Raw genomic sequence first — 42,121 nt, 5'->3', positions numbered from 1 at the left:
AGGGAAGATTTTTTAACGCCGTCTGCTCTTATTTTTCGGCTCACCGGACAAGGTCAAAAGAGTACCTATAACAGATTGAAGATACATTCGACATTCTTTGTCATGTATTCAGTTATATTCTATTAATATCATTTAATCCCCATTATCAGAGATGAGACTTTTAATCACTTATATTCTTTTTTCCGTAAATAAAAGCAGGCACTATCGCCGTCGTTTTCACGATTCAACCTTTTTGCCATTTCTGCAAATGACTTTAGCTCTGCTTTCGAAAATGAAACTGATGTTTTATCCTTTAACGATACGTCTTTCAGATATTTTTCACTACCGATAAACTGGAAAGGAGTGGAATCGAAAATTACTTTTTCCACAGTCAGGTTAGCCCCCTCCGCAAGCATTGCAATACTTTTTGTAGTATGCAGAAAAAAGTGTCTCGGAGCATCAATCTGCGCCCAGTTCTCTTTGTACTTCCTCCAAGCATAAGTCCCCGTTACCGGAATCCGGATAAGGAGGCATCCCCCGTCGCGGAGCAAATCACAGGCTTTTTTCATTACCTCGGCAGGGTTTGGCATGTGCTCGAATGAATGATGCAGCATCACCAAATCAAACTTCCCCGCAACCTCATCAATCTGCTTTTTGTAAATAGTCAGGTTCGAATCGTACCGGATATCTTCCTTTATGTAGGGGTCAGCCCCTGTCAGATTACGGAAACCTATTCGCTGTAACCTCCGCAACAGAGAGCCATTACCGCAACCTATGTCTAAAATGGAGGAATCAAAATCGCATAGCCCCTTTATAAGCCAACTGTTGTAAGTATAAAACTTAGTACTCAACCGGCTCAATGCTTTATTATTCCCTATCCTGGCTTTAATCAAAGACCTTACGGCAAGCCACCTCGCCGACTCTACCAAAGAATTTTTCTCGTAAATGGAAGAGTTGTACGAATAGTAATCAGAGGGGTAATACTTATCAATGTTTTCAGGAAAGTTTTTTATTTGCAGACAACCGCATGTGGAACATTCAAAATAGTCAAACTCATCTCTCAACCCCAGATGAAGTTCTTTTACACGGTATGGTTCATTATTTTTCCCATTTCCGCATATTCTGCAAGTATTTTCTCCATCAACCACAACGTTACTATTTAAGTGTCCCTGCTCCATTTGTTCGTTTTAAAAAACTTCCTTTTTTTGCCACATAGTACACTTACAAAGCACATAACCTATGTGTTCTATATGAAATCTATCTGAACCTATGTGGCGAAAAACATATAGAAACTATAACAAAAAAGAAAAGTTTGTTTCGATACAAATATAGCTCAAAACAAACTTTTTATCAAAATAAAGGGTAGTTTTTATTTTTTCTCTTTCAGCAAGTCGCGGATTTCAGTCAGCAACACTTCTTCTTTGCTTGGTGCAGGAGGTGCAGCCGGTTTAGCCTCTTCTTCCTGTTTACGCAAATTAGAAAGTTTATTAATTCCCTTTACAAACAAGAAAATCGCAAGTGCCACAATCAGGAAATCGAACGTTACCTGTAAAAAATTACCGTAATTCAGGGTAACAGCAGCCTGCTGAACACCATCAACTATACTTGCCGGACGTAAGGTTACGGCTAAATCAGTGAAATTTACCCCACCAATGAGCAACCCGATAGGAGGCATGATAATATCCGAAACAAGCGATGACACAATTTTACCAAAAGCACCACCAATTACCACACCGACAGCCATGTCTATCACATTGCCACGCATAGCAAAATCTTTAAACTCTTTAAAAAATCCCATAATCTATGTTTTTAAATATGATTTATAAATTATACCTTTCCGAAAGATTAACAAACAGTTTGAAATAATGTTTTGTTTTTCTCAGGTTTCAAAATAACTATGTTTTTTTATACTTTTGTAAAAACCAGCCAATAGCCCCCAAAAAAGAAAAAAACAGATATGCAAAGAAAGAAATAATAAATTATACTCACAAACATAAATTTTGACAATAACAATCACCCCCGCTACCGCGAAGTTGTACTTCGTGGTTTGCTCGGTAAGTGCAAGGTATTTCAAATGATTGCCTTGCAAGCAAACCACAGGCTACAAGCCTGCCCCCCTGCTACCGTGCGAATCTTTCGCGTGGTAAACTTTTTTTTATCAAGCAATATAAAGAACTATTCTTTAATAAAATAGACATTCATTATTCTGAAAGTCAATTCCAAGAGGCTATTAAAAGAACAGCAAATGAACTGGAATGGAAAATAGTAAAAAACAATAAGAAGGAATTTCGAGCAAAAAGAAATGAATTTATAAGCTTATGGGGAGAGTCCATCACAATTATCAAAGAAAACGGCTGTATTTATATTAATAGCATCTGTGACCCAGACAAGTGGGCTTCCATAACATCATACGGCTGGAATAAAAAAAACAGAAATACATTTTTAAAACATTTAAATAATGTAATTGATGGCACTGAAGAAATACCTTTAATAACCAAAAAAGAAAATGAATGGTCTGCAAAAAGGATAATAATCAGAATAATTGCATATCCTCTTTGTTTGTTATTCATAGTACTTGGGATATACATGCTTTTTGCAGGCATATCACCCAAAAACATGTTTGCAGGAGTATGTATGATAGGATTGGCAGTCATATATTTATACGCAGATATTAAGTTGATAATAACTAAAAAATAAGAAGTGTATTACCACACGTCTATTTTTTACTTTTATGAATTATTCCTAAATGTTTTGTTTCGTTTTTCACAATCGGCAAAAAAACACTAATTTTGTGGTTTGAAAATTATCAAACTAATAAAACAATAAATTATGGTAAGCTACAAAGAATTAGGGTTGGTCAACTCTAAAGAAATCTTCAAAAAAGCAATGGAAGGCAAATATGCTATTCCGGCTTACAACTTCAACAACATGGAACAAATGCAAGCTATCGTTGCAGCTTGTGTCGAAACCAAATCGCCTGTTATCCTTCAGGTATCGAGCGGTGCACGTAAATATGCAAACCAAACTTTGCTTCGTTATATGGCACAAGGCGCTGTAGAGTATGCTAAAGAACTTGGATACGAAATTCCTATCGTACTTCACTTAGACCACGGTGATACTTTTGAGCTTTGCAAAAGCTGTATCGACATGGGATTCTCTTCGGTAATGATTGATGGTTCGCACCACTCATACGAAGACAATGTTGCTTTGACTAAAAAAGTGGTTGAATACGCACATGCTCACGGTGTAACTGTCGAAGGTGAATTAGGAGTGTTGGCAGGAGTTGAAGATGATGTAGTAGCCGAACACCACACATATACGCAACCCGAAGAAGTAGTTGATTTTGTTACCCGCACCGGTGTTGACTCGTTGGCTATTTCAATCGGTACTTCGCACGGAGCAAACAAGTTCAAACCCGAACAATGTACCCGCGACGAAAACGGTATCTTGATTCCACCTCCATTGCGTTTCGACATTCTGGAAGAAATTGAAAAACAAATACCCGGATTCCCTATCGTATTGCACGGAGCATCTTCAGTGCCACAAGAGTATGTAAAAATGATTAACGAATACGGTGGAGCTCTGAAAGATTCAATCGGTATTCCTGAGTCACAATTGCGTAAAGCTGCTCAATCGGCTGTATGTAAAATCAACATCGACTCGGACGGACGTTTGGCTATGACTGCTAAAGTACGCGAAATGTTCGCAACTCAACCGGCCGAATTCGACCCACGTAAATACTTAGGTCCTGCACGCGATGAGTTGAAAAAAATGTATATCCACAAAAACAAAGAAGTATTGGGAAGCGCCGGAAAAGCATAATTTCAATATCCTTCTAAACATAAAAATTATAAAGGCTGCCCTGTTGAGCAGCCTTTGTTATTTATCATCTTTGTAGCTTAATGAACACGTACTTTCGCACCCTTTACAGGAATGGCATAAATAGCCAACAGATTTTTATCGCGGTCGTCTCTGAACGAGATTGAGGGGAAAGGAGTAACCAACAAAGGCTTTCCGTTGTAATAAACCTCGTACACAGCTACATTCTGCCAGTCTGTTATATCAATCGCATTACCTGTCCATTTCACCTCACCTTTTACAATCGCCGCATCGGTCTTAAACATCTCAACATTTCCATCGTGAATGTACTGTATATTCTGAACAGGCTTTTTATACTTGCGTGCATATCTCTTCAAATCATCAACCTGTTTCTGAGTTATTGTAAAACTTCGGCTATAATTTACTTTCCCTTGAATGGAGCTAAGGTCTTCAATCGTTTCTTTCATTGGCACCAGCATACCCCATTTTTCAAAAAAGCCGGTAAAATCCGTCTGAGCCACATCACAGCATATCTTCATGAATTGGAGTTGCTGTTCGGCATCGCTTTCTATCATAGGGCTTGTACGTATTTGCTCGTGCACATCAGCATAAAAATCTTTTTGCCCGTTTACCTGCGAGTTATACAACTCTAATTGCCAAAACGGTATCAATTTACAAAACACATCGCCATGCTTCATGTGCGAAACACTGCCTGCCACCATTTCGGTAAAACCTTTCTCATACCGGTTTCTCCAATAGCCGTCAAAATCGGAACGAAGCACCTCTGTTTCCAAACGCGAAGGAAGCCCAAAGGCATGCTGCACATACATAGAATATACATTATTCGAAACTTCGGTAAGCCCCACCCATTTGAACCCGACAGTTTGGTTTACGTGCCCTACCTCATGAGCAGGCCCCCATATTGCGTCGCCTCTCAATTTCTGAGGAACACATATACTTTCCATCGACCCCTCGCTGGCACCTACCCGATACCATGTAGCAAACATAAACGCGCCTATCTGCGGAGCCAGCTTTTTCGACAGGTAAAAGTATAACCTGTTTTTGTTGGCACGGTGGTATTTATTAAGCCCGATAAATTCGGACTCGAGCCATACAATTGAATCATATACGCTTACAAGCTCCTCAATGTCGGGAGTATATTTTTTAAAATCGCTGACAGCATAAGTCAGATGCGAGTATTTTCCTAAAACATCCATATAGGGAGACGTAGCCGAATTGAGCATCCGTTCCCAATCGGCATTGGTGTGTTTAGCAATGTCGAAAACTCCGTTTATACGGCCTGTGGCAAAATGTATTTTTACCGGTTTTGCATCCTCTTCGGCCGAGTTGTTAATCACGTATAGCAACCCCTCGTCTTTAGCCGTTATTTTGTTGAGCCCTTCTCTGAGATAATAGGATGTGAATACAAAGTCTTTTTCCATATTCAGCGACAGTAATACAATACTTTCGCCGGAGAGTTCGCCTACAAATATATAAAGCTCATCACCCTCTTTTGTATATATTCCGGTAGGATTATCCAACAGGCTGTAAGGTGTTGATTTGTTTTCCATAGCAACCATATACGGATGAGGGTAAGCCTTATACTCGCGCACCCTTTCTTCAAGCGGGTATGTATTGTAGTACAAAGCCGATGCAAGCTCGCGGTATTCTGTATTTTCTATTTTCCGGATGTCGCTTTTAGAAACACCTTTTTTCAGAGCCGAACATGTACCATCTGTGAACACCTCCGGAATCGGATTTTTAGGAGTGCGTTTGTAAAATTCCATTTCGGCGCAACTTACAAATCCAAGCCCACCGTAACCCAACCCCGATTTCACCACAAATCTAACGGATTGTATGTTGTTCTGACTTTCGGGCAATTCTATTATTCCGGCTTCCGAACGACCCTGAAAGTTATAATCGCCAACCTTTTCATAATCTTCGTCCGTAGCGGTTTTAGTCCATAGTTCAAACTCTATGAAATTCCCGTTTACCCCATCGGTACGCGGATAATATATAATATAATCCAGCGTATCTGCTGCGTTAAAATTGTAAGTCAACGAAATAGGAAACCGGGCTCCACGCCACGACGAATGGTATAACGTTTGCAAATCGCCATCGAAAGAGCGGTCGATATTTTCACCCGGCTGATGTTCTGATGCATTGCCGGAAACAACCGTAATTTTCACATCCCCATTATAATCCCAAGGGGGCGAAGTAGAGGTAGGCACCTTGCTACAAGCTGCAAGTAGTCCGACAATTAAAAGAAAAGGCAGCAGTTTTTTCATGATTAGATGTTTTTCGTTAAACAATAGCAAAAAGCGCAAGTTAAATAAAAACCCGCGCCTCTCAAAATATGTGTTCAACGGCATAAGTAATTTTAATAATTACAAAAACAATTTTACAATAACACCGCCTGCCTCGCTCGTTCAGCAACAAAAAACAAGATAACAACAAGAATATCAGCTCATTATTTGGCAAGCGACACAAAACCGCTGTACTCTTAAATAAAATCGAAAGATTCGCATAGAACATTTCAAGGTGAGAGTTGTTCTCTTAATAAAACAATTTATCAATCAGAAAAAAATGAAAGCAAAAAATTTACTATTTATCATGATTAGCCTTATTGCTGTCACTACCGGATGTAAAAGCACCGAAATTGATACAAACTTAGGCAAAGGCTCGATGACATTCGACGGAAAAACATATACGTTAAATCATTTAGCAATGGCTACTACGCATACATCTGACAACCTATACACGCACAATGCAATAATTAGGGAGAAAGGGAATCAAAATATCGTATTCAGCTTTTCGGTAAAGGACGATAATGCCCGAAACGAAATAAACGTTGGGAGTTATAACACAACGATACATGGCGATTATACAGCACGTTTCTCAACAAGCACCGAAGGTGATTCTTTGGAGGGGGTTTTGAAAGTAAGCGCATCGAAAGATGAATATACGTTCAGTTTCGAAGGAACAACAGTAGATGAAACTACCCCCTCGAAAACAGTGGTAGTTACATACACCGGAAAAATCTCAAATTAGCTCTACCTTATCACTGTCGCATAATAATTATACGCGATACCGCTGTAGGGTAATTGAATTTTGTAGGGGCGAATGATTATTCGCCCTTGTACGACAGACGGAAAAGAGTTTTTCTGATGAATTAATCAATCTTTTCTTCTTCTACTCCATCATCGGCTTTTTTGCTAATAAAATCGGCAACCCGTTTGTTATTTGCAACCAATAAATATCCAATGACTAATTTAACTAAACAGATAATAACTAATTGAAATCCGGCATTGACATTCAATGCAACTTTTTGCTGATAGACAATAAATATCTGTCGGCATAGCTCAGGGAAACTCTGAATAAAAACAACCCCTCCTACCACCACAACGGCTATTCGCAAAATAGCTGACGTTTTTATATTCAAATCGATACGTTCTTCGGTAAATCCCTGATCCAAACGAAGAATTTTATTCAACCATGCCGGAGCGAAAAAAAATGCTCTGATAAGAAAAAAATAACCCACAAATACTGCAACGATAAGCAATACCGCAATTATGATAGGGATAAATTCGTGCCGATCCCATATGAAAGGGATGGTTGCCGCAAGTTGCACGATTATCTGAAAAACACCCAGTAATAAAAATATTCCAAGCACTTTCAATAAGATATTCCAAAATGTTTTGATTGACATAACAATAGATTTTAGAAGTTAACAGGGTTTATATAAAGGTGCAAGTTAATAAAAAAAGTCTATTTCAAAAAAAAAACAATCTTAGCACGCAAAAATCGTGCAGAAGCAATGAATAAATCCAATTTATACTATACTTCTATCAAACGGATTGTAGGGGCGAAAAATCTTTCGCCCTGATATTAAATTGAATGGAAAAAAGAGGGGCGAATAATTATTCGCCCCTATATAAAAAATTTACTTTTGTTTTTCCACCCATTGGCGGGCATTTACGAATGCTTCCACCCAAGGGGTTATTTGGTCTGAATTGATGCGGTCGGCCGGATAATGTGCGCACTGCCACGGGAATATGGCACGCTCAGGGTGCGGCATCATAGCCAAGTGACGACCATCGGCCGAGCAGATACCTGCCACATTGTAGTCCGACCCATTAGGATTGGCCGGATAACCCTCGTGCATATATTTAGCTATCACGTTGTAAGCAGATTCTTCTTTTGGCAGATAGAATTTACCTTCGCCGTGCGCTATCCATACTCCTATTTTGCTTCCCGAAAGCGACCCGAACATTACCGAATTATTTTCAGGAATGGTAAGCCCTACGAAATTCGATTCGAACTTATGCGAATCGTTATGCAGCATTTTCGGTTTTACATCATGCTCAGGCGTTATCAAGCCAAGTTCCGCCATCAACTGGCAACCGTTACATACGCCAAGGCTCAGCGTATCAGTACGCTTGTAGAAATTATCAAGCGCTTTTTTCGCTTTCTCGTTATAGAGGAATCCTCCCGCCCAACCTTTGGCCGAACCAAGTACGTCAGAATTTGAGAATCCGCCACAGAAAACTATCATATTCACGTCTTCCAGCGTTTCCCTGCCCGATGCAAGGTCGGTCATATGAACGTCTTTTACATCAAATCCGGCAAGGTAAAGCGCATAAGCCATCTCACGTTCGCCATTAGTACCCTTGTCGCGTATGATTGCGGCTTTAACACCGCTTGCCTTTCGGTCGGGCGATATGCCGAACTGCGACAATTTTCCTTTGAACGATTCCGGATATTTATATTCCAAAGGCTGGTTTTTATAATTGGTATAACGTTCTTCCGCGCATTTTTCGCCGCTTTGCTTGCGGTCGAGCAAGTAAGACGAGCGATACCATAGGTCGCGCAATTCGTTGATTGCAAAAGCGTATGTTGTTTTCTTTTTCTGAATTTCCAAACGGCGTTCAGCTATCGGCTGTGCTATCCGTGCAAATCCTACTCCATTATCTGAGAGGATTTTTTCGACCGCTTTTTTATCTTTTACCTGAATGAGTACTCCCGGATTTTCAGCAAACAGGATATTAACTATCGAGTTTTCGGCTACAGCATCCAGATTTACGTTCAACCCACCCTCTCTGTTGGCAAAGCACATCTCGAGCAATGCGGTAATCATACCACCTTCGGAAATATCATGCCCTGCCAAAATCAGATTCTTATTAATTAACTCCTGAATGGCATCGAAAGCTGCTTTGAAGTATTCCGAATCTTTCACAGTAGGCACTTCGTCGCCTACGCGGTTCAATACCTGAGCCAGCACCGAACCACCCAGTTTATGTTTGTCGAACGAGAAGTCGATATAATAAACCGCCGTGTCTTTATCATTTACAAGCACAGGGGTAACTATCTTTTTTACGTCGGCAACTTCTGCTCCGGCTGATATAATGACCGTTCCCGGTGAGAATACCTTGTCTTTTCCATATTTCTGAGTCATGGACAAGCTGTCTTTTCCTGTGGGGATATTGATTCCCAAATCGCAGGCAAAATCGCTACATGCCTCTACCGCTTTGTATAGGCGTGCATCTTCGCCCGGATTTTTACAAGGCCACATCCAGTTGGCACTCAGCGATACGCTATCCAAACCTTCGGCCAACGGGGCCCAAACAATGTTGGTCAATGCTTCGGCAATAGCCATTACCGAGCCTGCGGCAGGGTCGGCCAATGCCACCAGCGGCGCATGTCCGATAGATGTAGCGATACCGCTCTTGCCACGATAATCCAATGCTACCGCACCCAAATCGGCCAATGGAAGCTGCAACTCTCCAACACACTGTTGTTGTGCAATCTTTCCGGTAACCGAACGGTCTACCTTGTTCGTAAGCCAGTCTTTACAAGCCACCGATTCTACTTGTAACACCTGTTTGATATATTCCTGTATCTTTTCGTCGTCGGCTTCTACTGCTGCAAATTTTTCATCCAATGTACTGTCTTTAATAACGGTACGCGGAGGATTTCCGAAGAAGTCAGAAAGTTGCATATTGATAGGGCATATACCGGCCCCCTCAACTCCCCCTAAGGGGGAGCTATTGAGTGCAACTTTAATAGTTTGTAGCACTGAATCAGTGTTTGCCAATACTTCTTCGTTCGTAAACCGGATTAGCTTATATCCCAAATCTTCAAGAATTTCAGTTCTTAATTTATCTGCCTTTTCGATTTCCGGCTCGTTGTGATATCCTCCATCAACTTCAACTATTAATTTTTTCGACAAACAAACAAAATCAACGATAAAGTCATCAATAATATGTTGACGTCGGAATTTATCTTCTAATTTTTTAGCACGAAGCATTTCCCAAAGAGCGCTTTCCGCTTCTGTTGAAAATCTACGCATCTCTTTCGAATGCTTAATGAGAATATTATAATTTTCTTTCTTTGCAGTTTCGTATTTAGGTGAACTGCAATCCCCCCTTTGGGGGGTGGGGGGGCAGAAGCTTAACTGCATATCGCCTGTAGTTTCGCCTACTACGTACATAGGTGCACGCTCACGCTCGGCAAGGCGTTTTATACGTTCTACGTCTTTCTCTTTTACAAGGAATCCCATGCGCTCCTGACTTTCGTTACCAATAATTTCTTTGGCACTCAGAGTAGGGTCGCCCACAGGGAGTTTCGACATATCTATTTTTCCTCCGGTAGTTTCTACCAGTTCCGACAAACAGTTGAGGTGTCCGCCTGCGCCGTGGTCGTGAATTGACACAATCGGGTTATCGTCCGATTCGGCTAATGTACGGATAACGTTTGCTACACGTTTTTGCATTTCGGGGTTTGCACGTTGTACGGCATTGAGCTCTATTGCATTATCATATTGCCCTGTCTCAACCGACGACACAGCACCGCCACCCATACCAATGCGGTAATTGTCGCCTCCCATTACCACTACTTTTTCGCCCGGTTCGGGAGTGCCTTTTAGTGCATCTTCTTTTTTACCGAATCCTACACCTCCGGCAAGCATGATTACTTTATCGTAACCGTAAGTTTTATTATTTTCTTCGTGCTCAAATGTCAATACCGAACCACAGATAAGCGGCTGACCGAACTTGTTACCAAAATCGGATGCACCGTTTGATGCTTTTATCAGAATTTGCTCTGGCGTTTGATACAGCCATTTACGAGGGTCGAGGTATTTCTCCCAAGACCTCACCCCTAGCCCCTCTCCTTGAGGAGAGGGGAACTCCGGACGCGGATAGCTGGTCATATAAACCGCAGTTCCGGCTATTGGCAAGCTGGCTTTTCCTCCGCCCAAACGGTCGCGGATTTCACCACCTGTTCCGGTAGCTGCACCGTTGAAAGGTTCTACTGTAGTTGGGAAATTATGTGTTTCGGCTTTCAGTGAGATAACCGATTCTACCTCTTTGGTTTGGAAAAAATCGGAAGTATCGCCTGTTTTCGGGGAGAACTGCTCAATTTTTGGACCTGCATTGAAAGCAACATTGTCTTTATATGCCGAAACAAGGTTGTTCGGATTTACAGCCGATGTTTTCTTTATCAGGTTGAAAAGTGATGATTCTTTTTCTTCGCCGTCGATTATAAACTGACCTCCAAAAATTTTGTGCCGACAATGCTCCGAGTTTACCTGCGAGAACCCAAACACCTCGCTATCAGTCAGTTTACGTCCCAGTTTTACACTTACACTATTAAGGTATTCAATTTCTTCGGTGCTGAGCGCTAATCCTTCCTGCTCGTTATATGCTGCAATGTCGTCGATATATAATATCGGGGCGGGCTGCTTGTCGATAGTAAAAATATCCTGATCCAAACCCTCGTAAATGCGTTGTAGCATGGGGTCGTGGTCGCCATCAGCAGGTGCGGGGTAAAACTCCTCAATACGCAAAATGCCGCTGATTCCCATGTTTTGTGTGATTTCAACGGCATTTGTACTCCAAGGAGTGATCATCTCGCGGCGAGGGCCTACGAATTTTCCTTCGATTGCCTGCTCCGAAAGCGGCTTTGCTTCGCCAAAAAGCCAAATCAGCTTACTGATATCGTTATCACTTAATGAATTGCCGGAATGCACTGCATAAATGTGCTGCTCGGAAGTGCGGAAAAAATGAATCATTGTTTTTTCTGAATCAAGAATCAAGAGCCAAGAATCAGGACACTGATTTTCAGTTGCTTGATATTGTTTTTTAATGTTAGATTTTTCAACGAAAAGCATGTACAATAAGCATGCTGAAAAACAACACAAAGATAATATTTAATTGTGGTTTGAGAAAGAAGAAAAAGATGATAGTCTTGTTTTTGTTTTTTTCTTAAATACAACTCAGCGATTCTTTGCTGTTTTTTAACTAAAGTCTGATTCGGAAAAGAAGAGAAAAAGCTGATTTCACAGGATATCGTATTTTAAAACCACCTGACAATCAAATATTTGATTCCACCATTAACAGTTATAACACACAAAGCTAAATAATACCGAAAATACCTTAGACTCTGTTAATATGTCTCCCTTTTCTGATAATATCTCCACATTACCGCATTTGATATCCTTTAGTTTTGTCCTTGTTCAAAAGATTATTAATCAGTCTAATATATTTTAAATTTATTTATCATGAGAAAAAAATTTACACAGTTGTTAATATTAGCAACAGTTATTCTCCTTGGTGTAGTGCAAATGAATGCACAAGAAGAAACCATTTTTAATGTGGATTTTACCCAATGGGAATCACAAACAATTGGAAACACGAGCGCCGAATCAGAAAACGAAGTTAACGGTATAACCTTCCATACCTATAATAAAAGAGTATTCACCATTGCTAATGGAATCGGCATGACATGGTGCAATAATAATTTTGGTTCAAAATATTGGCTGGCAATACCATTAACAGGTGTAAATGGCTCAATTACAGTAAGTGTAAATAATGATGCCACTACAAGTGTAAAATACGAGGTTCATGCAGGTTCTACAATTCCAACTTCAATTGGCAGTGGTACTGGTACTGCCTCAACTGCAGGAAACCCAACTTCTTTTACTATTTCAGGCTTAACAGGTATTGACTATATCTTGGTTTTAGGAAGAAATGGCGGTAGTTACAGTAATGTTAAATCAATAACAGTTACTACACCAAAATCTTCTACTGCTTCAGTAACTACTACTCCTGATGCTGAGACAGGGCTTTCTTTTGGCTCGATAGCCGAAGACGCTACAAGAAACCTGACCTTAAACGTAAAAGGGGTTGATCTGAGTGGTGATTTGACAATTTCGTCGGATAATACGGCATTTTCTTTAGGTGCAGTAACTACAATTGCTAAAGCTGATGCTGAAAAAACAACGGGTAAGGATATAACAGTAACTTTTGCTCCGAATGATGGCGCAAAAACCTACGAAGGTACAATAACCATTAGTGGCGGTGGTTTAACATCTCCGGTTGCAGTGCCGGTTGCTGGTACTGCTACAGCAGCTACTACTCCATTCATTTCTTCGCTCGCAATGGAGACTGACGGAATAACTAAAGAGACAACTATCATTGGAACAGATATTACGGCCGTATTCCCTTATGGAACAGACCTTACCGCTGTAACTGTTGCCAATATCGAATACGGAGGCAATGCCGACCATTACTCTCCTACCGAGGCACAAAATTTTGAAACCGCTACTGATAATACTATTGTATATACTGCTTACAACACTGACGAAAGCCAAAGTAAAGCATATAATGTAACCATTACTACCGAAGCACCGAGCACCGATGCCACGTTGAGTAATATTTCATTAAACGGAGTAACTATTGACGGATTCGACCCCGAAACCGAAGATTATACCTACACGTACGATTTTGGGACAACACCTCCCGTTCAGGGTAATTTTACAGCAACAACAAACCATTCGGGTGCTACTCATGATATTACTACCGTAGATAATAAGATAGTAATAACAGTAACAGCACAAGACAACAGTACTGAAAAAACTTATACCATAGAGTTGGTTGAAGGAGCAGAGGTAACTGATGTTTATATCTATTTTGGAGCAAAAAATACTTTATATAATTCTACCGACCCAACAAAAGCTTCGGGAGACTTGACAGAAGTACCTGCAACAAGTAACGCGTCATGTATGCCAAGTGGTATTACAACAGCATACAGGACAAGCACTATAACAATATTTACTTTTACATTAAATTCGACTACAGCTCAAGACATCATTATTCATGCATACGCAGGAGGTAATGGCGAACGTAAATTTAAATCTGTGGAAGTAGATGGAGAAGATATTACAAGTACTGTGATTGTTGAAGGAGCAATTAATGATAGAAATAAATGTACGCCACTCACTTTAAAAGGAATTAATGCAAAAAAAGGCTCTGTTATCACATTTAATTTTGAATCGAGTATTGCGCTCAATTACCTGCAAGTTACCCCAATACCTCCTACACCATCTATCGCTACTTTGACCGCTACAGTGGGCGAAGACGCAGTAAATGGTGTTGTAAAAGACGATGAAGGCACTATTAAGGTGGAATTTCCTACCGGAACCGACCTTACAGCGGTTGCAATAGATGTTACATACGACGGAAACGGACATCATCATACTCCAGCAGGAGCACAAAATTTTGCAACGGCAACCAATAACACCATCGAATATACTGTTTACAACAGCAGCGAAACTCAAAGCAAAACATACAATGTAACTGTTACCGCTGTCGAAAGCAATGACGCTACATTAAGTGATTTGAAGGTAAACGGAGAAACTATCAAGGATTTTGCGCCGGATAAAACCGAATATGAAATAGAATATCCTTATGGCGAAACAGCACCTGCCGATGTTATAATAACAGCAACTCCAAATCATGCAAATGCAAATGCAGGCGAACCTACCCGAACCGGTAACACAATAACAATCAAAGTAATAGCCGAGAATGGTGCAGAAAAAGTTTATACCATAAGCTACATAGAAGCAGCCCCAAGCAGCGATGCTAAATTGAGCGACTTGCTATTGGATAACATAACTATTGACGGCTTTAACGCTGCCACATTTACATACAATGTGAGCCTGCCTGCCGGAACTACCGTAATACCGACAGTAACAGCTACTGCCGCTAATACTTGTACAATAAAAGAAGGCGATATAACGCAAGCTACTCTACCGCTGCCAGGCTCGGCTACCATTGTTGTTACAGCACAAGACAACTCGACCACACAAACGTATACAATCAATTTTAAAGAAGCTACCCCTACCCGCTTACGAGTAACAGAAGAAATATCTTTTGATTTGACAAAAGATGTGATTGACGAACAAAATTTTATAGGTTGGGCTTATGATGACAAATGGCAAAATGGGACATACTGCAACTTACCTTCAAATACTTATCCTAATGTAAGTACAAGCAGAAACCTGACATTCAAAGTAGATAATGCTGCCTCTTTTGATATAACTGTTCAATGTGGAAGTACTGGTCGTGGCATTAAAGTTACTATAGGGAACAACGAGCCTGTGACCAAATCGCATGAAGGTACTGGATGCGAAATTATATCTATTCCAATGGGAGAAAATACCGGAGAAACGGATATTATTATCACTTCTTCGAACAATTCGGTTTACCCAATCAAAATAACATTCTATCCCGTAACGTCTCAGGCTCCTGTGGCGACCGAAGCCAGTGGTGCTTGGTCTGACCCTGCCACATGGGAAACTGCAGGTGTACCTACCGCAACTTCGGATATTATTATAAAATCAGGACATCAGATTTCAGCAGATGCAGACGTTACTATAAAATCTGTTGAAGTAGAGGCCACAGGAGATTTGGTTATCAATGAGAATTTGACATTAACAGGCGACCTTATTTTGTCGAAAACACAAGCAGGGGGATCGTTATTACACAAAGGGGCTAATGGCAACTTATCCGTAACAGGAAAAACGTATGTTAAAGTTTCGTTTGAACATACCGACCGTTGGAATTTTGTAGGTTTCCCGTTTGAGGTATCAGGAGTAACAGATGCCGACGGTAATTCTGTAACACATCAAACCGACTACTGGTTACGAAAATACAATGTAGAAAAGCGGGCAAATGGAATTGCAGCATGGGAAGATGCCACAGAAACGTTGCCACAAAAGGGAGTAGCTTACATCATATGGGCACCCGCCCGAATTGGCACTTTGATTTTCGAAGTTGCATCGGGTACCGACATGGTAGATGTATTTGCTCTCGACCCAACAACCCCGGTATCTTTATCTTTCCAAGAAGCACAATCGGGGTCGAATGCCGGTTGGAACTTCATTGTACACCCTTCGTTTTCCGATTGGAATCTGGACTTAGAGGATACACAGTTCCGATACAAATATAATTATACAGCCGACGATTACAGTACCGAATCGGGAACAGGCATAGGCTGTACTAATGATATATTTAGTGCGTATTTCGTAAAAACACCCGACGTAAGCACCTGCGATATAAAATACTGTATCCCCGGCAACCGCTCGGCTGTTGCCCGCCTCAACTCTATGTCATCAGAACGCATCAGCCTGAAACTTAATAATAATGGATACGATTACAAAACGGTGGTAAGGATACATCCCGAAGCTACCGAAGGATATGATAATCTGTACGATGCGCCTCACATGATGGCTATGTTAAGCAGCACACCACAAATTTACTCGCTGATAAATTCGGGTAAAATGGCTATAAACTCCTTACCAAAAGATGGAGCTTGCCCTATTGGAATACGTGTAGCTGAGGCCGGAGAATATACAATCCGCTGGGACAATGGTGTGGTATCGCAAAAAGCCTACTTGTTCGATTCGGAGACAAACCGCTCCATTAATATGAATTCGGAAGAAGAATATACCTTCATTACCGAATCGGCCGGCGAGATAAACAACCGCTTCCAAATCAGTTTTGCCCCCAACTCGACAACCGTTCATCGCACGGGAGAAAATACTGACGTGAAAATATATACACAAAAAGGTAATCTCGTAATCGAAGGGCTTGCAGAAAACACTTTTGTCAGAATATATGACATTGCAGGAAATCTGATACATAACCGGATAGCCGGTTCTGCAACAGTCACTACCCGTTTACCACAGGGAATGTATGTCGTTGAGTTGGGCGAAAACAGTAAAACAAGAGTGAAAATAGTTAATAATTAAGCTTTTTGGGGCCATTTATTAGGCCCCAAAACTTCTAAGATAAAATACATACAAATTATGCAAAAATATATTATCTATTTACTTTTTATATTGGGTTTCTGGACAAACATATGTTCAGAAACCACTTCACCAAACAATCCGGTAAAAGGTCCTGCTTACGAGCTCAACGGTAAGCTGAACGAGAGCAGTAAGACCACCTTGTTCGGAAGAAACATCGACATGGCAACGGACAGAGTAAAAAAACAGTATTTTACCGGTAAAGGAATTTTCAAATTTCTGAAACCGAATTATACCGGCAATAACGATTTATCTCAAAATAACTCTTCATTAGAAAAAACCGTTGGCATTGCTCACAATGATAACAAAAAAGAAAATACCTTTTTTGAAAATGGCTTTTTCGAGAGAAAAACAAATTCCGTAGCCATTCATAACAACAATACAGGTGCGCCGGTACTCAACAAAAACGTATTGTTAAGCCCTCCTATAGTGACAATAAAGGGGAATAGCTTTGATAAGGTAAAAAGAAAAAATAATGTTAACGCTTATGATTTACCGGAATACGCTGTTAATACCCAAACCATCAATTACAGTATGCCCGACAATGCAACCAAGAGAAGCATAACGCCCATTCACATTGTACTCGCAGCAAATAACAATAATTATAATAATAAAAGTATGAAAAATACAACCAACAACGAACATTTTGCCAATGTATCGCATATCAATTTTACTGATTATACGGCACGCCAACCTTTTGATGAATACTCCGATATAATACAATTATCAGGCGACACCCCTCCGACTAATCCTGCCGAGCCGGGAACACCCATATCCGGAGGTATATTCATACTGCTTCTTTGCGCTATGGGCTATATGTTTTTAAAAAAGAAGCAAGCCAAAAGAAAGGCTTTAGGTGCTAATTAATACCAACTTAGCAGTTTAAAAAAATCACTAAACAATCAACCTCACCGAAAATTATTATTGATAATTTTCGGTGAGGTTTGTTTTTTTTGAATAGCCCCAATATTATTATTGCCTAAAATAAACACCTTTTCTCAAGCATTTTATTTAAATTTGCAAGCTATTGGCTATTTTAGCTTGAAAGTTATAAGTTTTTTACGTACTAAATAATACAAATTATGACTATACGCCAACTATCTGTTTTTTTGGAAAACAAAACCGGTTATCTGAACGAGATGCTGGCCCAACTGGCAAAGTATAACATCAATATCATTGCGCTTACCGTAGCCGACACAAGCGAATACGGCATTGTACGCATGATAGTGTCCGACCCTGAAAAAGCACTCGATATATTGCGCGAGGGGCAATTCACCGTACGCATGCACGATATTCTATCGCTGGAAATGGATGCTGCACCCGGTTCGCTGTCGAAAATACTAAACCTGTTTACCGAAGCCGATATTTGCATCGAGTATGTATATGCTTTCAGTTTCGGCAGCAAATCCATCGTGGTGTTCCGCACCAACAACCGCGATAAAGCAATTGAAATAATTAACGAAAACAAACTAAAATCTATCCGCGAGGCGGATTTAAAATAACAACAACCCCGCAGAGAGGTTTGGGATAATTATGATTTGGAATAAAGAAATAGAGTGTATGCCGCGCGAAAAAATGCGTGCACTTCAGACTGAGCGTTTAAAAGAGTTGGTAAACCGTGTTTACAACAATGTGAGTTTTTACCGCCAACGGATGGACGAGGCAGGTGTAAAACCGTCGGACATAAAAACGTTGGAAGATATATCGAAACTTCCCTTTACACACAAACAAGACCTCAGGGATAATTATCCTTTCGGGCTTTTTGCCGTACCGATGAAAGACATCGTACGTGTACACGGCTCGAGCGGCACAACAGGAAAACCAACTACAGTAGGCTACACAAAAAACGACATCGACAATTGGAGCGAAGTGGTAGCACGCAGTTTTACGATGGCAGGCATTAGTTCCGACGATATAATGCAGGTGTCTTACGGCTACGGCTTGTTTACCGGTGGGCTTGGCGCACACTACGGTGCCGAGAAGGTAGGTTGCTCGGTCATACCCATATCGGGAGGCAACACACGCCGACAATTGCAACTGATGGCCGATTTCGGCTCTACTGCCTTAGCTTGCACGCCCTCGTATGCACTCCATCTGGCTGATGCTATGGCCGAACACGGCTACTCGCTAAGCGATATGAAACTGAAAGCAGGGGTGTTTGGTGCTGAACCGTGGACTGAAAATATGCGCAAGGAACTGGAACGGAAATGGGGTATCAAAGCATTTGATATTTACGGGCTAAGCGAAATAATGGGCCCCGGAGTATCTCACGACTGCGAATACCATTGCGGGCTTCACGTACACGAAGACCATTTCTTCCCCGAAATAGTTGACCCCGAAACAAAAGAGCCTCTACCCGATGGGCAAGAAGGAGAACTGGTATTCACCACTTTAACCAAAGAGGGTATTCCGCTTTTGCGTTACAACACCAGAGATTTATCGACCCTTTACAGAGAAAAATGCGAGTGTGGACGTACGCTGGTGCGTATGAAAAAAATAACCGGACGCAGCGACGATATGTTGATTATACGGGGAGTGAATCTTTTCCCATCGCAAATAGAGCATGTATTGCTCGAACTTGGCGAAACAAGCGCACATTATATGCTGTATGTCGACCGTAAGAATAATCTTGACACACTGGAACTGAAAGTGGAACTTGACGAATCAAAACTGACGGATACAATACGCGACCTGCAAAACCTTTCGCGCAAGATAGAGCATGCTCTGAATAGTGCTATAGGACTGAGTGTAAAAGTAACTTTGGTAGAGCCTAAAACCATTGCCAGAAGCGAAGGAAAAGCAAAAAGGGTGATTGACAACAGAAATAAATAAATACAAGCCCCTCCAAACCTCCCCGCCCTCTCCCGCCTTTCAGGCGCCCTCTCCAAACGGAGAGGGAAAAAGGAAAAATAGTTTTTGGGAGGCTTTAAAAATCTTTGATTATGAATACTTCAGAAAATAAACATATATCTAAAGTCCCCCCTATGGGGGATTTAGGGGGCCTGAGTCGCACATTAGTAGATGGGCTATTTGCCGAATTCGGGCAATCTGACATAAATAGCCTCTCCATCCGCGAAGTAGGTAAACTTGTAGCCACTATAGAGCAACAAAGCGGAGTAGAATTTATCCATATGGAGATGGGAGTTCCCGGTCTTCCTGCTTCAAAAATCGGTACCGATGCCGAAAAAGAGGCATTAGACAAAGGACTGGCTTCCATATATCCCAGCATCGAAGGTATCCCGTTTGCCAAAAAAGAGATAGCACGCTTCGTAAAGATGTTTATGGACATAGAGGTACCTGAGGCGTGCTGCATCCCTACTGTTGGCGGGATGCAAGGTAGTTTTGCCGCCCTGCTTGGGGCTGCGAGAACTAACCCCGAAAAGCCTTATACGCTTTTTATCGACCCCGGATTCCCTGTGAATAAATCGCAATTGCAACTGATGGGCGTACCATTTAAAACCTTTGACATTTTGAGCAACCGAGGTGATAAGCTACGCGAAAAACTGGAATCGTACCTTAAAGAGGGAAACATCTGCTCTATCTGTTACTCGTCGCCAAACAACCCTGCGTGGATTAGTTTTTCCGAAAAAGAACTGCAAATAATTGGCGAACTGGCTACTAAATACGATGTGATAGTGGTGGAAGACTTAGCATACTTCGGGATGGATTTTCGCCAGCACTATGGCGCACCGGGCATTGCTCCATTCCAACCTACTGTAGCACGATACACCGACAATTATATCCTGATTATGTCGGCCTCCAAGATATTCAATTATGCAGGGCAACGTATCGGCATGATGATTATAGGAGATAAAATACGCACAAGGAGCTATCCTAACCTTAAAAACTATTTTACCAGCGATGTATTGGGGCATTTCATCCCCTATGGCATATTATATGCTACTACCGCCGGAACATCGCATACCGCTCAATATGCACTTGCAAGCATGCTTAAAGCTGCCAACGATGGCGAACTGGACTTTGTAAGCGAACTGCACAATTATGGAGAAAAAGCCCGGAAGATGAAATCTATCTTTCTCAAACACGGCTTTTATATCGTTTACAACGATGAAGATGGCACGTTGGCCGATGGCTTTTACTTTACCATTGCCTATCCTGATATGACAAGCGGCGAACTCATGCGGCAATTCCTTTATTATGGATTAAGCGCAATATCACTCTCGATAACAGGAAGCGAAAACCAGAACGGACTGCGTATCTGTGTTTCATTTGTCCGTCCGGAGCAAATAGACGAACTTGACAAAAGACTTGCGCTTTTTGTAAAAAACAGAGAGTAATCGTTTGTATTCTAAGAGGTTGTTTAAATTTTTCACAAAGAAACTGTTATAGTTTTACATATATCTTTTTCGCAATAAATTATGTCCTTTTTTGTGACACGAAGTTGAGTGTAGCTAAATTTCACCTCTCATTTTACTCATTTAGCCCGCTAAAATCGTAAAATGNATTTCCCTAAAAAATTACCAAAATTTATCTTGCGAGTAAAATTTAAACAACCTCTAAAGCATCCTCAAAATAACAAAAAATCCCCCGTTCATTTTCATCATCAATAAAAAATGAACGGGGATTTTTCATTTAATCCTTTTATCCAAAAAGCATTATTTCACTATTACTTTTTGGGTTGCATCTTTTATACATACTACATAAATTCCTGCAGACAAAGGTATGTTTAAAGTAGGCTCCAACGCTTTTGCTGAAGCAATCTTCTGCCCTTGCATATTATAAACCAAAACGGTATTGCCCTCAGCATTATCAATTACTAATTGGCCCTCAGCCGCATATACACTTATGCCTAACGACTCTATCCCACACAGGCCTGTAGGTGTTTGTAGCTTTTTAAAATCTTTCCACTGATCAGCAGCTTCGTACAGAGCTTCTGTTCCATCCGGAACATTTAGTGTGCCATATGCTGCAGTAATTGAAAATACATCTGCCTCTAAGGTCACTTCATTAGGATTTTCCCAATGTACTGTTACCGAATACGTCCCTGCCCTATTCGATGCAAAAGCTTTCTCACCTATAGTTGTTACCGAGCGTGGTATATCAAAAGACAATAGTGATGTATGTGCAAAAGATTCTTCTCCAATTGTTTGAACCCCATCCGGTATATTTACAGATGTTAATTTGGAACTTGCATAAAAAGCAGAATTCCCAATGGTTTTAATAGTATTGGGCAGCTGTACTGATTGCAGACTGCCACACCAACCAAAAGAATTGCTTTTAATAGCGGTTACCGTATAGGTTTTGCCTTCATATTCAACAGTTGAAGGGATAACAATATCTCCTGTATATTCTCCAATCGATTTATAAGAAGCAGTAGCCTCTTCTCCGGCAAATTCATACCAAACATCATCAACTTTAACCGCTTGCCCCCATGCGTGTAAGCCCGCAATTAAACATAATACTAAAACTAAGTAGATTTTTTTCATTTTTTGTAAAATTAAAATTATATATTAGGATATTAAATAAATCACAACAACTTAGAGAGGTTGTTATAGTTAATAACAACATACTATCATTTTAGTTCTGTTTATCCTATATACTAGGTTACATATATTTTTGACGAAAATGAAACCTGTATGAAAACAGTCATTTACCGGATGATAATTGAAAAACAATCGTTATTATAAAAAACAGACAAAGGAACAACTTTAAGGGTATAAAAATAGTGTGATAAAACTCTGAATATTTAGCAAAAGATAAAAGATATTTAGCAATTCGTAAAAGCATCACTATTTTACGGCAAATATCTCTGCTAATAATTTTGCTGATGATATTGAAAAAGGATACTATGAATGTGGCAGATTTTAATTTTTAAAATTGTTATATTTCCTCGAATTAAACTTTTTTGAATTTGCGTTTATTTGCGTTTATTTGCGTTTATTTGCGTAATTTGCGTTCTTTATACTTCTGAATTTGTATAAATTAAGACACATGATACAAGAAACATCAAAGGAGGCTATTGAAAGATTATTGAGCTCGCAACGGACATTTTTTGCCACCCGCGAGACCAAGAGTATTGATTTTCGGATAAAGCAGCTTAAAAAATTCAAGACTGCCATACTGAAGTATGAAACGAAAATAGCAGACGCACTTTGGAAAGACCTTCATAAATCGCCGGAAGAAGCATACCTTACCGAAACAAGCATTGTACTGGGCGAGATAAACAACCATATAAAACACCTGAAACAATGGAGTAAAACAAAAAAGGTGTCTTCGCCTCTATCCCTATTCCCTTCCAAAAGCCGTATTATTTACGAGCCGCTTGGAGTGGCACTCATCATTGCTCCGTGGAATTATCCTTTTCAACTGCTAATGAATCCATTGGTAGGGGCTATATCTGCCGGATGTTGTGCCATGCTTAAGGCATCGCCTTATGCACCCAATATTGCAATGGTAATGGAAGAATTGGTAACAGAAATTTTTCCACCGGAATACGTGTGCATTACACAAGGACACCGCGACGTAAACGAAATACTGCTTGAGCAACGTTACGATTTTATATTCTTCACAGGCAGCCCCGCGCTGGGCAAAGTGGTAATGAAAGCGGCCTCGGAATACCTGACCCCCGTTGTACTCGAATTAGGTGGCAAAAGCCCCTGTATTGTCGATAAAGATGCAGACATTAAGAAAGCCGCAAAACGTATCGTATGGGGAAAAACGATAAACGCAGGGCAAACATGTATTGCTCCTGATTACCTGTACGTACATGCCGGTGTAAAAGAGAGCCTGTTCGCAGAAATACGGCTGGTACTGAACGAAATGTTTGGCGACGACCCGCAGCAAAGCAAATACTTTGCCCGCATTGTAGACGGCAAAGCAATGGAACGGCTGAAAGGGTTTATGAAGCATGGAGATATTGTGATAGGAGGAAAAACCGATGATAAAGAAAAGTATATTGCCCCTACCGTGATTGATAATGTAAAGCCCGATTTTCCGGTAATGCAGGAAGAGATATTCGGCCCGATACTTCCGGTCATGTCTTTTCAAGATATTGAAGAAGTTGTTCGGTATGTAAATACACATGAAAAACCGCTTGCTTTTTATTACTTCGGCAAAAACAAACAGGCAAAGGAAATTCTCCGCAAAACAACTTCGGGAGGAGCCTGCATTAACGACACGCTGATGCACATTGCAAACCATAAACTCCCCTTCGGCGGTGTAGGAAACAGCGGAATGGGTAAATATCACGGCTACGACAGTTTCCTTGCATTCAGCAACAGGCGGGCAATAGTAAATACACCTACATGGATAGACTTACCTGTAAAATATGCCCCGTTTAAATATTTCAGTAAAATAAAAGGGATGTTGAAATAAGATTGATAAGTCGAAATAGGTTCGTATTTTTACAACACATAAGAACAGTTAGAATACACATAGGAAACACATAGTTTATGATTAATTTCTATTGTGAGCAAATGTGTGTTCGTATGTGTCTATATGTGAGCAAAAAACAGTTCATAATGATTCACTACTTCAATCCGGGACACGAAACGGCCGTTTCCAACGGCTCAATTTACTATATGCCTCCTGCCAACGTAGCACGCATGCAAAAAGATTTATCTTTTCTGCCTGCATGGTACGCACAAACAGGCGACTACGTGCTGATTGACAATAGTGTAAATAGTGCTGCCTGTCTGCAGTACCTGAAAGAAACTTTTCCCGGCTTACCACAAGCCATTACAACAGAATCATTAAATCACCTTTCCGGTCAAGAAGTCACTTTATGGGGTATTTCTCCCCAAGCAATTCATTTTTTCACCGAACTGAAAGACAAGCACTCTTTAGATGTGGAAATACCGAGTTGGAAAAATGATTACGTTTACCTCAACAGCCGGGAAGCGGCCAAAGATTGTCTGGAAAAGGTAATTGAAGAAATTCCTGAAATATCAAAAAACCTGATTCCTTGTTTTTGCAAGAGTTTGCACGAAGTAGAAGATGCTGTGAATATAAGCTATCCCGCATTGATAAAAGCCCCCTATTCATCATCGGGCAGAGGGTTGCTGTGGCTGTCGGCCCCGGTTATAAATAATAAGGAAAAAGAGATTGTACACGGGTTTCTAAAAAAGCAAGAGCAGGTTTCTGTGGAGCGTGCATTGCATAAGGTTAGCGACTTCTCCATGCAGTTTTTATGCGATGGAAAGGGGAGTATTTCTTTCGAAGGATATTCTTTTTTTGAGACAAGCAGCAAAGGGGCATATTCAGGCAATTATCTATACAGTCAGGACAAAATTATTGATTTGATAAGCACAAAAATATCACCCGCTTTACTCGAAAAAGTAAAATCCTCTCTCATTAATATACTCAAAGAAAAATATGCTCACCTGTACAAAGGTATCATGGGGGTAGACATGATGATATACGAAGAAAACGGGGAGTATATGCTCCATCCATGCGTCGAAATAAACATGCGTCACAACATGGGATACCTTGCCTTGAAAGTACAGAAAAATTATCTATACCCGTCCTCAGAAGGAAAATTCCTTATCGAGTACAATTCGGAAGAAGGAATGACTTACAGAAAACATAGAGAAATGCAGCAGCAGTTTTCACCCCAAATAGAAAATGGCAGAATAATAAAAGGCTATCTGTCGCTCTGTCCGGTGTCGGAGCAGAGCAAATACAGAGCATATATTTTGGTTGATAATTAGCAATCAAGGGCAACCGCCTCAAAATATGCAGAATTGCTATTTTATTCTTTCGTAGCCGAAGCTAACCTTTCCGCCTCAGCTGGTGAGCGTTAAAAAATTCAGCGTAACGTAGCACTTTTCCCCTCTCCTTAAGGAGAGGGGGTAGGGGGTGAGGTTGGAAAAAGTAAGAGCCTGTCCGGCTCGAGGACAAAAGAATAAAAATGAGAATACGGTAACTCTCCCTAAATCCCTCTCTCAAAGAGAGGGACTTTGAGAGCGAGAAACGAAAGAACAATATCGGATGAATTTGGTACTTAAAATGTAATTTTGATGCGTTACCCTATTAGCAATCATTAAATCCACAGTTGGAAAAAGAAATTACTTAGAAACTGTTTTGAATTTTTTCATAAGTTCTTTTTTAGTCATTTTTAGAAGGATTTGGATTTTTATTTTTAGCCTGATAGCGGGCTATTAAAGAAGAATAAAAATTCAAAGACACTAAAAAGGGCTGAAAAGAACATGAAAGATATAAAAATAAGCTAAGAATGACTCAATCGTAAAATTCAAAACAGTTTCTTATATTTGTACTTCATGCTAAGCAATCAAAAAAATGAATAACGAAAGCCACATAAAGATATTCGACCAAAAGCAAGTGCGTACTCATTGGGATAACGAAAAAGAGCTTTGGTATATTTCAATAACGGATGTTATTGAAATACTGACCGGAACAGACCGCCCAAGGAAATATTGGAACGACCTGAAAACCAAGCTAAAAAAGGAAGGAAGTCAGTTGTCCGAAAAAATCGGACAACTGAAAATGCAATCTTCAGATGGAAAATTTTACAAAACAGATGTAGTCGACACGGAACAGATGTTCAGGCTGATACAATCCATCCCCTCGCCTAAAGCTGAACCTTTTAAACTATGGCTGGCACAGTTGGCATCCGAACGATTGAACGAGATGCAAGACCCTGAAATTACAATCGACAGAGCTTTGGAGCAGTATCTGAAATTAGGATATTCTGAAAACTGGATTAATCAACGACTGAAAAGTATTGAAATCCGCAAAGAACTGACCGACGAATGGAAAAAGCGGGGATTAAAAGAGGGCATACAGTTTGCCACACTTACCGATATTATAACCAAAACATGGTCGGACAAAACCACCAAAGAATATAAAGTATTGAAAGGACTGAAAAAAGAAAATCTGCGGGACAACATGACAAATACCGAATTGATTTTGAACATGCTCGCCGAAGCATCTGCTAAGGATATATCACAAGCCACTAACCCTGCAACCTTCGATGATAGTAAAAAAGTAGCTCAACAAGGCGGGAATGTAGCAAAAGTAGCCCGCTTAGAGTTAGAAGCCAAAACAGGCAAGAAAGTAATCACCTCATTAAATGCAAAAACTTCTTTGAAAGCAAAAGAAAACTTATCGCTTCCGGACAAGGAAGCTGAATAAAAACATATATGACTGAATTTTGGGAATCAAGTTTTAAAGAAAAGCAGACAATGTGGGGATTTGAACCCGCAGATTCAGCCAGCATGGCTGTAGAACTGTTTCGTAAAAACAGATTAAAAAAAGTGCTTATACCCGGTTTCGGGTACGGACGCAATGCCAAAGTATTTATCGACAATGGATTAGATGTAACCGGAATAGAGATATCGGAAACGGCTATTGCGTTAGCCCACAAGCACTTTGGAGATACAATGAAAGCATATCATGGCTCTGTGAATGATATGCCGTTCGACAATGAATTATACGACGGTATTTTCTGCTACGCGTTAATCCATTTATTAAATGCAAGGGAGCGGGCTAAACTGATAAAGAACTGCTACAACCAACTTACACCCGGAGGCTACATGGTTTTCGTTGCCGTTTCAAAAAGCTATCCTACTTACGGTAAAGGCAAGAAAATAAGTAAAGACCGGTTCGAAACAATGCCGGGAGTTAAATTATTCTTTTACGATACGGAATCAGTAAAAAAAGAATTTGGGAAATATGGCTTAACCGATTTAGTGGAAATAAGCGAGCCGGTGAAAAACATGGAGAACAAATCCCCTCTGAAATTCTGGTTTGTCACATGCAAAAAAACAAAAATAACTGCCGATATTAGTGGCAGTTATTAAGAACAATATCATTAACCAACCCGTCAAGCGGACTTGAAGCCGCTTGACGGGAGTAAAAGAAATCAACCTTTTTTGAGGAAACAGGTTTTCAGCACAATGCCCGACCCATCTATTTTACAATCCACCTCTTCCGGGTCATCAGTCAGGCGGATACTTTTCACCTTAGTTCCCTGTTTTATCACCATCGACGAGCCACGCACTTTCAGGTCTTTTATTACAGTTACCGAGTCGCCATCAAACAGTTCAGTGCCATTACTGTCTTTAGGCACAGTATTGGCCTCAGATTCTACCGCACTGTTTTCTTCCTTCGTCCATTCATACGTACAGTCCGGACAAATATATAATGTCCCGTCGTAATAAGTGTTCTCGCCCTTACACTGCGGGCACACCGGAAATTCATTCATTTTTTGATAAATCGTTTTATAAATTTATAATTACTTGTATCTAATCTCAACAAAGATACTAAGATTATAGCATTATATAAAATCAGTTTATCAAGCTATGAGCGTTTCGCACCTTTTAATACTGTAAGAAAACCATGTTGGGCGTTACATCCTTTTGATAATAAACTTTAGTTCCACACTTACATGTTTTCTCTACTACCACAGTACTCATTTCCGAGCGGGCAGGCTCATAATTATCAAGCATCAATCGTCCGCAATGCGTACAGTATATGCTTCGGCCGTCATGTCTTCTTCTTTTCATAATCTTTTAGGTGTTAAGTTTAAGAAACTGTTTCTTAGGTAAAACAAGGCAAAGTGATTTTTTGTTTGGAGTATTTTAAAAATTAACGATTCACAAATTGAAAGAGCTTGTTTTACTCCAAAATCCGTCTCACAAAAAACTTATTCCATATTATCACCTATTTATAAAAAACTATAGGCAACTCTTGCATATTAATTCTGAATTATTGTGTACTTTTGCAAAAAATATCAAACATCAAATCCCATATCCATGTCATCAAGTTGTAACACTCCTTTCAAAATTTTTAGCGGAACAAAAAGCCGTGACCTTGCTTTAAAAATATGCGATAGTTTAGGATGCCATCTCGGAAAAATGAATATCGAACATTTTTCGGATGGAGAATTTGCCGCTTCTTACGAAGAATCTATTCGCGGACAACACATTTACCTTGTGCAGTCAACGTTTCCAAATTCAGATAATTTGATGGAACTGCTCCTGATGATTGACGCAGCAAAACGTGCGTCGGCTTACAAAATTACCGCCGTAATACCATATTTCGGTTGGGCACGTCAGGACAGGAAAGACAAACCACGCGTATCAATCGGGGCAAAACTAATTGCCGATATGCTAAGCGTAGCAGGCGTAGACAGGGTAATTACTATGGATTTACATGCCGACCAGATTCAGGGATTTTTCGACGTTCCTGTCGACCACCTTTACGGTTCTACTATTTTTGCACCATATATCAAATCATTGAATCTGAAAGAATTGGTGATAGCTTCGCCCGACGTGGGAGGCTCCAAACGTGCAGGTTCTTATTCAAAACATTTAGCTTGTCCGATGGTACTTTGCCACAAAACACGTGAAAAAGCAAACGTGATTGGCGAAATGCGTATTATCGGCGATGTAGAAGGAAAAGACGTAATTATTGTGGACGATATGGTAGACACAGCCGGAACGCTTTGCAAAGCAGCCGACCTGATGGTAGAGCAAGGAGCAAAAAGCGTACGCGCTATCGTTTCGCACGGAATGATGTCAGGACGCGCTGTAGAAAATGTAATGAACTCAGCTTTGTCCGAACTGATTTTCACCGATTCCATTCCTTTTGACACAGCCCGCTGCCCGAAAGTAAAAGTACTTTCTATTGCCGACATGTTTGCCGACACAATAGAGCGCGTGCAATTTCATAAGTCAATCAGCGAGCAATACATTATGTAAGAATTTACACAAAATACTGATAATAATAGAACAAGGCAGCTTTTGGTTGCCTTGTTCTATTATATATACATTATCCTTAAACCGAATAAGAACCAAAATCGCTCCTTACAATTCATAAAAAAACGGCTCAACCTCAGAGGTTAAGCCGCATTATAATTTTATAAACAACGAGCTACTTACTTCACTATCTTCCTGAACAGGTTTTTCATATTTACCTGTTGGTCGATAATACCGAATAGGTCGCTGATTTTCACACGTTCCTGTTCCATGTTGTCACGGTGGCGCACAGTCACACAGTCATCCTCCAAAGTCTGGTGGTCTATCGTGATACAAAACGGAGTTCCTATAGCATCCTGACGACGGTAGCGTTTCCCGATAGAATCCTTTTCATCATAGGTACATTTGAAATCAAATTTCAGATTATCCATTATCTCGCGTGCCTTCTCAGGAAGCCCGTCTTTTTTCACCAATGGTAAGATAGCCACTTTCACCGGAGCCAATACAGGTGGAAGTTTTAATACCACACGGCTGTCGCCGCCTTCCAGTTGTTCTTCGCAATACGATGCCGCCATGATGGATAGGAAAGTACGGTCGACCCCTATCGAAGTTTCGATAACATACGGAGTGTACGACTGGTTAAGTTCGGGGTCGAAGTATTTAATGTTTTTTCCTGAGAATTTCTCGTGACTGCTCAGGTCAAAATCAGTACGCGAGTGTATTCCTTCCACTTCCTTGAATCCGAAAGGCATTTCAAACTCTATGTCGGTAGCCGCATTAGCATAGTGAGCCAGTTTATCGTGGTCGTGAAAACGGTATTTATGGTCGCCCAGCCCAAGAGCTTTGTGCCAACGGATACGCATCTCTTTCCAATGCTCAAACCATTTCATTTCCTCGCCCGGACGAACAAAGAATTGCATTTCCATCTGCTCAAACTCACGCATACGGAAAATAAACTGACGGGCAACTATCTCGTTGCGGAAAGCCTTACCTATTTGCGCTATCCCGAAAGGAATTTTCATCCGTCCGGTTTTTTGCACATTCAGATAATTTACAAATATCCCCTGCGCAGTTTCGGGACGAAGGTATATTTTCATTGCACCATCGGCAGTAGAGCCCATTTCGGTAGAGAACATCAGGTTAAACTGGCGTACATCCGTCCAGTTTTTAGTCCCGCTTATAGGGTCAACCACATCATAATCCACAATAATAGCTTTCAGTTCGTCCAAGTCCGAATCATTCAACGCTTTTACAAACCGCGCATGAATCTCGTCACGCTTTGCCTGATTTTCGAGCACACGCGGGTTTGTTTCACGGAATTGTTTCTCGTCAAAGCTATCGCCAAATCGTTTAGCAGCTTTCTGTATTTCTTTGTCTATCTTTTCGTCGTACTTAGCCAGCAGGTCTTCAATCAGCACATCGGCACGATACCGTTTTTTACTATCTTTATTGTCAATCAGCGGGTCGTTGAAAGCATCCACGTGTCCTGAGGCTTTCCACGTAGTAGGGTGCATAAAAATAGCGGCGTCAATGCCAACAACATTTTCGTTCAACAATATCATCGAATCCCACCAATAGCGTTTTATATTATTTTTCAGCTCAACCCCGTTTTGCCCATAGTCGTACACCGCCCCTAAGCCATCGTAAATTTCACTTGAAGGAAAAACAAAACCATACTCTTTGCTATGCGCAATCAATTTTTTGAAAACATCGTCTTGTGAAGCCATAATTTATTTACAATTTACCATTTGCCAATTTACAATCGAGACTCGTAAACCGGTAATTTTATTTATTTTAAAAGACGGACAAAGGTACTTATTTTTTCGTTATTTTTTGTAATTTTGTAAGTCCATTTATACAAGATGGCTGTTTTCCTTAGCTTGAAGAAAATAAAATACACACACTTTTATGAGCAAAGACGATATACTGGAGCCGGAAGAAGGGGCTGAAGAAATGGCAAATACGGAAGATGTCGTTGACAACGATTCATTGGAGGAAGCAGGCCATTCGAAATACAAAGTCCCTGTAAAAGATGATGCTATAACCCACCACCTGTCGGGCATGTACCAAAACTGGTTTTTGGACTATGCCTCATACGTGATTCTGGAACGTGCCGTACCCGATATTTACGATGGGCTTAAACCCGTACAACGGCGCATACTGCACTCTATGCGCGAAAAAGAGGATGGACGCTACAATAAGGTAGCCAATCTTGTAGGTCACACCATGCAGTATCACCCGCACGGCGACGCTTCTATTGGCGATGCGCTGGTGCAATTGGGGCAGAAAGACCTGCTGATAGATACGCAGGGAAACTGGGGGAATATTCTCACAGGCGACGGCGCAGCCGCACCGCGTTATATCGAAGCACGCCTTACCAAGTTTGCGCTCGAAACGGTTTTCAATCCTAAAACCACCGAATGGAAACTCTCTTACGATGGACGTAATAAAGAGCCTATAACGCTCCCTATCAAATTTCCCCTGCTTTTAGTACAAGGAGTGGAAGGGATTGCCGTAGGCCTTAACTCAAAAATTCTGCCTCACAATTTCAATGAAGTAATTGATGCATGTGTGGCTTATCTCAATGATGAAGAGTTTGAACTGTACCCCGATTTCCAGACAGGAGGCTCAATAGACGTAAGCCGCTACAACGATGGCGAGCGGGGCGGGGCAGTAAAAATTCGTTCCAAAATAAGTAAGCTCGACAATAAAACACTTGTTATAAGCGAAATACCGTACGGAACAAATACCTCCAAAGTAATTGAATCAATCATCCGTGCAAGCGAAAAGGGCAAAATAAAAATCCGTAAGGTAGACGACAATACGGCCGCAAACGTAGAAATACTGGTGCATCTGGCACCGGGCACTTCGTCCGACAAAACGATTGACGCCCTTTATGCGTTTACCGACTGCGAAATCAGTATTTCACCCAACTGTTGCGTTATCCACGACAATAAGCCGCGTTTTCTTGGTATCAGCGAAATGCTTCGCACAAACACCGACCATACAAAGGACTTATTGAAACAGGAACTGGAAATTCAGAAAGCAGAGCTTCAGGAACAATTTTTCTTTATCTCGCTGGAGAAGATATTTATCGAAAACCGCATTTATAAAGACAAGGAATTTGAAGAGAGCGACTCGCAAGACCTCGTGGTAGCGCATATTGACAAACGCCTTGAACCTTTCAAAAAAGATTTTATCCGCGAATTGACTACTGATGATATTCTGAAACTGCTCGAAATACGGATGAAGCGGATAACCAAATTCGACTCGGATAAGGCAAACGACACTTTAATTTCTATTCAAAACAAAATAGAGGAAATAAACTACAACCTCGAACATTTGGTGGAATATACCATAAAATGGTTCGAAGGGCTAAAAAGCAAATACGGCAGCAACTACCCCCGGAAAACTGAAATACGCAACTTTGAGTCTATCGAAGCTACAAAGGTTATCGAAGCTACCGAAAAGCTGTATGTAAACTACGACGAAGGATTTATCGGTACAGGCTTGAAAAAAGACATTTTTGTTTGCAACTGTTCCGAGATAGACGACGTTATCGTTTTCTTCAAAGACGGCAAGTACAAAATAGTAAAAGTGTCCGACAAAGTATTCGTAGGCAAGGACATACTTTTTGTCAATGTATTCAAAAAAAACGACAAACGCACTATATACAATGTAGTGTACCGCGATGGCAAGGCAGGGCCTTACTATATCAAACGCTTTGCTGTAACGGGTGTGTCGCGCGATAAGGAATACGATTTGACACAAGGCAAACCGGGAACAAAAGTAATGTATTTCTCAGAAAACCCGAATGGCGAAGCTGAAGTTATCCGCATAGTGCTGAAACCCAAACCGCGACTGATAAAACTGAATCTGGAAAAAGATTTCAGCGATATAGCCATAAAAGGACGCCAGTCGATGGGGAATATACTGACAAAAAACGACGTTCAGAAAATAACCCTGAAACAAAAAGGAGGTTCTACGCTGGGCGGTCGCAAGGTATGGTTCGACCCCGATGTACTGCGCCTGAATTACGACGGACGTGGCGACTATCTGGGAGAGTTTCAAAGCGACGATTCTATTTTAGTGGTGTCGATGAACGGTACGTTCTATACCACCAATTTCGACCTGACCAACCACTTCGAAAAAGACATTCTGGCAATAGAAAAATTCGATGCAAACAAAGTATGGTCAGTTGCTTTTTACGATGCCGAACAGAAATTCTATTATCTGAAACGCTTTCAGTTCGAACCGTCACAAAAACCTGCAAGTTTCATAGGCGAAACTCCAAACTCAAGAATAGCCTCGATATCCAATGCCGACTACCCACGATTCGAAGTATTATTCGGAGGAAGCGACGAACACCGTGGCACACTGGAAGTAGATGCCGAATCGTTTATCGGGGTCAAGAGCTTCAAAGCAAGAGGAAAACGCCTTACAACATTCAACGTGAAGAATATAAAGGAATTAGAGCCTTTGCGCTTCGCCGAAAAAAAAGAAGATGAATTACCCGACGAAGGGGAAAATAATGGTGATGACGAAATTCTGACAGAAGAAGAACTGATACAGGACGAAACCAATGAGGAAATTCCTGCAAAAGCAGAAAAGAAAAAAGCAGAAGAAGAGAGCAAAGATATTCAAAAAAACGATTCGGTACTGCCCGACGATGTTGTGAAAAATCCACCAAGTTCAGAAGAAGGCGGACAAATGACATTGTTCTAAAAACAGAAAAAAACCGTCAGAAAAAAATCGAATGTAAATATGCGTTTATTCGCGGATATTTACATTCGATAATAGAGCTTTTGATACCCCCCTTCAGAATTTATTTCAAATACAGTTTTTTCAGAACAATATAGATTCCGGCAAATACCAGCAAAATAAAAACATTAGCTGATAAAGGCAGCGAATCGGACAAGGGCTCAAAGCCGGGGTGAGTAAGCCTATCAACCGTTTCGGCTTCTTCCGACTGTTCTTCGGGCGAAAAATTTTTCCGGCTTGCACTCGCAAGCATAGCATTATTATTAATATTAACATTCTGCTTCTTTGCCAAACCTGCAAGCAAGGACAAAGACGAGCTACCACTACCGCCACCGCCCGAAGAATTAATACTCACCGCATCCTCTTTAGTATGTTTCGTCACACTGCTTGCTTGCAAGGCAATTGGGGCGGGTGTAAAACGTATTTCATGCAAGTTTTCTTTATTGAACAATTCGTCGGAAATGTTTTTGCTAAGTTCAACTTGCGGAATCAGCAAATTATCATCTTTAGGCTTTCCTTCTTTTATATCTTTACTAATTGGTGTTTTATACGAGCTTGTTGCAAAATCGATGGAGTATGCGAGCATAACATCCTGCTCGTTTACAATGCTGTCTTTGAACGAAAAATAAACCGACCCCACAGCAAGGCTCAACATGGTGAACGGAATTAATACACTTACTTTTAATCTCAATTTCATACCGGCACACTCTCTTAGTTACTAATTACAACACGTTGTGTTACTTCTTCGTTTCCTGCCGAAACCTTGACTATATACACCCCTGTATATAAATCAGCACTGACAAGTTCAGTCCTGTTTGCACTCAGAGACTGCTGACACAAAAATCGTCCTGACAAATCGTACAATGCAATCTCTCCCGAAGCGTTGGTATTATTTTCAATCAGGATGTTTTTATTGTATGTCGAAATACTTATTGCCGGAGTTTGCACATCTGCGTCGATAAGATTGGTCATTAGCAGAAACCGTTTTGATGCAGATTTATAATTGTCTGTCGCGAAGGTGTATTCGCTCCCACTGCGGGTTACATCAATCACAATTCTTTTCTCCAAGTCCACAAGGTAAATAGCGGAGTATCTCAACTCTGCATTTTCGTGCTCAAACACAAGTGTGTAATCCGTATCCGAAATACCCGGCTTAAATCCCAACCCTATCGTGCCGATGGTGTCTACCGAACTTACCTGCAAGTCGGCATCTTTACCTGCCACATAAATATGTGATGAGTAGGGAGAGCTTGAAATGAGTTTTTCAGCATCCCAACCAAAATCGAACGAATGTGAACAACTATCTTCCGTAAATATCCAAAGTTTATCATACAAAGACTTACCCTTTAAAGTTATAAGTGTGGAAATCTTCGCTTCTTTATTCTCTTCCGCACTGCGCCGTACTGCGATGTTTTTCACTACATTGTCATAGTCCACATATAAATTGCCGGAAGAGCGCTGCGACCTGAGCAAAACAGGTAAAGTCTTTATTAAAAAACCCTGCATAGAAGGTATATTCCTCGGCAAGCCGTTTTGTCCGGCTTGATTAACCGGAACGGCAATGTATTTTCCCGAATGAAATTCGCCCGTATATTCGGGTGAGCCGCTCCCCCATTCTTCCCATTCGTTATAGCTCCCGGTGTTGAACAGATATACAGCACCATCGGGCGTAGTTAAGCTGCTGATGGGTATTGCAGCCATGTATGGGTTAGCATACAAGTGCTGCCCCGAATATAATGCACCACTTGTTTCGGTAAGAGGGTTGCCCTCGAAATCGTTGTTTTCCAACACGCCTTTGTACAGAATCGGATTTTCGGGATTTTTTGATACCAATTCATAACCCTTAAAAGGCTCTAACCGCCCGTTCTCTCCCAACTCAAGCCAAAGGTCTTCCTCGCGCATTGCCGGCTCGTTGAACGACCTGATCCAACAGTTGTTGAAGGTTGGCATAAGGCCGGTCAGTTCAGTCAAAGGTATCCCTACAAACTGCCATTTGAAACGGCTTCCCTCCGGTGCTTCGGGGTTATAGCTCGACCGCGTGTACATTTCTACTGTAGCCCGCACCTCCTGCGAGGAGCTCTCGTGTGGAGAAGCATCCCTTGCACACTCATTATGAAATATCAGAGTCGGATTAGGTTTTTGCCTACCAGGGTCGGCTTTTATCAGTAGCCCGTCTTCGTCAGCAAAATTCTGCAATAATTTCACTTTCAGAAAAGTGGACGGAAGTAGCGCAAACGTACTGTTTGCCGATATTGTAAGGCCGTTTGCTACCGTAAGGCTGTCGGTATGATAAACCAATCCGGTATTCATTATCGAAAAATCGTATACCGAAGTATCTATAAATGGCTTTCCTGAAAAAAACAACTCCGGCGATACAGTATTGAAAAGCGTTATTGCCGGCTTATGGGTAAGGGCATCAACATAACCCTGTGTGTGTTTTATAGAATCGGTTATGATCAAATCGCTTTTTAAAACAACATATGCACTTTCCTGAGTTTTATTAAGGTGAAATATGCCAACTCCATTCCCATCGAAAGTGCCGGGATATATAGTTTGTGTTTCAGCTCCGCCAAAAGAAACTGTGCCCGGCTCATTGTTTGCCGACCGTGCCGAATGGATATTAGCCGTAGCTATTTCCGAAACTTGCCCTGTAATAACCAATTCAGCATCAACCAAATGAATTAGCTTAGCTGTAGGATTCAAAATATTATGTACGGTTTTCGCCTGCCCGTCAGACAAATAGCAATTTCGCTGTGCATCCACATGGAAAATCAGGTCGTCGTCATACCTTATGACCTCATTCGCTGTCCAGTTATTCGGGTTATTCCACAAACTATCTTCACCTCCCATCCAGCAGTTTGCACTCTCGTATGCACCTAAGTCAATTTGCTTATCTATAATACGAGGCATCCCTGCCAAATCGGTAGAGGTAGCATTTGCAACATTATCCCCCCTGTTAGCAGCCGGACTGATTCTTTTCAGCCGATACTCTTCATTATCATAATCAAGAAAAATATCGTTTGCATCCATCGTACTCGTATCAACGTTATAATCGGCAGTAGAACTATTTCCCTGCACCAAAGAATAGCTGAAACTACCACTTCCGGCAATGTTGCTGCCATGCCCCCAAACGATACTGTTTATCAACTGCCCATTATTATAAACACCGCTTTTGGTTCCCTCCATGTTGTTAAGCACAGTACAGTTTATCACCTCAGCCTGAGGGTGGTTAACATACACTCCGTTTCCGTCGCCACGGTTTTTTTCTTTCGATTTATTATGCGTAACCAAACAGTTGATAGCTTTTGCTGCTGCATGAAGGTAAATTCCGCCGCCGTTCATTTTAGCATTGTTCAAACTTACCTCACAGTTCAGCACCTCGCCCCCTGCAATATATACACCTCCACCGTGCGAGCCGTTTTTGGTTTCTGTACTATTATTTCTTATCACACACTCCCGCACCACCGAGCCTGCACCCTCCATATACACTCCACCTCCGGCATTAGCCATATTACTTTCAATATGACAGTTTTTCAACACCCCCATATTATAAGCACCTCCGCCAAGAAGGGTTGTGTACCATCCTGTAGGGTTGCCCAAGGTATTATTACTTATCTGGCACGACTCAACCACCCCTCCGGTACAGTTGTAAATCCCGATTCCATGCATTAAATGCCCCGACATCTTGTTATTGGCAATTATACAGTTCGAAATTCTTCCTGTAGATTCATTAAACACACCGCAACCATACTTATCACCTCCATTGTTAGGCATAGTATTACCCGAAACGATACAATTAATCATCTCACCTTCGTTATAAACTCCGGCACCTTCGCTCGTACCCGAATTGGTCATCTTGTTGTTCGTAACCATACAATCAACAAGTAATGCCCCTATGCCGATATACACCCCGGCACCTTTTACAAACTCGGTACTTTCATTTATCAGGTTACCATGCACCGTGCACAGCCGTAAAACACCATTTTGCCGCAACCGTACTCCTCCGCCAGAGTGTTTGGCCGAAGGGTCGAGAGTGATGCGGAAACCGGCCCATTCGGTTTTATGCGCAAAGTTGTCAGGTTGTTCAAAAACCCGCTCCGCACGATAACTCCAGTTCCGTGCCTTACCATAAAGTATGGTCTTATAGTTTAATGTATCAACCTGAGAAGCATAACTTCCCTCGCCCGTACCCGAAAATCCACCATATACCTGAACTCCCTCTTTCATCCTGAAAAAATCCTGACGGTATGTTCCGGCAGCAACAAAAACCGTATCGCCCGCCTGTGCCGACAAAAGAGCCTTATCGATACTCTTAAAAGCATGTGCCCACGATGTGCCCGGCATAGAGGTATCACTCCCGTTGCTTTTTACATAATACTTTTGCTGGGAAAAAGCTGAAAAACTGAAAACGGAGATTATTAAAAAAAACAAAAAACTTCTCATCTGTCTATACTCTTATACGATCTTACTAACTCACTCCAGAGAGACACCTAAATGTCCTCTGAAGTAAATTATCCTGATTTCGCTATCCTTAGTGGTATATTTCAGAAGCAAAAATATTATTCCGGTTTTAGAGAATAAATCCGATTTTCACATTTTTCGGCATCACAGATGCACAAAATTTAGAAACAAAAAAACAGATGTTAATACAAATGTGCAAAAAACGGGAAAAAAGAATCTGTTTTTACGATTTTAGTAGTGTAAGCATACGCACGACTACAAAAAGAGTTATTTGAAGACACAAGGCAGAGTAGATACATTGCCGGGTTATTTGGAATTTTAACAAAATATCGTTAGTTTTGTATTAAACAAAAAAACTGTAATAATGAAAATAGACCCTAAAACTCAACAGAAACTTTTTCCGGAAGAATGCCTATTGCGCGAGATAGCCAAGAACCCCCGCCTCTCTATCGGTATCCCGAAAGAAGATGATGATATAGAAAACCGGCTGGGGCTTACCCCCGAAGGCGTGGCAATAGTTACCGAAGAAGGGCACAGCGTTTACATACAACGGGGGGCAGGGCTTCCTATTTCTTACACCGACCTGCAATACAGCGAGGCAGGGGCTTTTCTGGTAGACAACGCGTCGGATGTTTTCAGTGCCGACATCGTTTTAAAAGTTGCCCCTCCTACCCTGTCAGAATTAAAAATGATGAACGACGGCTCTACTATCCTCTCATTATTACAACTCAACAACCTCTCGAAGGAATGTATCCAACTGATGATTGATAAAAAGATGAATGCCATTGCCTACGAGCTGATTAAAGATGAGCAAAAAGCATTTCCCGTAGTCAACTCCTTATCCGAAATAGAAGGAATTTCGGCCATAGCAGTGGCTTCGGAACTAATGACCAGCGAGCACGGAGGAAAAGGCTTGCTCCTGGGGAGCGTAGCAGGCGTTCCGCCCACCGAAGTATTGATATTGGGTGCCGGAATAACCTGTACGGTAGCCGCACAAACAGCTTTGGCCATCGGAGCCGAAGTTAAAATATTCGACCATGATATAAACAAGCTCCGCAAGATAAAACAGCAATTGGGACAGCACGTTTTTACATCGGTAATACACCCCAACGTGCTTTTCAAAGCATTGGCATCGGCCGACGCAGTCATTGCCAACCTCCGGTACATAAACGATTCGGAGCTACTTATGATTTCGGAAGACCTGGTAAAGACCATGAAAAAAGGCGCAATAATTATCGACCTGAGTGTAGACCAGGGGGGGTGTTTCGAAACATCGGAATGCCGGACAATTAAAAATCCTGTTTACGAGAAACATGGTGTAATTCATTATTGCGTTCCCAACATATCGGCACGTGTGGCGCGTACCACTTCTATGACCCTGAGCAACATATTTGCCCCGATGCTGCTGAAAATCGGCAATTCGGGCAGTGTAAAATCAGCCATATCAGAAAGTTCGGGATTCAGGCACGGAGTGTACGTATACGGAGGTATCATGGTAAACCACCTTATAGCCAACTATTACGGCATAAAATACAACGACATAGGGCTGTTAATCGCCGCATTTTAAGCTTAAAAAAGGAATGAAATTTGCGTAATTCCCGGACAAGCTAAACAAACACGCTTTGCAGTGCAATCAAGTTCGAGAGGGTGTCAAAAAAAATTTTTTTTGACACCCTCTCTGCTTTTATTCGGATCTGTATCTTTAAGGTGTATCTATCGTCATAATAGTTTGCCAAGCACTGCCATTATAAATCTGAAAATCACCTTCATCCGTTAAGCGAAGCGCCCCCTTTTCTGTTATAGCAGGAGTACCTACCTTCACAGCTCCGGTATTATAACTATCATCGTGTATACGTCGCCAAGCCCCATCTCTGTATACCTGCAAACCCGATGCTACGATATGTCGTAACATACCCACTTCCGGATTATCAGTTCCCAGAGGGTCAGTACCGGCAAGGCGAAGATAACCTCTTATATCCAAACGTGCAGTAGGCGCAGTCACACCCAAACCCAAAGTTCCCTGTATATAGTTGGCCTTGTCTGAACCGGCAATGTAAATCCCGTATTTATTGGCTATTGTACCCGTACCATTGTAAGCACCTAAGTAAATATCGTAACTTGTAGTAATTTCGCCCGACTGAATATAAGGAGTGATGTATAATCCGGCAGCAGTATTAGTTGTTCCCGCATCATCAACATCTGAGTGTCCGTAAGCAACATAAACACCCCTCATTGCATTAAGAGTCCCTCCATTATCCGTTCCGTTTTTATATGTTTGCGATAATAGTCCTATCAGATTTCCAGAATTAGTAACCCCAGTAGGCACTCGTTGGTGTGCAACACTTACAACTCCCCGCTGGTAAGATGGTTGTGTACCATTAGATACTATTAACGATTTTGAGTAAGTAGCATAAACATAGCCTCCACTATGATCCAAGTTCTCGTTGAGCGCAGCAATAGCAATGTTTTTCGATGCAGTCCGCCCTATGCCAATAAAACCGTTGCGCGAAATACGTCCTTCTTTATCGGCTCCGGCATCTAAGGACGATCCCGATTTGTACCAAGCGGTAGCCGCAGGAGATTTGTAGCTAATGTACTTACTACTACCACTGTCGTATATCCACATAGTATTATCTGAAGCAACATAAATATAGTTAACGTTTGCTTTCAAACTATTGTCGTTTACAAAGTCGGGATTTGCATTTCCCTCATCATCCAACAACGGCACATCATCGAACCGAGTCCCCGAAAGATTCGGGTCGTTTTTATTAACATACACAATGGTGCGCTCATCTTCTTCAATAGCTTCTTGCTGACGAATCCACTTTGTACCATCGTTGAAATACAATCCCGGATACACAGCCATATCACCTGTTGTAGTTTTTGTATTGTACACTGTCATCCCCGCTACATGAGTTGCCAATGGCGAAGCTGATGCTGTCGAAGTCAGAGCCACACGAGGCATCAGCAAGCCCCCATATTTTCCGGTAGCATAGTTGGAATGTAAATCCAACACTGCATTCTCGTTAGGTTGGCTATCAGCCCCGATTGTTACCTGTGCTTTTGCACTAAAATTGAAAAACGAAAATTGAAAAAGACAGGCTAAAATAAATGCCTGTAGTAAAAATTGTTTTCTGTTCATAAGTTGATAATTATTAGTTGTTAATGTTTAATTATTATTGTTTTTAAACACAGAGACACGGGGTTAATTATTAATGTTTAATTATTATTTGTTTCCGTTCCGTATAGCGGCTTTCAGTCCGCTTTACGG

At 41.2% G+C, this 42,121-nt stretch carries 26 protein-coding genes and 2 pseudogenes; 15 read left to right on the top strand and 13 right to left on the bottom strand.

Going from position 1 to position 42,121, the window contains the following annotated elements; all coding sequences use genetic code 11:
• Positions 1 to 164: 164 nt before the first annotated feature.
• Positions 165 to 1,157, bottom strand: coding sequence for a class I SAM-dependent methyltransferase (locus D0T49_RS08790; protein WP_163630448.1), 993 nt, complete (start codon positions 1,155 to 1,157; stop codon positions 165 to 167).
• A gap of 191 nt (positions 1,158 to 1,348) precedes the next feature.
• The gene (mscL, locus tag D0T49_RS08785; protein ID WP_163630446.1) at positions 1,349 to 1,777 is read right to left on the bottom strand and encodes a large-conductance mechanosensitive channel protein MscL; all 429 of its coding nucleotides are present in this window, start codon (positions 1,775 to 1,777) and stop codon (positions 1,349 to 1,351) included.
• A gap of 260 nt (positions 1,778 to 2,037) precedes the next feature.
• Between mscL and D0T49_RS08780 the strand changes: the two genes are divergently transcribed.
• Together D0T49_RS08780 and D0T49_RS08775 are read left to right on the top strand one after the other, a co-directional pair.
• A complete protein-coding gene (locus tag D0T49_RS08780; protein WP_163630444.1) occupies positions 2,038 to 2,676 on the top strand; it encodes a hypothetical protein in 639 nt (212 codons plus the stop codon).
• A gap of 132 nt (positions 2,677 to 2,808) precedes the next feature.
• On the top strand, positions 2,809 to 3,801 hold the full coding sequence (locus D0T49_RS08775; RefSeq protein WP_163630441.1) for a class II fructose-bisphosphate aldolase: 993 nt from the start codon (positions 2,809 to 2,811) through the stop codon (positions 3,799 to 3,801).
• A 77-nt stretch (positions 3,802 to 3,878) separates the two neighbouring features.
• Here D0T49_RS08775 and D0T49_RS08770 read toward each other — a convergent pair whose 3' ends face one another.
• A complete protein-coding gene (locus tag D0T49_RS08770) occupies positions 3,879 to 6,086 on the bottom strand; it encodes a M60 family metallopeptidase (protein WP_163630439.1) in 2,208 nt (735 codons plus the stop codon).
• Between the two features lie 298 nt (positions 6,087 to 6,384).
• On the opposite strand from D0T49_RS08770, the gene D0T49_RS08765 reads away from it, so the two are divergent.
• Positions 6,385 to 6,849, top strand: a complete 465-nt coding sequence (locus tag D0T49_RS08765) for a hypothetical protein (protein ID WP_163630437.1) — start codon at positions 6,385 to 6,387, stop codon at positions 6,847 to 6,849.
• 121 nt (positions 6,850 to 6,970) lie between these two features.
• Here D0T49_RS08765 and D0T49_RS08760 read toward each other — a convergent pair whose 3' ends face one another.
• The 3 genes and pseudogenes from D0T49_RS08760 to D0T49_RS13230 form a co-directional block, all read right to left on the bottom strand.
• The gene (locus tag D0T49_RS08760; RefSeq protein ID WP_163630435.1) at positions 6,971 to 7,507 is read right to left on the bottom strand and encodes a hypothetical protein; all 537 of its coding nucleotides are present in this window, start codon (positions 7,505 to 7,507) and stop codon (positions 6,971 to 6,973) included.
• A gap of 234 nt (positions 7,508 to 7,741) precedes the next feature.
• Positions 7,742 to 10,150: pseudogene (purL, locus tag D0T49_RS13235) on the bottom strand (phosphoribosylformylglycinamidine synthase); the annotation flags it as partial.
• A 93-nt stretch (positions 10,151 to 10,243) separates the two neighbouring features.
• Positions 10,244 to 11,869 (bottom strand): annotated as a pseudogene (locus D0T49_RS13230) (AIR synthase-related protein); the annotation flags it as partial.
• Between the two features lie 489 nt (positions 11,870 to 12,358).
• Here D0T49_RS13230 and D0T49_RS08750 point away from each other — a divergent pair.
• The 5 genes from D0T49_RS08750 (at position 12,359) to D0T49_RS08730 (ending at position 21,246) form a co-directional block, all read left to right on the top strand.
• Positions 12,359 to 16,891, top strand: coding sequence for a cadherin-like beta sandwich domain-containing protein (locus D0T49_RS08750; RefSeq protein WP_163630431.1), 4,533 nt, complete (start codon positions 12,359 to 12,361; stop codon positions 16,889 to 16,891).
• Between the two features lie 57 nt (positions 16,892 to 16,948).
• Positions 16,949 to 17,815 (top strand): hypothetical protein, encoded by an 867-nt coding sequence (locus D0T49_RS08745; protein ID WP_163630429.1) that lies wholly within the window; start codon positions 16,949 to 16,951, stop codon positions 17,813 to 17,815.
• A gap of 215 nt (positions 17,816 to 18,030) precedes the next feature.
• Positions 18,031 to 18,450 carry an ACT domain-containing protein gene (locus D0T49_RS08740; protein WP_163630427.1) on the top strand — a complete coding sequence of 140 codons (420 nt, stop codon included), beginning with the start codon at positions 18,031 to 18,033 and terminating at the stop codon, positions 18,448 to 18,450.
• 31 nt (positions 18,451 to 18,481) lie between these two features.
• Positions 18,482 to 19,780, top strand: coding sequence for a phenylacetate--CoA ligase family protein (locus D0T49_RS08735; protein WP_163630424.1), 1,299 nt, complete (start codon positions 18,482 to 18,484; stop codon positions 19,778 to 19,780).
• 110 nt (positions 19,781 to 19,890) lie between these two features.
• Positions 19,891 to 21,246, top strand: a complete 1,356-nt coding sequence (locus D0T49_RS08730; protein WP_370519647.1) for a pyridoxal phosphate-dependent aminotransferase — start codon at positions 19,891 to 19,893, stop codon at positions 21,244 to 21,246.
• A 318-nt stretch (positions 21,247 to 21,564) separates the two neighbouring features.
• Here D0T49_RS08730 and D0T49_RS08725 read toward each other — a convergent pair whose 3' ends face one another.
• Positions 21,565 to 22,395: a leucine-rich repeat protein gene (locus tag D0T49_RS08725; protein ID WP_163630422.1), complete on the bottom strand. Its 831-nt coding sequence runs from the start codon at positions 22,393 to 22,395 to the stop codon at positions 21,565 to 21,567.
• A gap of 505 nt (positions 22,396 to 22,900) precedes the next feature.
• Here D0T49_RS08725 and D0T49_RS08720 point away from each other — a divergent pair.
• From D0T49_RS08720 to D0T49_RS08705, 4 genes are all read left to right on the top strand, one after another.
• On the top strand, positions 22,901 to 24,283 hold the full coding sequence (locus tag D0T49_RS08720; protein ID WP_163630421.1) for an aldehyde dehydrogenase: 1,383 nt from the start codon (positions 22,901 to 22,903) through the stop codon (positions 24,281 to 24,283).
• Positions 24,284 to 24,429: 146 nt separating this feature from the next.
• The gene (locus tag D0T49_RS08715; RefSeq protein ID WP_203583456.1) at positions 24,430 to 25,617 is read left to right on the top strand and encodes a hypothetical protein; all 1,188 of its coding nucleotides are present in this window, start codon (positions 24,430 to 24,432) and stop codon (positions 25,615 to 25,617) included.
• A gap of 589 nt (positions 25,618 to 26,206) precedes the next feature.
• Positions 26,207 to 27,061: a Bro-N domain-containing protein gene (locus tag D0T49_RS08710; RefSeq protein WP_163630419.1), complete on the top strand. Its 855-nt coding sequence runs from the start codon at positions 26,207 to 26,209 to the stop codon at positions 27,059 to 27,061.
• 8 nt (positions 27,062 to 27,069) lie between these two features.
• Positions 27,070 to 27,729 carry a bifunctional 2-polyprenyl-6-hydroxyphenol methylase/3-demethylubiquinol 3-O-methyltransferase UbiG gene (locus D0T49_RS08705; RefSeq protein ID WP_163630416.1) on the top strand — a complete coding sequence of 220 codons (660 nt, stop codon included), beginning with the start codon at positions 27,070 to 27,072 and terminating at the stop codon, positions 27,727 to 27,729.
• Between the two features lie 62 nt (positions 27,730 to 27,791).
• Here D0T49_RS08705 and D0T49_RS08700 read toward each other — a convergent pair whose 3' ends face one another.
• Positions 27,792 to 28,133 (bottom strand): zinc ribbon domain-containing protein YjdM, encoded by a 342-nt coding sequence (locus tag D0T49_RS08700; protein WP_163630414.1) that lies wholly within the window; start codon positions 28,131 to 28,133, stop codon positions 27,792 to 27,794.
• Between the two features lie 115 nt (positions 28,134 to 28,248).
• A complete protein-coding gene (locus tag D0T49_RS08695) occupies positions 28,249 to 28,434 on the bottom strand; it encodes a hypothetical protein (protein WP_163630412.1) in 186 nt (61 codons plus the stop codon).
• 249 nt (positions 28,435 to 28,683) lie between these two features.
• Between D0T49_RS08695 and D0T49_RS08690 the strand changes: the two genes are divergently transcribed.
• A complete protein-coding gene (locus D0T49_RS08690) occupies positions 28,684 to 29,631 on the top strand; it encodes a ribose-phosphate pyrophosphokinase (RefSeq protein ID WP_163630410.1) in 948 nt (315 codons plus the stop codon).
• A 176-nt stretch (positions 29,632 to 29,807) separates the two neighbouring features.
• Here the strand turns inward: D0T49_RS08690 and D0T49_RS08685 are convergent, their stop codons facing one another.
• The gene (locus D0T49_RS08685) at positions 29,808 to 31,355 is read right to left on the bottom strand and encodes a glycine--tRNA ligase (protein WP_163630408.1); all 1,548 of its coding nucleotides are present in this window, start codon (positions 31,353 to 31,355) and stop codon (positions 29,808 to 29,810) included.
• A 181-nt stretch (positions 31,356 to 31,536) separates the two neighbouring features.
• On the opposite strand from D0T49_RS08685, the gene D0T49_RS08680 reads away from it, so the two are divergent.
• Positions 31,537 to 34,353, top strand: coding sequence for a DNA gyrase/topoisomerase IV subunit A (locus D0T49_RS08680; protein WP_163630406.1), 2,817 nt, complete (start codon positions 31,537 to 31,539; stop codon positions 34,351 to 34,353).
• A gap of 100 nt (positions 34,354 to 34,453) precedes the next feature.
• Here the strand turns inward: D0T49_RS08680 and D0T49_RS08675 are convergent, their stop codons facing one another.
• Positions 34,454 to 35,086, bottom strand: a complete 633-nt coding sequence (locus D0T49_RS08675; RefSeq protein ID WP_163630404.1) for a hypothetical protein — start codon at positions 35,084 to 35,086, stop codon at positions 34,454 to 34,456.
• Between the two features lie 14 nt (positions 35,087 to 35,100).
• Positions 35,101 to 38,832 (bottom strand): T9SS type A sorting domain-containing protein, encoded by a 3,732-nt coding sequence (locus D0T49_RS08670; RefSeq protein WP_163630402.1) that lies wholly within the window; start codon positions 38,830 to 38,832, stop codon positions 35,101 to 35,103.
• 382 nt (positions 38,833 to 39,214) lie between these two features.
• Between D0T49_RS08670 and D0T49_RS08665 the strand changes: the two genes are divergently transcribed.
• On the top strand, positions 39,215 to 40,417 hold the full coding sequence (locus D0T49_RS08665) for an alanine dehydrogenase (protein ID WP_163630400.1): 1,203 nt from the start codon (positions 39,215 to 39,217) through the stop codon (positions 40,415 to 40,417).
• 135 nt (positions 40,418 to 40,552) lie between these two features.
• Here D0T49_RS08665 and D0T49_RS08660 read toward each other — a convergent pair whose 3' ends face one another.
• Complete coding sequence (locus D0T49_RS08660; RefSeq protein WP_163630398.1) at positions 40,553 to 41,992, bottom strand: hypothetical protein; 1,440 nt, start codon at positions 41,990 to 41,992, stop codon at positions 40,553 to 40,555.
• Positions 41,993 to 42,121 lie beyond the last annotated feature (129 nt).

Origin of the sequence: Paludibacter sp. 221 (assembly GCF_010501035.1) — a bacterium.
Taxonomy (GTDB): Bacteria; Bacteroidota; Bacteroidia; order Bacteroidales; family Paludibacteraceae; genus QVMH01.
The sequence above is the reverse complement of the archived record's forward strand: the minus strand, read 5'-3'. Positions and strand labels throughout refer to the sequence as shown.

Excerpts from the sequence above, each read along its gene's own strand:
- D0T49_RS08715 (WP_203583456.1), top strand. The coding sequence starts at position 24,430 with ATGATTCACTACTTCAATCCGGGACACGAAACGGCCGTTTCCAACGGC.
- D0T49_RS08670 (WP_163630402.1), bottom strand. The coding sequence starts at position 38,832 with ATGAGAAGTTTTTTGTTTTTTTTAATAATCTCCGTTTTCAGTTTTTCA.
- D0T49_RS08760 (WP_163630435.1), bottom strand. The coding sequence starts at position 7,507 with ATGTCAATCAAAACATTTTGGAATATCTTATTGAAAGTGCTTGGAATA.
- D0T49_RS08730 (WP_370519647.1), top strand. The coding sequence starts at position 19,891 with ATGAATACTTCAGAAAATAAACATATATCTAAAGTCCCCCCTATGGGG.
- D0T49_RS08790 (WP_163630448.1), bottom strand. The coding sequence starts at position 1,157 with ATGGAGCAGGGACACTTAAATAGTAACGTTGTGGTTGATGGAGAAAAT.
- D0T49_RS08775 (WP_163630441.1), top strand. The coding sequence starts at position 2,809 with ATGGTAAGCTACAAAGAATTAGGGTTGGTCAACTCTAAAGAAATCTTC.
- D0T49_RS08710 (WP_163630419.1), top strand. The coding sequence starts at position 26,207 with ATGAATAACGAAAGCCACATAAAGATATTCGACCAAAAGCAAGTGCGT.
- D0T49_RS08735 (WP_163630424.1), top strand. The coding sequence starts at position 18,482 with ATGATTTGGAATAAAGAAATAGAGTGTATGCCGCGCGAAAAAATGCGT.
- D0T49_RS08700 (WP_163630414.1), bottom strand. The coding sequence starts at position 28,133 with ATGAATGAATTTCCGGTGTGCCCGCAGTGTAAGGGCGAGAACACTTAT.
- D0T49_RS08690 (WP_163630410.1), top strand. The coding sequence starts at position 28,684 with ATGTCATCAAGTTGTAACACTCCTTTCAAAATTTTTAGCGGAACAAAA.
- D0T49_RS08745 (WP_163630429.1), top strand. The coding sequence starts at position 16,949 with ATGCAAAAATATATTATCTATTTACTTTTTATATTGGGTTTCTGGACA.
- D0T49_RS08750 (WP_163630431.1), top strand. The coding sequence starts at position 12,359 with ATGAGAAAAAAATTTACACAGTTGTTAATATTAGCAACAGTTATTCTC.
- D0T49_RS08725 (WP_163630422.1), bottom strand. The coding sequence starts at position 22,395 with ATGAAAAAAATCTACTTAGTTTTAGTATTATGTTTAATTGCGGGCTTA.
- mscL (WP_163630446.1), bottom strand. The coding sequence starts at position 1,777 with ATGGGATTTTTTAAAGAGTTTAAAGATTTTGCTATGCGTGGCAATGTG.
- D0T49_RS08660 (WP_163630398.1), bottom strand. The coding sequence starts at position 41,992 with ATGAACAGAAAACAATTTTTACTACAGGCATTTATTTTAGCCTGTCTT.
- D0T49_RS08740 (WP_163630427.1), top strand. The coding sequence starts at position 18,031 with ATGACTATACGCCAACTATCTGTTTTTTTGGAAAACAAAACCGGTTAT.
- D0T49_RS08770 (WP_163630439.1), bottom strand. The coding sequence starts at position 6,086 with ATGAAAAAACTGCTGCCTTTTCTTTTAATTGTCGGACTACTTGCAGCT.
- D0T49_RS08720 (WP_163630421.1), top strand. The coding sequence starts at position 22,901 with ATGATACAAGAAACATCAAAGGAGGCTATTGAAAGATTATTGAGCTCG.
- D0T49_RS08675 (WP_163630404.1), bottom strand. The coding sequence starts at position 35,086 with ATGAAATTGAGATTAAAAGTAAGTGTATTAATTCCGTTCACCATGTTG.
- D0T49_RS08705 (WP_163630416.1), top strand. The coding sequence starts at position 27,070 with ATGACTGAATTTTGGGAATCAAGTTTTAAAGAAAAGCAGACAATGTGG.
- D0T49_RS08695 (WP_163630412.1), bottom strand. The coding sequence starts at position 28,434 with ATGAAAAGAAGAAGACATGACGGCCGAAGCATATACTGTACGCATTGC.
- D0T49_RS08685 (WP_163630408.1), bottom strand. The coding sequence starts at position 31,355 with ATGGCTTCACAAGACGATGTTTTCAAAAAATTGATTGCGCATAGCAAA.
- D0T49_RS08665 (WP_163630400.1), top strand. The coding sequence starts at position 39,215 with ATGAAAATAGACCCTAAAACTCAACAGAAACTTTTTCCGGAAGAATGC.
- D0T49_RS08680 (WP_163630406.1), top strand. The coding sequence starts at position 31,537 with ATGAGCAAAGACGATATACTGGAGCCGGAAGAAGGGGCTGAAGAAATG.
- D0T49_RS08765 (WP_163630437.1), top strand. The coding sequence starts at position 6,385 with ATGAAAGCAAAAAATTTACTATTTATCATGATTAGCCTTATTGCTGTC.